Source organism: Kitasatospora sp. NPDC088742 (assembly GCF_055584905.1).
In genome coordinates, this window is sequence record NZ_JBVJLD010000026.1 from 1 (window position 1) to 56,676 (window position 56,676).

Below are 56,676 nucleotides of genomic sequence, written 5' to 3' on the forward strand. Positions count from 1 at the left end.
ACTGCGCGAGTACGGAAGGCGGACCAGCGCCAGATCGGGGCAGGCGAGCCAGTTGCACGTGGTGCCGTTCCCCAGCGCGCAGTTCCCCGCGCCCCTGCGGGGCGCTACCCGGTGCGCGTCAGGCCTTCGAGGGCTCCAGGCGGCGCAGGGCGATCCGCCCCGGGCCGAGGGTGCGGCGGAGCCAGGGCCAGAGGGCGATGCCCGCCAGGAGGGCCGCCGGGTGGCCGATGCCCGTCACCAGGTCGGCGTCGTCGAGGAGTTGATGACCGATCAGACCCGCGGCGGCGGCCAGCGCGCACAGGCGCCCAGGGAGCGCGAGGAGACCGGCGAGCGCCCCGAGGGACGCCAACACGCCGTAGCTCACCCCGATGTCCAGGCCGTCGAGCGCCGCGCCGTCCAGCCGCCCGGCCGCGACGGCCACGAGCACCACCGCCTGCGAGAGCAGCGTCGCGAGGACGTGCCCGGCCGCGAACACCACCGCCGCCCGCCGCCCGCCGACGCGGCGTTCCAGCGGGGCCACGGTGACGGCGAAGGCCCAGAAGTAGGGCATCCAGACCGGCCCGGCCACCCAGGTGCCGCTCAGCAGCAGGGAGCCGACGGGATGGTGCAGCAGGTTGTGGGCGTCCGAACTGGAGAAGGCCTGGAGCCGGTCGACCACCGCCTGGTCGCCGAAGCGGGCGAACAGCGTGGTGGCCAGCAGCAGGGCGAGGTACCCCAGCGCGAAGGGGTTGCGGCGGGGCGCGGGGAGCGCGCTCCGCAGTCCGGTGCGCAGCCGTGACCGGAGATCAGCCATTCCGCCCTCCGGTCGACTCGTGCCACCATGTGACTTGTCGTGCTCACGGTACTTCGCAGAACGCCCACGGTACTTCCCCGTACTGGGAGCCTGCTGTGAATCCGCTGTGAACTCGGTTCGAACCCGGCGAGCCGCTGGTACGGACCAACCCTCCGCCTACGGACCAGTAGCGAACCCGCCCAGGAGTCTGCCATCCCTTCAACGGCATACGCACCGTTACGGGCGATATTTTCGGCGGGTAAGGTATCGCCCCGTGCCGCATCCCGGCCCCGGGGCGAGGCCGGTCAACAGGCCGGTTGTGCCCGGTTCACCTGCCGGGATGCTCGCGGTGTACGTACGCTGCGACCAGAGCGGAACGGGTGCGCGGACCACACCTGCGCACCCCTCCGGGACCCGTGACCTCGGCGGACGGTCCGGGTGATTTTCGGGCCCCGGCACGGGCCCGCGACGGAACACAAGACGACTACGAGCGGACCCCGCTGTCCCCACAGGCAGCCGGGCCGCAGCCCTGGGGGCGGTGGCGTGACCGTGACAGAGATTCAGCAGGAGACCAACAACAACAGCGCGGTGGGCACCCAGCGACGGGTGCTCGTCGTGGAGGACGAGCCCACCATCGCGGAGTCCATCGCGGCCCGGCTCGGAGCCGAGGGCTTCAAGGTCGCCGTGGCGCACGACGGCCCCGGCGCGGTGGACGGCTTCCACACCTGGCAGCCGGACCTGGTGGTGCTGGACGTGATGCTGCCCGGCTTCGACGGCCTGGAGGTCTGCCGTCGGATCCAGGCCCAACGCCCGGTCCCCGTCCTGATGCTGACGGCCCGGGACGACGAGACCGACCTGCTGGTCGGCCTCGGGGTCGGCGCCGACGACTACATGACGAAGCCGTTCTCGATGCGCGAACTGGCCGCCCGGGTCAACGTGCTGCTGCGCCGGGTCGAGCGGGCCCAGCAGGCCGCCCGGACGCCCGCGCTGGGCAGCCTGCGCTTCGGCGACCTGGAGATCGACCACGTGCAGCGCCGGGTCCGGATCGGCAGCGGCGACGTGCACCTGACGCCGACCGAGTTCGACCTGCTGGCCTGCCTGGCCGCCCAGCCGCGCGCGGTGCTCACCCGCGAGCAGCTGCTGGCCGAGGTCTGGGACTGGACCGACGCGTCCGGCACCCGCACCGTGGACAGCCACGTCAAGGCGCTGCGCCGGAAGATCGGCGCCAGCTGGATCCGCACCGTCCACGGCGTCGGGTACGCCCTGGAGGCACCGCTCTCCTGACCGGGAGACGGCAAGGCCGGGACCGGGGGGTCCTGGCTCCGCCGCACCCGTACCGGGCACGCGGGCACGACGCAGGGGCGACGCAGGGGCGAGATGACCTTCCCACAACAGCGCAAGCGCACGGCGCAGCACCACGACGCCGACCACCGGGGCCTGGCCAGCCGGGCCGCCAGCCGGCTCTGGGACGACGTACGTCCGCTGGACCCGGTCCGTTCCATCAAGGGCAAGCTCACCCTGCTGGTGATCGTCTCGGTCTTCCTGGCCAGCCTGATGGTGGTGGTCGCGATCCGGTCGGAGACCCAGATCCGGATCATCATGATCTTCTCGATGATCGCCTCCCTGCTCTTCATGCAGTTCCTGGCCCACGGCCTCACCGCCCCGCTGCGCGACATGACCGCGGCCGCCCGGGCGATGGCCGAGGGCGACTACAGCATCCGGGTCGAGGTGAACTCCCGGGACGAGATCGGCGAGCTCGCCACGACCTTCAACCGGATGGCCGGTGACCTGGAGGCGGCCGACCGCCACCGCAGGGAGCTGGTCGCGAACGTCTCGCACGAGCTGCGCACGCCGATCGCCGCCCTGCGCGCCGTGCTGGAGAACGTGGTGGACGGGGTGGTCAAGCCCGACCCGAGGACGCTGGGCGCCGCGCTGGAGCAGACCGAGCGGCTGGGCCGCCTGGTCACCCACCTGCTCGACCTCTCCAAGCTGGACGACGGGGTCGTCCCGCTGGACACCCGCCCCTTCGAGGTCAGCCCGTTCCTGGACGGGGTGCTGCGCGGGGTGACGGTGGACGGCGCCACCGCGGCCGGGGCGCACGGGCGGCGCGACGACGTCCACCTGGCGCTGGACGTCAGCCCGGCGGCGCTGACCGCCTGGGCCGACCCGGAGCGGCTGCACCAGGTGGTGGCCAACCTGGTGGACAACGCCTGCAAGCACTCCCCCGCCGGCGGCACGGTGACCGTCCGGGCCCGGGCCGGGGAGGAGCCCGGCGCGCTGGTGCTGGAGGTCGAGGACCAGGGCCCGGGCATCCCGGCGCAGGACCGCGACCGGGTCTTCGAGCGCTTCGGCCGCAGCGGCAGCGCCACCTCGCAGGGCCCCGGCTCGGACGGCGGCACCGGCCTGGGCCTGGCCATCGCCCGCTGGGCGGTCGACCTGCACGGCGGCCGGATCGGGGTCGCGGAGGCGGTCCGGGGCTGCCGGATCGTGGTCACCCTCCCCGGCGGGCCGGGGGCCGGCTCCGAGTTGTCACAGAACTGGGACATTGCCGCGGCGGGGACTGCGTCAGATCGGAACGCACCGCGCTGACCTGCGGTATTGTCCTGCTTCGAGGGGATTTCCACCTGATTGGGAGGCGATCGCTTCCCCGCTGTTGGAACTTTCTAACGCACACTTTCGGCCAAATATCCGGTCGGCACTGTGATCTGGGTGACGCCTGGCCCATGGGGACTGCGCGATCAGTGATCGTAGGCGTAGCCTTAATCCCCGCTGTCCACCATCCCAAAAGGAAGCGGAAGAGGGCGGTTTGCCCGTGTCGCCACACCCTGAAACCCCCGTCAGCTCGGCAAGCTCCACTGGCTTCGGCCCCAACGAGTGGCTCGTCGACGAGATCTACCAGCAGTACCTCCAGGATCCCAACTCGGTAGACCGAGCCTGGTGGGACTTTTTCGCCGACTACAAGCCCGGTACCGAGGTGACTCCAGTGACCCAGGCCGCGACCCAGGCCGGCCCCACGCCGACCGCCGTTGCCGCCCCTGCCCCTGCTGCCGCTCCGGCGGCGCCCGCACCCGCTGCACCGGCCACGCCGGTCCAGCCGGCGCCCGCGCCGCTCGCTGCAGCACCCGCCGCGCCGCCCGCGCCGAAGGCCGCCGCCCCGGCCCCCGCGCCCGCCGCCGACGGGACCGGCCCGGAGCTGGTCGTGCTGCGAGGCCCGTCCAAGGCCGTCGCCACGAACATGGACGCCTCGCTGGAGGTGCCGACCGCGACCTCGGTCCGCGCCGTCCCGGCGAAGTTGTTGATCGACAACCGCATCGTCATCAACAACCACCTGCAGCGCGCCCGTGGCGGCAAGGTCTCCTTCACCCACCTGATCGGCTACGCCCTGGTCCAGGCCGTCAAGGCCAACCCGGGCATGAACTACAGCTACAAGGTGGAGGACGGCAAGTCCTACCTGGTGAAGCCCGAGCACGTGAACCTGGGCCTCGCCATCGACCTGGTCAAGCCGAACGGTGACCGCCAGCTGGTGGTCGCGGCCATCAAGAAGGCCGAGACGCTCGACTTCCTGGGCTTCTGGATGGCCTACGAGGACATCGTCCGCCGGGCCCGCGCCAACAAGCTGACGATGGACGACTTCACCGGCGTCACCGTCTCGCTGACCAACCCCGGCGGCATCGGCACCGTGCACTCCGTGCCGCGCCTGATGCAGAACCAGGGCACCATCGTCGGCGTCGGCGCCATGGAGTACCCGGCCGAGTTCCAGGGCTCCGCCCCGGAGACGCTGGCCCGCCTCGGCGTCTCCAAGACGATGACGCTGACCTCCACCTACGACCACCGCGTCATCCAGGGCGCCGGTTCGGGTGAGTTCCTGCGGTCGATCCACCAGCTGCTGCTGGGCGGGAACGACTTCTACGACGAGGTCTTCGAGTCGCTGCGGATCCCGTACGAGCCGGTGCGCTGGGCGACCGACGTCGCCACCACGCACGACGACGAGGTCAACAAGACCGCGCGCGTCATCGAGCTGATCCACTCCTACCGGGTCCGCGGCCACCTGATGGCCGACACCGACCCGCTGGAGTACAAGCAGCGCAAGCACCCCGACCTGGACGTCACCACCCACGGCCTCACCCTGTGGGACCTGGAGCGCGAGTTCGCGGTCGGCGGCTTCGGCGGCCAGAAGATGATGAAGCTCCGCGACATCCTCGGCCTGCTGCGCAACACGTACTGCCGCACCGTCGGCATCGAGTACATGCACATCCAGGACCCGAAGCAGCGCAAGTGGCTGCAGGATCGCCTGGAGAAGCCGTACACCAAGCCGGAGCGCGAGGAGCAGCTGCGCATCCTGCGCCGGCTGAACTCGGCCGAGGCCTTCGAGACCTTCCTGCAGACCAAGTACGTCGGGCAGAAGCGGTTCTCGCTGGAGGGCGGCGAGTCGCTCATCCCGCTGCTGGACGCGACCATCGACGCGGCGGCCGAGCACCGCCTCGACGAGGCCGTCATCGGCATGGCCCACCGCGGCCGCCTGAACGTGCTGGCCAACATCGTCGGCAAGCCGTACGGCAAGATCTTCGGCGAGTTCGAGGGCAACCTCGACCCGAAGTCGATGCACGGCTCCGGCGACGTCAAGTACCACCTGGGCTCCGAGGGCACCTTCACCGGCCTGGACGGCGAGACCATCAAGGTCTCGCTCGCCGCGAACCCCTCCCACCTGGAGGCGGTCGACCCGGTCGTCGAGGGCATCGTCCGCGCCAAGCAGGACGTGCTGGACCAGGGCGGCACCACCTTCCCGGTGCTGCCGATCCAGATCCACGGCGACGCGGCCTTCGCCGGCCAGGGCGTGGTCGCGGAGACGCTGAACATGTCGCAGCTGCGCGGCTACCGCACCGGTGGCACCATCCACCTGGTGGTCAACAACCAGGTCGGCTTCACCGCCGCCCCGGCCAGCAGCCGCTCGTCGATGTACTGCACCGACGTCGCGCGGATGATCGAGGCCCCGATCTTCCACGTGAACGGCGACGACCCGGAGGCCGTGGTCCGCGTCGCGCGGCTCGCCTTCGAGTTCCGTCAGGAGTTCCACAAGGACGTCGTCATCGACCTCATCTGCTACCGCCGCCGCGGTCACAACGAGGCCGACAACCCGTCGTTCACCCAGCCGCTGATGTACGACCTGATCGACAAGAAGCGCTCGGTGCGCAAGCTCTACACCGAGGGTCTGATCGGTCGCGGCGACATCACCATGGAAGAGGCGGAGCAGGCGCTCCAGGACTTCCAGGGCCAGCTGGAGAAGGTCTTCGCCGAGGTCCGCGACGCCGCGGGCGCCCAGGCGAGCACCACCAACGGCAAGCCGGTCGCGGACTTCCCGGTCAACATCCAGACCGGCATCTCCGAGGAGATGGTCAAGCGGATCGCCGCCTCGCAGGTCAACCTGCCGGAGTGGCTGACCGTCCACCCGCGTCTGTTCCCGCAGCTGCAGCGCCGCGCCGCCTCGGTCGAGGACAACACCATCGACTGGGCGATGGGCGAGACCCTCGCCATCGGCTCGCTGCTGATGGAGGGTCACCCCGTCCGCCTGGCCGGCCAGGACTCGCGCCGCGGCACCTTCGGCCAGCGCCACGCGGTGCTGATCGACCGGAACACCGGCGAGGACTACACCCCGCTGCTGTACCTGACGGAGGACCAGGCCCGCTACACCGTCTACGACTCGCTGCTCAGCGAGTACGCGGCGATGGGCTTCGAGTACGGCTACTCCCTCACCCGGCCGAACGCGCTGGTGATGTGGGAGGCGCAGTTCGGTGACTTCGTCAACGGCGCGCAGACCATGGTCGACGAGTACATCGCCTCGGCCGAGCAGAAGTGGGGCCAGCACTCCGGCGTCACCCTGCTGCTGCCGCACGGCTACGAGGGCCAGGGCCCGGACCACTCGTCCGCCCGCCCGGAGCGCTTCCTCCAGATGTGCGCGCAGGACAACATGACGGTCGCGATGCCGACCCTGCCGTCGAACTACTTCCACCTGCTCCGCTGGCAGGCGCACAACCCGCACCACAAGCCGCTCATCGTCTTCACCCCGAAGTCGATGCTGCGTCTGAAGGCCGCGGCGTCCGCCACCAGCGAGTTCCTCAGCGGCTCGTTCCGCCCGGTCATCGGTGACACCACCGTCGACCCGGCCAACGTCCGCAAGGTGGTCATCACGGCGGGCAAGTTCTACTACGACATCGAGGCCGCCCGGGCCGAGCGCGGGGTCACCGACACCGCCATCGTCCGGGTGGAGCGGCTCTACCCGCTCCCGGTCGCCGAGCTCCAGGAGGAGCTGGCCCGCTACGGCGACGACGTCCAGTTCATCTGGGCCCAGGAGGAGCCGGCCAACCAGGGCGCGTGGCCGTTCATCGCCATGAACCTGGTCGACCACCTCCAGGTCGTCATCGGCCGCTCCGCGGGCGCCGCCCGCCTGCGCCGGGTCGCCCGCAACGCGTCCTCCGCCCCGGCGGTCGGCTCGGCCAAGCGGCACGCCGCCGAGCAGCAGGGGCTGCTGGAGGAGATCTTCACCATCTGACCCCGCGTCAGCAGCAGGGCCCGAGGGCCCCGTCCACCGCTCCGGCGGCGGGCGGGGCCCTCGGCCGTGCGGTCAGAGGGCGATGTCGTGGATGTCCTTGCCCCCGACGAACATCCGCTCGTGGTCGGAGGCGAAGTAGCTGCCGAGGTCCGCGTCCCGGATCCGGAACCCGCGCACGCCGTGCGGGTCCCGCCCGAACGCGCAGTAGACCACCTGGTCGTCGATCACCGCGATGCTCAGCGCCTCGCTGGTGCCCCGTCCGCCGCCGTTCTCCACCACCTTGAGCACGTACCGGCTCCGCCCCAGCCGGTCCACGGCGTCCCGCTGCCCGGCGGCCCAGGCCCGCAGGCCGGCGGTCCGCGGCGGCACCATGATCCGGAGCAGCTGGCGCCCCTCCCCGCCGCCGGCCCAGCGGACGCAGGCGTCGAAGTACTCCTCGGCCACCGGACCGAGCCGGGCCGGCGGCTCGTTCCGCAGGTAGCTGGCCCGCACCGTGCGCTGGGCCTGCTCGACCTCGGCCCGCAGCGCCCGGTAGAACTCCGCGTAGTTGCGGTAGACGGTCAGCTCGGCGTGCCCGTTCAGCCTCGCCTCCAGGGCCGCCGCGGTGGCCCGCTGACGGATCGCCATCGCCTCCTGGCCCAGCAGGATGCCGGTGACCCCGGCCAGCACGACGGTCAGTGTCCACCGCTCCATGCCGGCCGCGTCACCGACCAGGTTGAAGACCAGCACCACCAGCGTGGCCAGCAGCGACCCGGCCAGCAGGATCCGCTCCAGCCACGCCGTCCAACGACTCGCCATCCCGTTCCCCCCCTTCTCGCGCCCGGGCGGGCGCCCCCGCATTCACTCTCGTCCGCCCGCCCCCGCGCAAGACCCGACTCCCCTGGCGTTGCCCCGAGTTGAAGCACTCGGGGCGCATCCGCACCACCGCCTCCGGGGCCCGCGGGGACGGGCGACTATCCTGGCCGGGTCACACCACGAGCGACCGGAGCAGAGCGTGTACTTCACCGACCGAGGCATCGAGGAGCTGCAGAGCCGTCGCGGCGAGGAGGAGGTCAGCTTCGAGTGGCTGGCCGACCGGCTGCGCGAGTTCGTCGACCTCAACCCGGACTTCGAGGTCCCGGTCGAGCGGCTGGCCACCTGGCTGGCCCGGCTCGACGACGAGGACGAGGACTGACCCGCGGGTCTCCAGCGGGACCCCTTACGGGCCCGGACGGCTGCGGCCGTCCGGGCCCGTACTGCTTCCTCGGGGTGAACCCTGAGAGACCCCCGAGACCTGTTCCGGCCTCCTTGACTTCGCCTCCACGCGATATATCGTGTTATTCGAGGGGGACGCGATACATCGCGTATCCGACTACGGGAGGCGGGACGGAACCATGGGCAAGTGGACGGTCGAGGGGCCGGAGAAGATCAGCTTCGAGGAGCCGGTGAACGTGCTCCAGGTCCGGGTGGTGGCCGGTGCGGTGAACGTGGTCGCCGCCGAGGGCCCGGCCCGGCTGGAGGTCACCGAGCTGGAGGGTGACCCGCTGCTGGTCTCCCTGGAGGACGGCGTCCTCACGGTCACCTACAAGGACCTCTCCTGGAGCGAGCTCTCGGACTCGGCCAAGTCGGTCGAGAAGGTGAAGAGCTTCTTCGAGGGCCTGCGCCGCAAGCGCCGCGCGGTGGTCTCGCTGACCGTCCCGGCCGCCGCCGAGGTCAAGGTCGGCTCGGTCTCCGCCGACACCACCGTCTCCGGGGTGGCCGGCCGGGTGAGCGTGCAGGGCGCGAACGGCGAGACCACCCTGGTCGGCCTCAGCGGCCGGGCCGACGTGAACTCGGTGACCGGTGACGTGAACGCCCAGGCGGTGGCCGGCGAGCTCAAGGTCCACACCGTCTCCGGGCACCTCACCGTGGTGGCCGGCAGCGGCGAGAAGCTGCACGCCAAGTCGGTCAGCGGCTCCGTCACCCTGGACCTGGACGCCACCACCCCGACCGACCTGCACGTGGCCACGGTCAGCGGCCCGGTCGCCGTCCGGCTGCCCTCGCAGGCCGACACCAAGGTGGAGGCCGGCTCCACCGGCGGCGAACTCTCCAGCACCTTCGAGGAGTTGACCATCGGCGGGAGCTGGGGCACCCGCAAGCTCTCCGGCCAGCTGGGCTCCGGCACCGGCCGGCTCCAGGTGAACACCGTCTCCGGCGCGGTCACCGTGGTGCGCCGCCCCGAGACCGAGGAGGGCCAGGTGCGCTTCACCAAGGAGCTGCCCGCCGCCCCCGCCGACGCCCCCGCCGACGCCCCGGCCACCGACGAGACCCCTCGGGAGAGCTGACATGACCCCCGTCTTCGGCCACGGCCGCCTGCGCCTGTACCTGCTCAAGCTGCTGGACGAGTCCCCGCGCCACGGCTACGAGGTGATCCGCCTGCTGGAGGAGCGCTTCCAGGGCCTGTACGCGCCCTCGGCCGGCACCGTCTACCCCCGGCTCGCCAAGCTGGAGCAGGAGGGCCTGGTCACCCAGAGCACCGAAGGGGGCCGCAAGGTCTACCGGCTGACCGAGGCCGGGCGCACCGAGCTGGCGGCCCGTCAGGCCGAGCTGGCCGAGCTGGAGGTGGAGATCCGGGACTCGGTGGCGCAGCTCGCCGGGGCGATCCGCGAGGACGTCCGGGACACCGCCAAGGACCTCCGCGAGGAGATCTGGGGCGCGGCCAAGGGCGCCCCGAAGTCCGAGGACACCGCCGGGGCGGCCCCGGGCGCCGACCCGTGGGCCGGGCCCTGGGGCGAGAAGGAGTCCTGGCAGCGCGCCAAGCAGGAGTTCGCCCAGTTCAAGGCGGAGGCCAAGGAGCAGGCCAAGCGCGCCAAGGAGCAGGAGCGGACCGCCAAGCAGCAGGCCAAGGCCGCCGAGGCGGAGGCCCGCCGGCTGCGCGAGGAGGCCAAGGCCTCCCGGACGGCCGCCCAGCAGGAGGCGCTGCGGATCAAGCGCCGGGTCGAGCAGCACGTCAAGGAGGCCGCCTCGCGCGGCGACTGGTCCACCGGTCTGTCCGAGGGCCTGGCCGAGATCACCCGCTCGCTCTCCGGCCTGGCCGATGCCGCCAAGTGGGGCGCCGGCTCCGTCGCCGAGGACATCAAGGTCTCCCGGGTCGACTTCGAGAAGGACCGGGGCACGGAGAACGACCGGGGTGCCGAGAAGCCCGTCGACCTCCCCGGCTGGGCGGTCACCGACCCGGCCGGCGATCCGGCCCGCGAGCTGGAGCGGCTGCTGGACCGCTTCCGCGACCAAGTCCGCGACGCCGCCCGCGACCACGGCGTCACCCGGGCCGGCCTCGCCGAGGCCCAGGCCACCCTGGCGGCCGCCGCCGAACGGCTGCGCCGCCCCCGGGGCTGATGCCCCGTCACCCCGCCCGGGCCGCCCTCGGGCCGCCCGGAGGGCGGTCAGGGGCGCGGGGAACTGCGCGAGACGGAAGAACAAGACCCGTGTGCCGGGTACGGAGCCCCACTTGCAAGTGAGTGTCCGTACCCGGCATACGGGTCGTCGCGTTCCCCTTCGCGCAGTTCCTCGCGCCCCTGACCGCCCTCCGGGCGGTCCGAGGGCGGCCGGGGCGTCAGGGTTCGAGGACGAGCTTGCCGAAGACGTCGCCCTTGGCCAGCCGGGCGAAGGCGTCCCGGGCCTCGGTGAGCGGCAGCACGGTGTCGACCACCGGCCGTACCCCGGAGGTGGCGCAGAGCGCGAGCAGCGCCGCCAGCTCCTCCTTGGTGCCCATGGTGGAGCCCTGGACGTTGAGCTCCAGGAAGAAGATCCGGTTCAGCTCGGCGGCCTTCGGGCTGGGGCCGGAGGTGGCGCCGGAGATGACGATCGAGCCGCCCGGCTTCAGCGACTTGACGGAGTGTGACCAGGTCGCGGCGCCGACGGTCTCCATCACCGCGTCCACCCGCTCGGGCAGCCGGGCGCCGCTCTCGAAGGCGGCGTCGGCCCCGAGCTCCACCGCCCGGGCCCGCTTGGCCTCGTCCCGGCCGGTGACCCAGACCCGCAGGCCAGCCGCCTTGGCGAGCACGATCAGCGCGGTGGCCACGCCGCCGCCGGCGCCCTGCACCAGCACGGTCTGGCCGGGCTTGGCGGCGGCCTTGGTGAAGAGCATCCGGTACGCGGTCAGCCAGGCGGTGGGCAGGCAGGCGGCCTCCGCGAAGGAGAGCTCGGCGGGCTTGGGCAGCAGGTTCCAGGTCGGGACGGCGACCCGCTGGGCGAAGGTGCCCTGGTACTTCTCGGTGAGGATGGTGCGCGGCTCGTCCGGACCCACCCCGTGGCCGCTCTGGCCGATCACCGAGTGGATGACCACCTCGTTGCCGTGCTCGTCGACGCCGGCGGCGTCGCAGCCGAGGATCATCGGCAGCCGCTCGGCGGGCAGGCCCACCCCGCGCAACGACCACAGGTCGTGGTGGTTGAGGGTGGCGGCCCTGACCGTCACCACGCTCCAGCCGGGCCGGGCCTCGGGCTCCGGGAGCTCGCCCAGCTCCAGTGCGCTGAGCGGGTCGTCGGCGTCGATGCGGGCTGCGTAGGCGGCGAACATGGACCGGACACTAGCGGCGAACGCCCACCAACGGGAACGGGGCGCGGGTGTGACGGCGGTAACCGTCACACCCACGCCCCGTGGGTGCCATGGGGTCGGACGTCGCGTCAGATCCGAGCGACGCCCTCGCGGCGGGCGGCCTCGGCCACCGCCTTGGTGACGGCCGGGGCGACCCGCGGGTCGAACGGCGAGGGGATGACCCGCTGCGGGGTCAGCTCGTCGGCGACCACGGCGGCCAGCGCCTCGGCGGCGGCCAGCTTCATGCCCTCGGTGATCCGGGTGGCCCGGACCTGGAGCGCACCGGCGAAGATGCCGGGGAAGGCCAGCACGTTGTTGATCTGGTTCGGGAAGTCCGAGCGGCCGGTGGCGACCACGGCGGCGTAGCGGTGGGCGACCTCGGGGTGGATCTCCGGGGTGGGGTTGGCCATCGCGAAGACGAAGCAGCCCTCGGCCATGGTGGCCACGACGTCCTCGGGGACGGTGCCGCCGGAGACGCCGATGAAGACGTCGGCGCCGGCCAGCGCGTCGGCCAGCGAGCCCTTCAGGCCGGTGCGGTTGCTGAGGGCGGCGATCTCGGCCTTGACGTCGGTCAGGTCGCCCCGGCCGTCGTACACCACGCCCTTGCGGTCGCAGACCGCGACGTCGCCGATCCCGGCGGCCAGCAGCATCTTGGCGATGGCGATGCCGGCCGCGCCCGCGCCGGAGATGACGGCGCGGAGCGAGCCGATCTCACGGCCCGTCACCTTGGCGGCGTTCCAGAGCGCGGCGGTGGTGACGATCGCGGTGCCGTGCTGGTCGTCGTGGAAGATCGGGATGTCCAGGGCCTCCTGGAGCCGCTTCTCGATCTCGAAGCAGCGCGGGGCGGAGATGTCCTCCAGGTTGACGCCGCCGAAGGACGGGGCGAGCCGCACCACGGTCTCGACGATCTCGTCGACCTCGGTGCAGGCGAGCGCGATCGGCACCGCGTCCACGCCGCCGAACTGCTTGAACAGGATGGCCTTGCCCTCCATCACGGGCAGCGAGGCCTCCGGGCCGATGTCGCCCAGGCCGAGCACGGCGGTGCCGTCGGTGACGACGGCGACCACGTTGGACTTCCAGGTGTAGTCGTTGACCAGCTCGGGCTGCTCGGCGATGGCCGTGCAGACCTTGGCGACACCGGGGGTGTAGGCGAGGGACAGGTCGTCCGCATCGCGCACCGGCACCGTCGCCCGGACCTCCATCTTGCCGCCCCGGTGGAGCGCGAAAACGGCGTCGACCGGGTCGTCGGTCTCAGTGCTGGTGTGGATGATCTCCGCTGCCACGATGACCTCTTCGTCATTTGTTCAGCGAGAGCGCGCACACCGACGGGCCGAGACCCGCTCGGGCCTCCCGGACGGGATGCCGAAAAACCCGGGCCGCCTGAGCGGACCCGGACGAGGGGTCGGGGCGCTGCAGTCGGGCGGCGCCCTCGAATGAGGGTTTTATGGGTGTCTCTGCGGTTGTGCTTCCGGTCTGCCCTGGCCGGTTCCGGTGGGTACCGGATCACGACCCTAGGCCGGACAGAGGCATCGCACCTATGCCTTTTTGTCCTTTTCACGCGGACGTCATCCGCAGGTCGGGCAGTTGACGACCGCCGGTTTCGGAAGTACCGACGGCCCTGCTCCGACTGCGCACGATCGTGCACGCACACCCGCAGGATCGAACACCAGGCACGGAGGGGAGCTGGCGCCTCGAATCCGGAGTCTGCGTACCCGACTTCCGGTTCTGCGCGCCCCGGGTCTGTCGCGACCCGGCGGCCTGGGGTTCTGATCGGGGGTCACCCGATACCCGATTCTGACACATCCGAGACCCGCCCCGGCAGGGCGGGATGCCACACTCCGGACACCCGGCTCCAGTCGGGACTGCACAACCTCTCCCACAGGAGGAGCAGCACCCTCATGCAGCGCAATTCCCCCATATTCCGTCATATCGCCCGCACCACCGCCCCGTTGGCCGCCGCCTCCGTCCTGCTGGCCGGCTGCGGTGCCGGGTCCGCGGCGAAGGGCCCGTCCGAGGACCCGCGCTCGATGCTCCCGGCCGCCGTCCGCGAGGCCGGCGTGCTCCGGGTCGGCTCCGACCTCAACTACGCCCCGGTGGAGTTCAAGGACCCGAACGGCCAGGCCACCGGCCTCGACCCGGAGATCGCCGAGGCGATCGGCCGGCAGCTGGGCCTGCGGGTCGAGTTCGTCGACACGCCCTTCGAGAAGCTCGTCCCCGGGCTGTACGCCAAGCAGTACGACGTCGTGATGTCCGCGCTCAGCGACAACCGGCAGCGCCGCGAGGGCACCGACGACAACGGCACCCAGGTGGGTCCCGGGGTGGACTTCGTCGACTACTTCATCGCCGGGACCTCGATCCTGGTGAAGAAGGGCAACCCGAAGGGCATCAAGTCCATCGACGACCTCTGCGGCCACCCGGTCGCGCTCCAGCGCGGCACCACCCAGGACGCGATCGTCGCCCGGCAGACCACGGCCTGCACCAAGGCGGGAAAGCCCCTCACGGTCAAGCTCTTCGACACCGACGACCAGGCACTGGCCGAGGTGCGGGCCGGCCGTGCGGTGGCCGACCTGAACGACTTCCCGGTGGCCGCGTACGTGGCCCAGCAGCAGGACGGCGGAAAGACCTTCGAGGTGGCCAGCGCCCAGATCCAGCCCGGCCCCTACGGGATCGCGCTGGCGAAGGACAACACCGCGCTGCGCGACGCGCTGGCCAAGGCACTCGACCGGGTGATCCGCGGCGGCGAGTACGACAAGATCCTCGCCAAGTGGAACGTCTCGGCCGGCGCCGCGCAGAACGCCGTGGTCAACGGCGGGTTCTGACGCTCCGGAGCCTTCCGGTCCGCATACTTATACGCGGAGTGACAGGGGCGCGGTATTCGTCCGGATAGCGGACGCTCTGCCCCCTCGTTATCCGATTTTGATCTGAATAGTGGTCCGTTACCGAATGCCTGGTGGCAGGATTCCCACCAACTCGGATCGCTACAGCCCACCTCGGCGGAGGGTGGCGTCAGCCCCGGCCCCCCGTGTACGCCGCTCCGCGGCGCGCTCCGCCCAGCCTCTCCCACAGGAGGAGACTCCCCCCATGACCGTCCGTAACCCGCGTACCCGCGTCCTCGCCGCCGGTGCCCTGCTCGCGACCGCCTCGCTGGTGCTCACCGCCTGCGGCAGCGACAGCAGCTCCTCCGGCGGGTCCGCGAGCCCGACCGCCTCCGTCAAGGCGGTCACCGCCGACGCCGCGCTGGCCGCGCTCGTCCCGGCCGACGTCAAGAGCTCCGGCAAGCTCGTGGTCGCGGCGGACGCCTCGTACGCCCCGAACGAGTTCAAGGACGACAAGGGCACCATCGTCGGCATGGACGTCGACCTGGCGAACGCGATCGCACAGAAGCTCGGCCTCACCGCGGACGTGCAGAACTCCCCGTTCACCGCGATCATCCCGGGCATCGCGGCGAACAAGTTCCAGCTCGGCATGAGCTCCTTCACGGACACCAAGGAGCGCGAGGCGACCGTCGACATGGTCACCTACTTCACCGCCGGCACCAGCGCCGCGGTGAAGAAGGGCAACCCGGAGAAGGTCACCGCGGACGACTACTGCGGCAAGAAGGTCGCGGTGCAGACCGGCACCACCCAGGCCGACGCGATCAAGGACACCATCAACCCGGCCTGCGCCAAGGCGGGCAAGCCCACCGTCCCGGGCGACGGCGACAAGTTCGACCTCCAGACGGACGTCACCAACGCGCTGGTCTCCGGCCGCGACCAGGTCATGCTGGCCGACTCCCCGGTCATCGACTACGCGATCAAGCAGACCAACGGCCAGCTGGAGAAGCTCGGCGGCACCACCGACTCCGCCCCCTACGGCATCGTGATCGCCAAGGGCTCCGCCCTCACCAAGGCGGTGCACGGCGCGGTCGAGGCGCTGATCGCGGACGGCACCTACAAGTCGATCCTCTCCAAGTGGGGCGTCGAGGCCGGCGCGATCGACAAGTCCGTGGTGAACGGCGCCGCAAGCTGACCTCCGGTCAGACCTGACTCCCCGAAGGTCCTTTCGTGAACTCTTCAGACCAAGGGGTGGTGAAGCAGCCGGCACGGCCCGAGAACATCAAGGCCGTGCCGGTCCGCCACCCCGGACGCTGGGCCGGAGCAGCGGTCATCACGGTCCTCGCCGCGATGCTGGTCCACGCCCTGTTCCAGAACAAGGCATTCCAGTGGAATGTCTTCTCCAAGTACTTCTTCGACTCCAGCGTGCTGCACGGCCTCGTCGTGACGCTGGAGCTGACCGCCCTGGCCATGGTGATGGGCCTGGTCGGCGGCATCCTGCTGGCGGTCATGCGGCTCTCCCCCAACCCGCTGCTGTCCGGCACCGCCTGGCTGTACATCTGGTTCTTCCGCGGCACCCCGGTGCTGGTACAGCTGGTCATCTGGTTCAACCTCGGCGCGCTCTGGCCGCGGCTGTCGATCGGCGTGCCGTTCGGCCCGGCCTTCTGGTCGGGCAGCACCAACGACCTGGTCCCGGTCTTCGTCGCGGCCCTGCTGGGCCTCGGCCTGAACGAGGCCGCCTACATGGCGGAGATCGTCCGCGGCGGCATCCAGTCGGTGGACGAGGGCCAGGCCGAGGCAGCGCACGCGCTCGGCATGAGCCGCTTCGCCACCATGCGGCGGATCGTGCTGCCGCAGGCCATGCGGGTGATCATCCCGCCGACCGGCAACGAGACCATCTCGATGCTGAAGACCACCTCGCTGGTCTCGGTGATCGCGCTGGAGGAGCTCTTCCGGGCCGGGCAGAACATCTCCTCCCGGACCTTCCAGGTCATCCCGCTGCTGATAGTGGTCAGCGTCTGGTACCTGCTGCTCACCTCGCTGCTGACGGTCGGTCAGTACTACATCGAGCGGCACTACGCCCGGGGCGCCAACCGCGCCCTGCCGCCCACCCCGCTGCAGCGGATGCGGGGCCTGTTCCAGGGCCGCAACGTGCCGCCCGCCCCGCCGAACGTGGCAGCGGCCGGCACCGGCGGCAGCGCCTCCGGCGCCGGCGGAATGGGAGGCATCGGATGACCGAGCTCAGCAAGTCCGCGCACCCGATGGTCAAGGCCGAGGGCGTGCGGAAGTCCTACGGCCAGGTCGAGGTGCTCAAGGGCATCGACCTGGAGGTCCGCCAGGGCGAGGTGTTCTGCCTGATCGGCCCGTCCGGTTCCGGCAAGTCGACCTTCCTCCGGTGCATCAACCACCTGGAGAAGATCAACGGCGGCTTCCTGTCGGTCGACGGCGAGCTGGTCGGCTACCGGCAGAAGGGCGACCGGCTCTACGAGCTGAAGGACCGTGAGGTCGCGCTCAAGCGCCGGGACATCGGCATGGTCTTCCAGCGCTTCAACCTCTTCCCGCACATGACCGCGGTGGAGAACATCATGGAGGCACCGCTCCAGGTCAAGGGCGAGGGCAAGGCCGAGGCCAAGGAGCGGGCGATGGCCCTGCTGGAGCGGGTCGGCCTGGCCGACAAGGCCGGCAACTACCCCTCCCAGCTCTCCGGCGGCCAGCAGCAGCGGGTGGCGATCGCCCGCGCGCTGGCCATGAAGCCCAAGCTGATGCTCTTCGACGAGCCCACCTCCGCGCTCGACCCGGAGCTGGTCGGCGACGTCCTGGACGTCATGCGCGACCTGGCCCGGGACGGCATGACCATGGTCGTGGTCACCCACGAGATGGGCTTCGCCCGCGAGGTCGGCGACGCGCTGGTCTTCATGGACGGCGGCGTGGTGGTCGAGTCCGGCCACCCGCGCGAGGTGCTGACCAACCCGCAGCACGAGCGCACCCGGAGCTTCCTCTCCAAGGTGCTCTGACCCGCGCACGCCCCCGGGGAGCCCCGGTGAGCCCTTCCGGCTCACCGGGGCTCCCCTTTCCGTTCACCGAGGTAATACCCTAGGAGCAGCTCACCCGTTACCGGCCCTGGAAGGACCACCGTGGAGCTCGCCGCGTACGCCAACTTCGCCGTTCGCCTGGTGAACAGCGAGGAGCCCGACCGGGGCACCGACTCGCTGACCTCGGTCGAGGCCGTGCGGTCGCTGTTCGGCCCCTCCTCGCAGGCGGCCCGGCTGGCGGACGAGAGCGACCTGCCGCGGCTGCGCGCGGTGCGGACCAGGCTGCGCGGGGTCTTCGAGGCCGCGGCCGAGGGCGACGAGGTGCGCGGGGTCGACCTGCTGAACAGCCTGCTGGTCGAGTACCCCGTCAGCCCGCTGGTCTCCGGGCACGACTACCTGGACGACGCCGGCCGCCCGCGCTGGCACCTGCACCTGGCCGACAACGCGCCGACCGCCGCCGCCAACTTCACCGCGGTGGCCTGCATGGGCCTGGCCATCCACCTCACCGAGCTGGGCGCGGACCGGCTCGGCATCTGCCAGGCCGCGCCCTGCCGCAACTCCTACCTGGACACCTCCACCAACCGCTCCCGGCGCTACTGCTCCGACCGCTGCGCCACCCGGGCGAACGTGGCCGCCTACCGCGCCCGCAAGCGCGAGGAGGCCCGTCAGGCGGCCGCCGCCGGCTGACGGCGCGGCAGGCCGAGGCGGCAGAGCACCTGACCGAGGATCAACTCCTCGGGGACCGCGCCGTACTGACGGCTGTCGGTCTCCACGAAGGGGTTGTCGGAGAGCATCCACCAGCCCTCCGGGCGCCGCTCCACCGCCCGTTTGAGCACCAGCAGGCCGCTGTGGCGGGGGTGTTCGAAGAGCGCGACCCGCCCGGGGCGCGGCGCCGCGCCGTACCGGACCAGCACCCGGTCGCCGTCCCGCAGGGCGGGCCGCATCGAGGGCCCGGCGACCAGCACCACCCCGAACGGCAGGAGCCCGTCACGCTGCTGTCGGTCCGTCATGCACCCTCCGTCCGGCCAAACCCAGGACCGAAGGGTAATCTCTGGCGCGGGAAGACGATTCAGAGAGGACTCCCCATGCGTCTGTTTGCTTCGCGCGTCACCGCGCACGCCCACTGCGACCTGCCCTGCGGCGTGTACGACCCGGCCCAGGCCCGGATCGAGGCCGAGTCGGTCAAGGCCACCCAGGAGAAGTACCAGGCCAACGAGGACGCGGTCTTCCGGGCCCGCGCCATCGTCATCAAGGAGGAGCGGGCCGAGCTGGTCAAGCACCACCTCTCGGTGCTGCACACCGACTACTTCAAGGCCCCGCACTTCGAGAAGTACCCGCAGCTGCACGAGCTGTTCAACAACGCGGGCAAGGCGGCCTCGGCCGCCAAGGCGTCCACCGACCCGGCCACCGGCCAGGCCCTGCTGGACCTGATCGCGGAGATCGACAGCATCTTCTGGGAGACCAAGAAGGCCTGACGCCCCGCCACCGGTGCCCCGGTCGTTCCCACCGGAACGGCCGGGGCACCGGCTCGTCCGGGCCCGGGAGAACTCACAGCCGCGCGACCCCGGTGCCCGAGTAGGCTCGCCGTATGATCCGCGAAGTAACGCCGTCCGACGTCCCCCTGATCCTCGACCTGATCCGCGAGCTGGCGGAGTACGAGAAGGCCCCCGACGAGGCCGTGGCCACCGAGGAGCAGCTGCACGCCTCGCTGTTCGGCCCGAACCCCGCCGTCTTCGGCCTGATCGCCGAGGAGGACGGCAGCGGCGAGGCGGTCGGCTTCGCCCTCTGGTTCCGGAACTTCTCCACCTGGCGCGGCACCCACGGGATCTACCTGGAGGACCTGTACGTCCGCCCGACCGCGCGCGGCGGCGGCCACGGCAAGGCCCTGCTCACCGAGCTGGCCCGGATCTGCGTGCGCAACGGCTACTCCCGGCTGGAGTGGACCGTGCTGGACTGGAACGAGCCGGCCATCGGTTTCTACCGCTCGCTGGGCGCGGTGGGCATGGACGAGTGGACCGTGCACCGGCTGACCGGCGAGGCGCTGGCCGTCCTCGGCGCCGAGTAGCGGACCTCCGTGGCTGCCACGGCAGTTCGAACTCCTTCGCCCGTTCCCGTGACGGACGTCCTGGATCGCGACAAGCGTCGGTCCGGCGCGGTAACGTCTCGGGCGGATGCGCGGCGTTCCGACCTCTCCCGTATGGGTATGACCGGTACGTACCGCACCACCCCTCTTCACAGTTGGGGCTGAGCAGTTGAACCGAGCAACAGGAAGTGCCGCGGCCTCCCGGCCGCAAGCACCGCGCGTCACCCAGGAGGTGAGGGTGTCCCAGATCGACGGCGATCCCGGAGTGAAGGACTTCGTCGAAGTCCGGCTGCCCGCGGCGGGGGCGTACCTCTCGGTGCTGCGAACGGCGACGGCCGGTCTCGCGGCCCGGTTGGACTTCACCCTCGACGAGATCGAGGACCTCCGGATCGCGGTGGACGAAGCCTGCGCCATCCTGCTCCAGCAGGCTGTCCCGGGCTCCGTGCTGAGCTGCGAGTTCCGCCTGGTCGGTGACTCGCTCCGGGTCACCGTGGCGGCCCCGACCACCGACGGCCGGGCCCCCGAACGGGACACCTTCGCCTGGACGGTGCTCTCCGCACTGGCCGGCGAGGTGGAGTCCACGGTCGCCGCGGACAACACCGTGAGCATCAGTCTGCACAAGAAGCGCGGCGGAGCACCGGTCGCGGTGTGAGTCCACTCGCGAAGCCGTACGCGCGGCCCGGCCGCGCGTACGGCTCCCCGTACCGCAGCGCGGTACGACCCTCAGTGAAGTGCTCCCGGAACGGAACGGGTGACCGCCGTGAGTGATCTCGACCGCACGACCATGGCCCCGGGCCCGGCCGCCACCGCAGAGGTGACCGTGCCGGCCCAGCCGAGCACCGCCGCCCCGACCCCTGCCCGATCCGACCCCGCCGACGTGCACCCGAAGGACAACCATCGGATGACCCAGCCGACAGACCCGCCGAACGACCAGCAGCCCGCCCCGCCGGTGCGTCCGCCGGTCGCCGGAGCCGTCCCGGCCCAGGCGCACCGCTCCGGCGCGCCGGACCGGGAGGCCGCGCGGGCGCTCTTCGTCCGGCTGGCCGAACTGGAGGACGGGTCGCCCGAGCGGGTCGAACTGCGCAACCAGCTGGTCCGGATGCACATCCCGCTGGTCGAGCACCTGGCCCGCCGCTTCCGCAACCGCGGCGAGCCGCTGGACGACCTCACCCAGGTCGCCACCATCGGCCTGATCAAGTCGGTGGACCGCTTCGACGTCGAGCGCGGCGTGGAGTTCTCCACCTACGCCACCCCGACCATCGTCGGCGAGATCAAGCGGCACTTCCGGGACAAGGGCTGGGCGGTCCGGGTGCCCCGCCGCCTCCAGGAGCTGCGGCTCTCGCTCACCACGGCGACCAGCGAGCTCTCCCAGCGGCACGGCCGCTCCCCCACGGTGCACGAGCTGGCCGAGCACCTCGGCATCTCCGAGGAGGACGTGCTGGAGGGCCTGGAGTCGGCCAACGCCTACTCCACGCTCTCCCTCGACGTGCCGGACAGCGACGACGAGTCCCCCGCGGTGGCCGACACCCTGGGCGCCACGGACGAGGCGCTGGAGGGCGTCGAGTACCGCGAGTCGCTCAAGCCGCTGCTGGCCCAACTCCCGCCCCGGGAGCAGAAGATCCTGGTGCTGCGGTTCTTCCGGAACATGACGCAGTCCCAGATCGCGGCCGAGGTCGGCATCTCCCAGATGCACGTCTCCCGGCTGCTGGCCCGCACCCTGGCCCAGCTCCGGGAGAAGCTCCTCGTCGAGGAGTGACGGACCGTCAGGCGTCTTCGGCGGTGCTCTGCGACGCGTAGAGCACCGCCGTCACCTTCGGGTTGAGCAGTGCGCCGATGCCGACCAGGCCGAGCACGCCGATCACCACGCCGAGCACCTGCGTCGCACCGCCGTTCTGCCACATGTAGTAGGCGACCGGCAGGCAGATCGAGTTGGTCAGCACGGCCGGGGTGCGGCCCCAGCGGCGCAGCCGCAGCAGCGCCCGCCCGGCCAGCAGCGGCTGGAGGCCGAGCAGCAGCAGGATCACCCCGCCGAACTCGCTGCGGCCCAGCGCCGGGGAGTCCCAGAAGAACCCGGCGATCACGTCGTAGACACCCCAGCCGGCCAGCGCCGCGCCCTCCAGGGCGGTGATCGCCGCGCCGACGACGAGGGCGGTGGGCCGGGCGGGTCCGGTGGTCATGGAATCGGTGGTCACTCCAGCAGGGTAGCCGCAGCCGTTCGCACCCCGACCCGTAGGCTGAGCGCCATGCGCGCTCTCCTGGTCGTGAACCCGAAGGCGACCACCACCAGTGGACGCACCCGAGACGTGCTGATCCACGCCCTGCGCAGCGACCTCCGGCTGGAGGTGGCCCAGACGGAGTACCGGGGGCACGCCCACGACCTGGCCGAAGGGGCCGCCGACCGCGGCTTCGACCTGGTGGTCTCGCTGGGCGGCGACGGCACGGTCAACGAGATCGTCAACGGGCTGCTCGCGCACGGCCCCTCCGATCGGGTGCCCCGGCTGGCCGTGGTCCCCGGCGGCTCGACCAACGTCTTCGCCCGCACCCTCGGCCTCCCCAACGACCCGGTGGAGGCCACCGGTGCCCTGCTGGACGCCCTGGAGCACCGCCGCGAGCGGGCCGTCAGCCTGGGCAAGGCGATGAGCGAGGGCTGCCCGGACCGCTGGTTCACCTTCACCGCCGGCCTCGGTTTCGACGCCGGCGTGGTGGGCCGGGTGGAGGCCCAGCGGCGGGCCGGGAAGAAGTCCACCCACGCGCTCTACGTGAGCCAGGCACTACGCCACTTCGTCACCGAGCGTGATCATCGCCGCAATGGCCCCATCCGCCTGGAAATCAACGGTCAGGAGACCGTCCCGGGCCTCGTCCTGGCCATAGTCAGCAACACCTCGCCCTGGACCTTCCTGGGCAGCCGTCCGGTCTTCCCCTCCCCCTCCGCGTCCTTCGACACCGACCTGGACATCTTCGGCATCACTCGAATGACCGCGTTCGGCACGGCTCGAACGGTGCGTCAGATTCTGCGTTCGCACACGGCTTCGGAAGGCGGCACAGGGCCGTCCGGCCCTACGGGCAAGCACCTCGTCTCCTACCACGACGTCCGACACTTCACCTTGGTTTCACAGGAACCGGCCCCGTTTCAGGTCGACGGGGATCACCTTGGAGACAGGAGTCGCGTCAGTTTCACAGGCGTTCGGCGGGCACTGCGTGTGATTGTGTGACCAGAAGGGCCTGTTGCCCTTCTTCTCGAACGCACAAGCCCCCTTCACCCCATAGAAGTACGGGCTGTGAGCTAGGCGACACCGAAGAATCAAAAATTTCCAGCCGAAGGGGGTTGTATCCGAGCCCGAGGTTTGCGAACCTCTACATGGCGATCGGGACACGTCGCAGCGGGACATACCGCGACAAGCTCCCTTGATAGCCCGAACCCCCTCCAGCACAGACCCGCAGGCCCCACGGGGCCTTTGGTCCCTTTTGCTGTCGCGGGATTCGTGAAAGCGTTCACATTCACAAGCCACCATCGATTGCGTCGGCCGGGCCACAGCCTGCCGACCGGAGGAGTTGGACGAACATGGACTGGCGCCACCGCGCTGTCTGTCGCGAAGAGGACCCGGAGCTGTTCTTCCCGATCGGGAACACCGGCCCTGCTCTGCTGCAGATCGAGGAAGCCAAGGCCGTGTGCCGCCGTTGCCCCGTCATGGAGCAGTGCCTCCAGTGGGCGCTCGAGACCGGCCAGGACGCCGGCGTCTGGGGCGGCATGAGCGAGGACGAGCGTCGTGCGATGAAGCGCCGCGCCGCCCGCAACCGGGCCCGTACCGCCTGAGGAACCGTCAGCCCCGCCTGATCAATCCACGATCAAGGGTCAGGCAGCGCCGCACGGCGCGCCGGGCCTTCCCCAACGCGGGTACTTGATAGTGTTCACTTAGAGCAATACCGTGGAGCTGTGGCGCTCACCGTGTGCAACACGTGCAGCGGGCACCACGCGACACCAAAGAGCCCCCGTTCCGGCCGACTCCCCCCGACGGCCGGAACGGGTTGAGAGGCCCTGTCGACCCACCCCCCCGGTCGACAGGGCCTCGTATCTTTCTGGGCCCACTCGCCTTCGGGCCGCGCGCAGCGCTACCGCACCGGGATCTCCAGGATCACCTTGGTCCCGCCCTCCGGCGCCGCCACCATGTCGAAGCTGCCGCCGAGTTCGTTGGTCGCCAGGGTCCGGACGATCTGCAGCCCGAGGTTCCCGGACGTCTGCGGGTCGAAGCCCTCCGGCATGCCGCTCCCGTCGTCCTGCACCGTGATCAGCAGGTACTCCTCCGGCCTGGTCCCGCCGTTCCAGCTGTCCGACCAGCCCGTACCGCTGGCCGGTGCCCTCCCCCGGAGCGCGCTGACCTCCAGGTTGCCCCCGGCGCTCGGCCCGAAGGCGTGCTCCAGCGCGTTCTGCAGCAGCTCGGTGAGCACCATCGCCAGCGGCGTGGCCATCTCCGCCGACAGGATGCCGAAGGACCCGGTGCGCCGGGTGGCGACGCGGCCGTCCTGGGAGAGCTCCATCACCATGGCCAGCACCCGGTCGGCGATCTCGTCGAAGGCCACCGCCTCGTCCAGGCCCTGGGAGAGCGTCTCGTGCACGATGGCGATCGAGCCGACCCGCCGGACCGCCTCGTCCAGCGCGGCCCGCCCGGACTCCGAGTCCATCCGCCGGGCCTGCAGCCGCAGCAGCGCCGCCACCGTCTGGAGGTTGTTCTTCACCCGGTGGTGGATCTCCCGGATGGTCGCGTCCTTGGTCATCAACTCCCGGTCGCGGCGCCGGAGTTCGGTGACGTCCCGGCAGAGCACCAGCGAACCGGTGAGCGTCCCCTTGGGCTTGAGCGGGATGGCCCGCAGGGTGACCACGCCGCCCTGCACCTCGACCTCGGTCTGCCGCGGGGCCCAGCCGCTGGCCAGCTTGACCAGGGCCTCGTGCACCGCGGCGCGCGAGGGCGGCACCAACTCGGCGGTGGCGCGGCCGAGATGACTGCCCACCAGGTCGGTGGTGAGGCCCAGCCGGTGGTAGGCGGAGAGCGCGTTGGGGCTGGCGTAGGTGACGATGCCGTCGGCGTCCAGCCGGATCAGGCCGTCGCCGACCCGGGGGGCGGCGTCCATGTCGGCCTGCTCGACGCCCGGGTAGGGGAAGCTGCCGGCCGCGATCATCTGGGCCAGGTCGGAGGCGGACTGCAGGTAGGTGAGCTCCAGCCGACTGGGCGTGCGGACCGTCAGCAGGTTGGTGTTGCGGGCGATCACCCCGAGCACCCGGCCCTCCCGGCGGACCGGGATGGACTCCACCCGGACGGGCACCTCCTCGCGCCACTCCGGGTCGCCCTCGCGGACGATCCGGCCCTCGTCGTAGGCGGCGTCCAGCAGCGGCCGGCGGCCCCGCGGCACCAGGTGGCCGACCATGTCGTCCTGGTACGAGGTGGGGCCCGTATTGGGCCGCATCTGGGCCACCGAGACGTACCGGATGCCGTCCCAGGTGGGGATCCAGAGCACCAGGTCGGCGAAGGAGAGGTCGGAGAGCAGCTGCCACTCCGAGACCAGCATGTGCAGCCACTCCACATCGGCACCCGTCAGGGTGGTGTGGCGGCGGACGAGTTCGTTCAGCGAGGGCACAGGGCGAGGGTATCCGGACCGGCCGGGCAAGGGCTCCCCGGACCGTTCGCCACCGATCGCGGGAGCTCTCTGGACAACCAGGATTGGTCTAGTCCACAATGGAGAAGCACCAAGGAGACACCCCCCGCGCAACTGCCCTGACCGCGCGCGGTGCCTCCTCGGTCGGACGCTCCGGACCGGTGACCCCGCACAGTTGCCGGCCCGCTGGAGCGACCGACGACAGCTCCGGGCTGCGGTGCCGCACAGGTTGAGGGTCCTGTGTCGGCGCCGTGGCCCGTAGTGCTTTCCGGTCAGAGTGCTTTTCGGTCAGAGTGCTTTCCGGTCAGAAGTTCACTTGGCCAGCGCCCGCGGCGCGTCCGGGTCCTGACCCCGGGCGATCGCCACCTCGTGGGCCAGCTGCTGGAGCGGCAGGATCTCCAGCACCGGCTGCAGCTCCTCCGGCACGCCGGACGGCAGCACGAACCCCGCCGAGGCGGCCGCCACCTGGTCCTCGACGCCGAACACCACCAGGTCCGCGCCCCTCCCCCGCAGCCGGTCCAGCACCGGCTGGAGCGCGTCGCCGCCCCTGCCGTCCGGCACCACCGCGATCACCGGCGAGACGTTGTCCACCATCGCCAGCGGCCCGTGCAGCAGGTCGGCGCCGGAGAAGGCCGAGGCCGGGATGTAGCTGGTCTCCATCAGCTTGAGCGCGGCCTCCCGGGCGGTCGGGTAGCCGTAGCCGCGCGAGGTGAGCACCAGCCGCTGGGCGAAGCGGTAGCGCTCGGCCAGCGCCCGCACCTCGTCCCGCCGCCCGAGCACCTGCTCGGCCAGCTCCGGGAGCACCTCGGCGGCCTGCCCGCCCTCCCCCCGCAGCCCCTGCACCAGCAGGTAGAGGGTCAGCAGTTCGGCCGTGTAGGTCTTGGTGGCCGGCAGCGCCCGCTCCGGACCGGCCAGCACGTCCACGTGGAACTCGGAGACCTCGGCCAGCGGCGAGCCCGCGTTGTTGGTGACGGCCAGGGTGACGGCGCCGGCCTCCCGGGCCGCGTTGGTGGAGGCCACCAGGTCCGGCGAGCCGCCGGACTGGCTGACCGTCACCACCAGCACGTCGGTGAGGTCGGGCCGCGCCCCGTAGGCGGTGAAGGTGGACATCGAACTGAGCCCGGCCGGTCTGCCGAGCAGGATCTCCACCAGGTACTTGGCGTACAGCGCGGCGTTGTCCGAGGTGCCGCGCGCGGTCAGCAGCACGAACCGGGGGCGGCGGGCCGCCACCTCGGCCGCGATGGCGGCGATGCCCGGCGCGCCCTCGTCGAGGATCCGGCGGAGCACGGCGGGCTGCTCGGCCGTCTCCGCCGCCATGATGCGGCCGGGCCCTTCGGCGAGGGACATCTGACGCTGCCTCCGGCTCGCTCGGGACTTCCCCGCTGGTGAGCCTACGGAGCACCGGCGGTCCGGGCGCGCGGAGAGCCGCCGTCCGGTGGAGCGACCGGACGACGGCTCCGACGGTGCGTCAGGACGGGTTGTTGATCAGCTGGTCGATCTTGGCGTCGGCCTCCTGGGTGGCCTGGTCGACCGTCTTACCGTTCTTCAGGATGTCGGTGAGCATGTTCACCAGCACGTTCTGCTTCTCGACCGCGCCCCAGCCGGGGGCCAGCGGGGTGAACCAGGCGTTCGGCACCGCGTTGGCCGCCGCCGCCGTGGCGGGCTTGGACTTCAGCGGGGCGAGCTGGGTCAGGTTGTTCGGCAGGGTGTCCTTGTCGACCAGCACCTGCTGCGACTTGGCGCTGGTGAACATCCGGACCCAGTCCTTGGCGGCGTCCTGGTTCTTCGACTTGGCGGTGACCGCCAGGTCGGAGCCGCCGATGAAGGAGGGCAGCGGCTTGCCGTTGGGGCCGGGCATGCCGACCACCCTGAGCACGTCCTTGAGCGAGGGGTTGCCGCCGACCGGGGCGGTGGCGGTACCGATCTCCCAGCCGTTGCCGTAGAGCATCGCGGTCTTCTGCTTGCCGAGCACGCCGGACTGGTTGAGCTCGTTCACCGTCAGGTCGCCGTTGTTGTACTTCTTCACCAGGTCGACGAAGTGCTGGACGCCCTGCTGGGACTTGTCGTCGTGCAGCGAGCCGTGCCACTTGCCGGTGGAGTCGAAGCGGGCGATGGTGCCGCCGAACGCCTCGACGTAGGACATCGCGGCGTACCAGTACGGGCCGGGCAGGTAGAGCGCGGAGAAGGACTTGTCGCCCTTGCGCTTGGCCGCCACCTTGTCGAGCGCCACCTTCAGGTCCTCCTCGGTGGCCGGGAACTCGGCGCTGCCGGTGGCGTCCTGGAACATCGCGGCGTTGTAGATGCCGACCCGGGCACCCGCGTAGTACGGCACGCAGTAGAGCTTGTCCTGGTACTCGCAGGTCTTGACCAGGCCCTTGATCCAGGTGTCGGAGTTCTCGTAGCTCGCCTTGTCCACCGGGGCCAGGGAATTGTTCAGGATGTACTTCATGGTCTCGGTGTTGCCGAGTTCGACCACGTCCGGTGCCTCGGTCTGGCCGGCCAGTGCGGCGTCCAGTTTGGTGATCTTGTCGGCCCAGGTCTGGTAGCTGAGCCGGAGGTCGATCTTCGGGTACTTCGCCGCGAACTCGTCATTGACCTGCTGCACCAGCTCGGGCCAGTTCTGCTGGGCCTCGTTCATCAGCCAGATGGTGACGCCGCCGGTCATCGACTTCGGGTCCGCGCTGCTCGGACCACCGCTCTTGGCGCCCGAGGCGCCGCCGCCGGCGCAGGCGGCCGTACTCGCGAGCAGTGCTGCGACGCCGAACGCCGCCATGAGCCGACGGTTCACGCCATCCTCCTGGTTTCGATCCCGGCCCAAGCTGTGGTTTAGACCGGATTGCTGGAGACTGGCCTAGACCAAAGCTGGTGTCAACGGATTCAGGGTGTCCAAGTGGCGGACGTTGCAGACCTGTTGTGAGTCGTGTGCGATGTGTTGCCGGTCGGGCACATAGGGTTCCCTTAATGCTCCGTTAAGGCATCCTGAGGGACTGTCAGAATTCTTGTCGCGAACACGGAAAAAGCCCCCGGAGGAATTCCTCCGGGGGCTTTTTTGTTGACGTTACGTCAATTGCATTCGGCTCACCGGCCGGTGAGCACCTCGACGGCCGCCAGCCCGCAGACCCGGGCGGCGCCGTGGGTGGCCACGTACAGGGCTCCGGCGGGCTTGGCCATGGGGACGCCCATCTCGACCACGGCGGCGTCCGGACGGGCCGTCAGGAGCCGCGAGAGCAGCTCCGTCATCCACGGGTAGCGGTGCTCGTCGCGGACCACCAGGACCAGGCTGCGGCCCTCGGCGCCGGCCAGCAGGCGGCCGGCGGTGGCCGCCAGCGCCTCGGAGGTGGCGTCCTCGGGGCCGACGGCGGCGGTCGAGGTGCCCGGGAAGCGGTCGGCCAGCATGCCCGAGACGCCCCACGGGGTCTCGTAGCCCACCGCGAAGTTGGGCTCGGCGGAGAGCGAGGCGACGAACGGGCGCTCGGTCACCGGGGTGAACGGGCGGCCCGGGGCGCGGACCACCCGCAGGGCCCGGCGGGCGGCCCGCAGGCCGATCGCCAGCTCCGGGTCGGCCTGGCCGGCCTGGGACTCGATCCGGGCCCAGGAGCCGAGCGCGCGGACCCGCTGGGCGGCGTCCGCCAGCCGCTCCTCGGCGAGCTCGCCGGAGCGCACGCCCTCGACGATGGCGTCCCGCAGGTGCAGCACCGTCTCCTCGTCGTCGTGGCCGCCGCCGACGCAGATCGCGTCGGCGCCGGCCGCGAGCGCCCGCACCGTGCCGTTGCCCATCCCGTAGGTGTCCGAGATGGCGCCCATCTCGATCCCGTCGGTCACGATCAGGCCCTGGTAGCCCATCTGACCCCGCAGCAGGTCGGTGAGGACCGAGCGGCTGAGCGTGGCGGGCAGGGCCGGGTCCAGTGCGGGGACCATGATGTGAGCGGTCATCACGGACTTCGCACCGGCCTCGATCGCGGCCAGGAACGGCGGCAGGTCGCGGGAGCGCAGCAGGTCCACGTCGACGTCGACCACCGGCAGGCCGAGGTGCGAGTCGATCGCGGTGTCCCCGTGCCCGGGGAAGTGCTTGGCGCAGGCGGCCACGCCGGCCGACTGCAGACCGGTGACCCAGGCCGCGGTGTGGCGGGCGCAGAGCTCGGGGTCGTCGCCGAAGGAGCGGACGCCGATCACCGGGTTGCGCGGGTCGGAGTTGACGTCGGCCGAGGGCGCCCAGTTGTGGTTGATGCCGCAGGCCACCAGGGCCCGGGCCAGCTCGCGGGCGACGTTCTCGGTCAGGGCGAGGTCGTCGATCGCGCCGAGCGCCAGGTTGCCCGGCCAGGAGGAGCCGGACGGGGCCTCGATCCGGGTGACGTCGCCGCCCTCCTCGTCGATGGCGATGAGCAGGTCCGGGTTCTCCGAGCGCAGCTGGGCGGTGAGCTCCGCCAGCTGCTTGAGGTCGACCACGTTGCGGCCGAACAGCGCGACCGAACCCAGACCGTCGGCCAGGTGCCGGCGCACCCAGTCCGGCGGGGTGGCGGTGCCCACGAAGCCGGGCTGCAGGACCGCCAGGGCGTCCCGGTGGAGCTGGTCGCTGCCGGTCACGGCGGGGGTCAGGATGCTCATCGGCTCAGCCCTTCACGGCGCCGGCGGTGAGACCGGAGGCGATCCGGCGCTGCACCAGGAGGAAGAAGATCACCACGGGGATGGCCATCATCGTGGAGCCGGCCATCATCGGGGCGTACTCGGTGCCGCGGGTGGTGGTGAAGTTGCCGAGCCACACCGTCGCGGTGGTGTTGGTCTGGCTGAGCAGCTGGAGCGCGTAGAGGTACTCGTTCCAGGCCTGGATGAAGCCGTAGATCGCGGTGGCCACCATGCCGGGGGCCAGCAGCGGGAAGACCACCCGGACGAACGCCCCGGTGCGGGTGCAGCCGTCCACCATGGCCGACTCCTCGAGCTCCTTCGGGATGTTCACGATGAAGCCGCGCAGGGTCCACACCGTGAAGGGGAGCACGAAGGTGAGGTAGGTCAGGATGATGCCGGAGAGCTTGTTGTACTGGCCCAGGTCGTTCAGCAGCAGGAAGACCGGGATGATCATCGCGACCAGCGGGACCATCTGGACCGTCAGGATGCCGACGATGACCACCTTGCGGCCGCGGAAGGCGAACCGGGAGATGGCGAGCGCGGCGAGCAGGCCGACCACCAGGCCGATGGCCACGGTGGAGCCGGCGATGATCAGCGAGCGGATGACCGGGCCCCAGAAGTCGGAGACCTCCAGCGCGCGCTTGAAGTTCTCCAGCGAGAGCGGGAAGGGCAGGAACTTCGGGTCGGTGGAGATGGCGTCCTTGGACGGCTTGAGCGCCGTGTTGACCATCCAGTAGACCGGAAAGCCCAGGACCGCGGCGGTGATGACGCCGATCAGGTTGTAGAGCGGACGCCCCTTGGGTGCCTTCTCCTTGGCGGCCTTGGTCATTCGACCTCTCCGATCTTCAGCATCTGGCGCATGTAGACGGCGATGACGCCGAGCAGCAGCAGAACGGTCAGCAGGGCGATGGCCGAGCCCATCGAGTAGTCGTTGACCACGAACGCCTTGTCGTAGGAGTAGGTGGTGAGCAGCTGGTACTCGGGCTCGGGGTGACCGCCGCGCATCAGGAAGACCTGGGCGAAGACGCCCATGTCCCAGATCACCGAGAGGGTGGCCAGCATGACGATGATGGGCTTGAGGACCGGCAGGGTGACGTAGCGGAAGACCTTGAAGGCACCGGCGCCGTCCATCCGGGCCGCCTCCTCCAGCTCCTTGGGGACCTGGGTGAGACCGGCGTGCAGGGTGATCGCCACGAACGGGACGGCGCCCCAGACCACCAGGGCCATGATGATGGTGAAGCCCTGGGTGGAGTCGACGAACCAGTTGTGGCGCTCGAAGTCCAGACCGGCCTTGGTGAGCAGCCAGTTGACGACGCCGTAGTCGGTGTCGAACATCCACTTGAAGACGGTGACGGCGACCACGATGGGCATCGCCCAGCTCGCCACCAGGGCGATGTTGATCAGCGTCTTGACCCAGCCGGAGACCCGGACCAGCAGCATCGCGATCAGCATGCCGAGGACCATGGTGGTGGCCACCGCACCGGCCGTGAACAGGATCGTGCGGACCACGACGTCCCAGAACACCGAGTCGCCGAGCACGGTGGAGAAGTTCTCGAAGCCGATCCACTCGGTCGGGAGGAAGCCCCAGAGCTGGGACTGCCCGAAGTTCTGGAACGACAGCGTGACGAGCCGGACCAGGGGGTAGCCGAGCACCACGGCCAGCACGACCATGGTCGGCGCCAGCAGCAGCCACGGAGCCGCGGCGGTGCCCATCCGGCCGCCGCGCGGCGGCTTGGCGGCTCTGCCGGTGGCGGGAGTGCCCGCCGATGATGAGGGCCGCTTCGGCGGCACCTTCGCGGTGGATGTGTCGGCACTCATCACGTGCTCCTCAACTACGCCTGGTCGTGCTTGGAGATGGGGGCCTCACGGCCGTGGCCCGCCGGCCCCCTCGGATGCTGAGGGGGCCGGCGGGCTGACGGGTGATCAGGCCTTGTTGATGACGGCGTCGATCGCGGTGTCGGCGTCCTTGGCGGCGGCCTCGACCGTCTTCTTGCCCTGGGCGATGTCCTGCAGGGCGTTCTGCAGGATGTTCGCCTTCTCGACCTGCAGCCAGCCCGGCGCGGTCGGGACGAACCAGCTGATCTCGGCCGCGGTGGCGGTGGCCGCGGTCTTCGGGTCGGCCTTGAGCGGGGCCAGCTGGGTCTTGTTGTTCGGCAGGTTGCCGGCCTTGATCAGGGCCTCCTGCGCCTTGCTGTTGGTGAAGGCGTTGATCCACTCGGAGGCGGCGGTCTTGGCCTTCGACTTCACCGGGACGGCGAGGTCCGAACCACCCAGGAAGGTGGAGAGGTTCTTACCGGACGGGCCGGGGAACACGAAGGAGGCCAGGTTGTCCTTCAGCTTGCCGCCGGTCTTGTCGAACTTGGCGTCGGCCGCGGACGGGCCCTCCCAGGCCGCGCCGTAGATCATGTTGGACTGGCCCAGGCCGTAGACGATGTAGCGGTCCGCGTCGTCCTTGGTCAGGTCGCCCTTCATGTACTTGCCGACGGCGTCCTTCCAGGCGGTCAGACCCTTGATCGCCTCCGGGGAGGAGAGCGAGGCCTTCCACTTGTCGCCGTCCTGCTTGGCGATCGCGCCACCGGCGTCGGCCACGAAGGACATCGCGGCGTACCAGTCGCGGGACGGCTGGTACCAGGCGGAGAACTTGTCGCCCTGCTTGGCCTGGATCTTGTCCAGCGCCGCGGTGAGCTCGGCGTAGGTGGTCGGCACGGCCGCCACGCCGGCGTCGGCGGCGATGTCCTTGCGCCAGGTGGCCACGCGGGCACCGGCGTAGTACGGGACGCCGTAGGTCTTGCCGTTGTACGTGGCGGAGGCCTTGAGGCCGTCGAGCCAGGCGGAGCTGTTCTCGAACTTCGCGACGTCCAGCGGGGCCAGCGCGCCCTTGATCATGTAGGGCAGCATCTCGGTGTTGCCCATCTCGACCACGTCCGGCACCGAGTCGGTGGCGAGGACGGAGTCGAACTTGGTGTTCTTGTCCTTCCAGCCGTAGTACTCGTGGTTGACCTTGATGCCGGGGTACTTCGCGACGATCGCGTCGTCGGCGGCCTTGACCAGCTCCGGCCAGTTCTGCTGGGCGTCGACGGTCAGCCACACGGTGAGGCTGGTGGGGGCGGCCTCCGACTTGTCGCCACCGGCGGGCTTGGAGTCCGAACCACAAGCCGCGAGACCGACGACCATTGCTGCGACGCCGACCGCCGCGATGAGCTGACGCTTCACGCCATCCTCCTGAGGGATGCCCGAGTTGCCCCCACCGGAGGCAGCGACATACCCGTGCATTTCGGCAGGATTGGTGTCGCGAACCCTTGGGACGGGGTTGGGGAATTCAGAGTTGGTCCAAGTGGTGTAGACCAGATGTCTGGAGCTTGGCCTAGACCAATGGACGTGTCAACGGCTGCCAGAGCAAACCGGACCACCCGTTATCAAGCCGACACCGCTCATCGTTCATCGTGTGATGAGCTCCCCGTTGACAGGCCATACGTGCAACGATGTGTGCCGTTAACTGAGGAGGCGGGGCCTGGGAAGGCGCCGCGAGGAGCGGAGACACGGCCGAATGAGCAGCGACGGGGGCACTACGGCCCAGGTGACCGAACCCGGGGCCCAGAGCCTGCCGACGCAGTCGGCGGCCGACCCGACCGCGCGCGTCCCCAAGTACTACGGACTCAAGCGCCATCTGCTGCAGCTCACCGAGACCCAGCCGGCCGGCACACCCGTCCCGCCGGAGCGCGCGCTGGCCGCCCAGTTCGACACCTCCCGCACCACCGTCCGCCAGGCCCTCCAGGAGCTGGTGGTCGAGGGCCGGCTGGAGCGCATCCAGGGCAAGGGCACCTTCGTGGCCAAGCCCAAGGTGGCCCAGGCCCTGCAACTCACCTCGTACACCGAGGACATGCGGGCCCAGGGCCTGGAGCCCACCTCCCGCCTGATCGAGATCGGCTACATCAGCGCCGACGACCGGCTGGCCCCGCTGCTGGACATCAAGCCCGGCGGCCGGGTGCTGCGGATCGAGCGCCTGCGCCTCGCCAACGGCGACCCGATGGCGATCGAGGTGGCCCACCTCTCCGCCAAGCGCTTCCCCGCCCTGCGGCGCAACCTCGCCAAGCACAACTCCCTCTACACCGCGCTGCGCGAGGTCTACGGGGTCACGGTCGCCGAGGCCGAGGAGACCATCGAGACCACCCTGGCCGACCCGCGCGAGGCCGGACTGCTCGGCTCCGACCTCGGGCTGCCGATGCTCCAGCTCTCCCGGCACTCCTTCGACGCCGAGGGCGCCCCGGTCGAGTGGGTCCGCTCCATCTACCGCGGCGACCGCTACAAGTTCATCACCAGGCTCCAGCGGCCGAGCGCGTGAGCGCCGAAGGTGTAGCAGCCTGACGGAGTAGGAGCGGTTCCGTCCGCTATCCGAAAAGTTCCCACCGGGGTGGTGACACGCGTCACGACAGGGCCCAAGATGGCGCCTGACAGTCGATCACCCGGGTGCTGCTCGGCGGGCGTGCGGTTACCCGTACGTTGCGGCGCATGAGGTGAGCCCTCTCCAGGAGCCGCTTACATGTCGTCAGAAAGCCCAGGGGCGCGGCAGCTCCCGGTGGTCACCCCCGCGCGGGTGCTCGCCGGGATCTGCCTGCTGCTGCCCGTCGTCGCGATGCTCTGGGTGTCCTCGTACACCAAGGCCACCCCCGAGATCGGCGGGGTGCCGTTCTTCTACTGGTACCAGCTGGCCTGGGTGCCGCTCTCGGCGGTCTTCACCGTCGGGGCCTACCTGCTGCTGCGCCGTGACGAGCAGGCCCGCAAGGCCGCCGCAGGGCCCTCCTTCGAGAAGGGCGCCTCCGCATGAGCCACACCGGGATCAACTGGACCGCGCTGACGGTCTTCCTGCTGTTCTTCGTCCTGGTCACCGTGATGGGCTTCCTGGCCTCGCGCTGGCGCCGGGCCGACGACGCGCTGCACCTGGACGAGTGGGGTCTGGGCGGCCGGAGCTTCGGCACCTGGGTCACCTGGTTCCTGCTCGGCGGCGACCTCTACACCGCCTACACCTTCGTGGCCGTCCCGGCGCTGGTCTACGGCGCGGGCGCGGCGGGCTTCTTCGCGGTGCCCTACACGATCGTGGCCTACCCGCTGGTCTTCCTCTTCCTGCCCCGCCTCTGGTCGGTCTCCCGGGTGCACGGCTACGTCACCCCGGCCGACTTCGTGAAGGGCCGCTACGGCTCCCGCGGCCTGTCGCTGGTGGTCGCGCTCACCGGCATCCTGGCCACCATGCCGTACATCGCGCTCCAGCTGGTCGGCATCCAGGCGGTGCTGGACGTGCTCGGGGTCGGCGGCAGCGCGGACAGCAACTGGTTCGTCAAGGACCTGCCGCTCTTCCTGGCCTTCGCGGTGCTGGCCGCGTACACCTACTCCTCGGGCCTGCGCGCCCCGGCGCTGATCGCCTTCGTCAAGGACACCCTGGTGTACCTGGTGATCATCGTCGCGGTGATCTACATCCCGATGCGGCTCGGCGGCTACGGCGCCATCTTCGACTCGGCGGCGCAGAAGTTCTCCACCGTCAACCCGGCCACCGGCAAGCCGGTCGGCTCGCTGATCACCGGCCCCAAGGCGCAGTGGACGTACGCCACCCTGGCCTTCGGCTCGGCGCTGGCGCTCTTCATGTACCCGCACTCGGTGACCGGCGTGCTGGCCTCCAAGTCCCGCAACACGGTGCGCCGGAACATGGCCATCATGCCCGCCTACTCGCTGATGCTCGGGCTGCTCGCGCTGCTCGGCTTCATGGCCATCGCGGCCGGCGTCGGCAAGGGCGTGAAGGGCTTCAACCCGCAGCTCTCGGTGCCGCAGCTGTTCGAGAACATGTTCCCGGACTGGTTCACCGGCGTGGCCTTCGCCGCGATCGGCATCGGCGCGCTGGTCCCTGCCGCCATCATGTCGATCGCCGCGGCCAACCTCTTCACCCGCAACATCTACAAGGAGTACCTGAAGCCCGGCGCCACCCCGGCGGACGAGACCAAGGTCGCCAAGATCGCCTCGCTGCTGGTGAAGGTCGGCGCGCTGGCCTTCGTGCTGCTGATGGACAAGCAGTTCGCCATCAACCTCCAGCTGCTGGGCGGCATCTGGATCCTGCAGACCTTCGTCTCCATCGTCGGCGGCCTGTTCACCCGGTGGTTCCACCGCTGGGCGCTGCTGGCCGGCTGGGCGGCCGGCATGGTCTACGGCACCTGGAAGGCCTACGGGGTCGCCTCCCCGGCCACCAAGCACTTCGGCGGCAGCTCCGCCGAGATCCCCGGCGTCGGCGAGATCGGCTACATCGGTCTGACCGCCTTCGTGCTGAACGTGCTGGTCGCCGTGGTGCTCACCCTGGTCCTCAAGGCGGCCAAGGCCCCCGAGGGCGCGGACGAGACCAGCAGGTCGGACTACACCGCCGAGGAGCCGAAGCCGACCGCCGGCAAGCCCGAGGCGCCGGAGCCCGTCGCGGCGCACTGACAGCGTCAGGGCGCACGGACCCGTACCGCGCGCGCCCTGTGATCGCGCCGTCCTCCCGGTCGACACTGGGAGGACGGCGCGATCATTTGGTAGTACGACCAACGGGGAGATCACGTGGACCACAGCAGCATCACCGTCCTCAACGGCCACCGTCCCGACAGCGGCGAGGGCCGCCGCACACCCCTGCCCTCGGTGCTGATCACCACCAGACACGGCGAGTCCGTCGCCAACATCGAGTTCCAGCTCGCCGCCGAGACCGGCGCCATGGCCGTCCCGATCACCTGCCGGGACGCCGACATCCCGCTCTCCCTGCACGGCCAGGCCCAGGCCCAGGCGCTCGGCCGCTGGTGGGCCGCGCTGCCCCCGGCCGACCGGCCCCGCTCGGTCTGGTGCTCCCCGTACGTGCGCACCGCCGAGACCGCCCGGATCGCCCTGGCCCAGGCCGGGGGCCTGGGCGCGGTGCCGGTCGGCCTGACGGTCCGCCAGGACGAGCGGCTGCGCGACCGCGAGCTGGGCGTCCTGGAGATGCTCACCCCGGCGGCGATCGAGAAGGAACACCCCGGCGAGGCGGCCCGCCGCCGCAAGATGGGCGAGCTCTACTACCGCCCGCCCGGCGGCGAGTCCTTCCTGGACGTCGCGCTGCGGGTGCGCAGCCTGCTCCGCGACCTGGCCGAGGAGGAGGACGGGCGCCCGGTGCTGGTGGTCTCGCACGACTGCCCGGTGCTGATGACGCGCTACGTGCTCGACCGCCTGACGGAGCGCCAACTGCTGGACCTCGCACCGGTGGCCAACTGCTCGACCGGCCTGTGGCGCGCCCACGGGGGCCGCCTGGTGCCGGAGCTCTGGAACTCCACCGAGCACCTCTGAGCCCGCCGCCGGCCGCCTGACCGCCCCTGGGGCCTCGGGGCCTTCGGGGCACTCGTCTAAGCTAAGCCGCCATGACGGGGTATTCGGGCGGAAAGCAGCGGTTGCTGGTCGGCGTGGTGACCTTCCTGGTCGCCCTCGCGACGACCATCCTGGCGGCCGGCCGCGGCCCGGCGCAGTCCGGGGCGGTGCCCACCGCGGCGGAGAGCAGCCCCGCCGCGGGCACCGTACCGACCCTGCAGGGCAAGGGCCTGAACATAGGCATCGCCTACGGGGACACCCTCACCTGGGAGTCCGAGGCCAACCTCAGGCTCGGCCTGGACGACGCCGTGTCCACCGGGGCCAAGTGGATCCGGGTCGACCTCTCCTGGTCCAACATCCAGCCGGAGAACGCCAAGCGGTACGAGTGGCAGCGCTTCGACCGGGTGGTCAACGCCGCCCGGGAGCGCAAGCTGGAGGTCCTCGCCACCATCGCGTACACCCCGGCCTGGGCCAGGAAGCCGGGCTGCGGGAGCGACGTGTCCTGCGCGCCGGCCAACCCCGAGACCTTCGCCGCCTTCGCCCGCAAGGCCGTCGAGCGCTACGCCCCGCTCGGGGTGCACACCTGGGAGATCTGGAACGAGCCCAACATCCCGTTCTGGTACCCGAAGCCGGACGCCGCCGCCTACACCGAGCTGCTGCGGGCCAGCACCAAGGCGATGCGGGCGGCGGACCCGAAGGCCTACCTGCTGATGGGCGGGCTGGCCGCGGTCGGCACCTACCCGGAGAAGAACTACGTCTCGCACTCCGAGTTCCTCGCCGCGCTCTGCAAGCTGGGCGCCAACAAGCTGGTGGACGCGGTGGCCTACCACCCCTACACCTATCCCCACCTGCCCAGCGCCAAGACCGACTTCGGCACCGCCTTCGAGGACATCAGCGCCGACAAGAACAACCTGATGGCGATCCTGGAGACGTACGGCACGCCGGACCTGCCGATCTGGCTGACCGAGACCGGTGCCCCCACCAACGGCCCGGGCGCCGCGGCCGACGGCCGGACCATCCCGTCCAACGCCACCCACGTCACCCCGGAGTACCAGGCCGCCATCGCCCTGGACACCGTCCCGGCCGCGGCCGCCAACCGGCACGTGGGCGCGGTGTTCTGGTTCGCCGGGAAGGACAGCGGCACCGAGAAGGACAAGGGGCAGCGGTCGAAGTTCTACGGGCTGCGGTACGCCGACGGCTCCGCCAAGCCCGCGCTGGGTGCCTGGAAGTCCGCGATCTCCGCGTACGAGCTGCACCGGCCGCAGTGACCGGCGGGCCCGTACGGCCGCTCAGAGCGAGCGGAACAGCTCCAGGTAGCGCTCCGTCAGGTCGTCCCAGGCGTAGTGCCGTTCGGCCCGCCGGCGGCCGGCCGCGCCCAGGCGGTCGGCCAGCGCGCCGTCGGTGAGCAGCCGGCGGCAGGCAGCGGCCAGCGCCTCGGCGTCGCCCGGCGGCACCAGCAGCCCGGTCCCGCCGTCCACCACCACGTTCGGGATGCCGCCGACGGCCGAGCCGACCACCGGGGTGCCGCAGGCCATCGCCTCGACCAGGGCCATCCCGAAGGACTCGGCCTCGGTCCGCGAGGGCAGCACCAGGACGGCGGCGGACCGGACCGCCTCGACCAGCCGCTCCCCCGTCAGTTCGCCCACCGCGTCGACCCGTTCGGCCACCCCGAGCCGGCCGGCCAGCGCCAGCAGCTCCGGCACCGCGTCGCCGCCGCCGACCAGCCTGAGCCGGGCCTGCGGCTGGTCGGCCAGCCGGGCGAAGGCCTCGACCAGGACGTCCACGCCCTTCCAGGCCGAGGTGCGGTCCATCCGGCCGACGTAGAGCACCGTGCGCGGACGCTCCGAGGCGGGCGGGCCCGGCGTGAAGCGGGCGGTGTCCACCCCGGGGGTGATCTCCACCACGTGCGGCTGACCGGCCGCCAGCGAGACCGGGGAGACCGCGACCAGCGTCTTCGCCCGGCGGAACACCCGTGGCAGCACGGCCCGTTCGTACCCGCCGATCAGCCGGTCGGCGAGGCCGCTGCCCGGCTCGCCCTTGTGCATCGACCCGGCGTGGTAGGTCAGCACGGCCGGCCGCCGGCCGGCGCAGAACACGGCCAGGTCGGGCAGCCCGGGCACCGGCGCGTGCGCGTTCACCACCTCGGCCCCCGTGCGGCGCAGCCAGCGGCGCAGCTGGAACGGCCACAGCGGGCTGAGCGGGGTGTTGGAGAGCTTCAGCCAGGCGCCGAGCCGGACCACCCGGACCCCCTGCTCGGTGGTGACCGTGGTGCGCAGCCCGGACGCCCTGGTGGTGATCACCACCGGCTCCAGGTCGGGCGCGGCCGCCAGCGCGGCGGCCACCCTGGCCGCGTAGTTCTCCACCCCGCCGACCTTGGGCGGGTAGTAGGGCGTGACCACCGCGACCGTGCGCGGGCTCACCGGCCGTCCCGGGCCGGGACGTCGGCCAGCAGCTGTCCGGTGAACCCGGCGGCCCGCTCCGCGTAGGCCGGGAGGACCTCGCGCAGGTGGGCCCGGTACGGCTCCCCCTCGGCGAGCAGCCGGTCCACCAGCGGCACCAGCGTGTCCGGACGGGCCTCGGTCATCCGGACCACCCAGTGCTCCAGGCCGAGGTCGGCCATGATGCCGCGGGTCTTGTGGTCGTACTCCACCGCCGCGCACGGCACCCCGGCGACCAGGCCGAAGATCACCGAGTGGAACCTGGTCCCCAGGATGTAGTCGGCGGTGGCGTACAGCGCGAAGACCTCGTGGTGGTCGATGGTGTCGTCGTCCAGCACGTGCAGCCGGGGGTCGTCGAGCAGCGCCGCGATCCGGTGGTTCACGATCCGGTCGTCGTCGGCCTGGAAGGTGCAGGTCACCTGGGGCACCAGGACCACCTCGCACCCCCGCTCCAGCAGGCGGCGGACCGCCGCCGCCATCGCCGCCTCGTACCCGGACTGGGCGTCCCGGTCGAGGAACTGACGGGCGGTCACCAGCACCAGCGGCGCGTCCGGCGCGATCCCGAGCTCCGCGCGCCAGGGCCGCTCGGACCGGCCCTGGAAGGCGAAGGCGCTGTCCACGCCGCGGACCAGGTTCTGGTCCGGCACGCCCGCCTCGGCCAGCCGGGCCACGCTGATCTCCTCGCGCGCCACCACCCGGCGGGCCCGCCCCACCACCCGGCGCATCAGCAGCCGCTGGGTCCGGGTCGGGAAGGGGCCGTACGACTGCGGGGCGAGCACCACCGGCACGCCGAAGCGCTGGGCCAGCCAGAGCGGCAGCAGCAGGAAGCCGATGCTCAGGTCGGAGGCGAAGTCGGCCTTGCCGTTGAGGTACCCGCCGCCGAGCGAGAGCACCAGGTCGGCCTCGGCCAGCGCGCGCAGCTCGGTGCGCATCTCGCGCGGCAGCAGGGCGGCGGCCGCCCGCAGCAGCGGACCGCTGCCGGGCACCGCAGCCAGCAGGGCCAGCAGGGCGGCGGCCGCCTTCCGGCTGATCCGGGCCGCCCGGCCGGCGTCCTCGTCGCCGACGTAGCGGCGGATCGAGCCGATGTTGGGGACGCCGTCGAACTCCGGCCACTCGCCCGGCTCCTCGAAGCCGGCGATCCGCACCCGGGCGCCCGGGTAGGCCAGCTCCAGCTGCTGCAACGCGACGCTGAGCAGGGCGGCGTCGCCCCGGTTGCCCCGGGCGAACGCGTTGACGACCACGATCTTCACTCTGCGACGACCTCTGAGTAGTGGTGTTCGAGGGCGTCGAGGAACTCCTCGACGCCGTAGCGCTCGGCCCGGGCGGCCGAGGCCCGGCCGAGCTCGGCGAGCCGGGCCGGGGCGCCGAGCAGGCCGCCGAGCGCCCCGGCCAGTGCCCCGGCGTCGCCGGGCGGGACCAGCGCGCCGTTGTCGGGGCCGACCAGCTCGGGCAGCCCGCCCACCCGGGAGGCGACCAGCGGGCGGCCCACCAGCAGCGCCTCCAGCGCCACCGTGGGGAAGTTCTCCGGCCAGAGCGAGGGGAGGACCACCACGGCGGCCGAGCGCAGCCGTCCGGTCACCCCGTCGCCCGTCAGCCAGCCGTGGAAGACCACCCGGCCGTCGGCCACCAGGTCGGCGGCGGCGGCCTCCAGCCGGGCCCGCTCCGGCCCGTCCCCGACGACCGAGAGCCGGGCCGCGGGGTGACGGCGGCTCAGCTCGCGGAAGGCCTCCAGCAGGACGTGCACGCCCTTGACCCGCTCCAGCCGGCCGACGAAGAGCAGCTCGTCCGCGCCGGCCGGCGGCTGCGGCCCGGCCGTGCGCGGGATGCCGTTCGGCAGCACGTGCACCGGCACCCGGCCGGTGTCGGGGCGGACCGCCTCGGCGAAGTACCGGCTCGGCGCGAGCACCCGGTCGATCCGGCGCAGCCGCAGCAGGTAGGCGGGGCGCTGGAGCAGCCGCAGGTAGAGCCAGCGGAGCCGGTCCGCCGGGGAGAGCCGGCCGCCGGCCGCCGCGCTGCGCAGGTTCCAGCGCAGCAGGTCCCTGGTCCAGTCCTCGGGGCCGTGCACGGTGAGCAGCCGGGGCAGCCCGGCGGTCGCCGCCAGCACCGCCGGGCTGAACTCCCCGATGGTGTGCAGGTGCACGCAGTCCGGCCGGAAGGCCGCCAGCTCGCGCCGGACCGCCCGGTGGGCGGGCCGGTGCCAGAAGTAGCCGAGCAGCCGGCGGGCCGGGCCGCCGGTGATGCCGGGCACCAGGACGTCGGCGAAGACCTGCTGACCCTCCGTCAGCCGGTCGGTGGCGAGCACCCGGACCTGGTGGCCGCGGGCCGTCAGCCCCTCGGTGATCAGGCGGACGCTCTTCTCCGCGCCACCCGCCTCGAAGCCGAGGTTGACGATCTGGAGGATTCTCATGCCGGGCTCTCCACGGTCCGCCGCGGGTTCGGGTCCCACTGGTCCTGCGACGGCCGCCCCCACGACGTCCGCCCGGGCGTCTGCTGGGCGGGTACGACGGGTACGGCGGGCGGCGGCTGGGGCGGCTCGGCGGGCTCCCCCGCGGGCGGGCGGCGGCGGCCGAGCAGCAGGCCGGCCACGGCCACCAGCCCGGCCGCGAGGTTCCCGGCGGCCCAGGCCCAGCCGAACCAGACCAGGCCGCGGGAGGCCCAGTGGGCGGCCAGGCCGATGGAGACGGCCGCGTAGACCACGTTGCCCAGGACCAGGGTGCGCAGCCGCCCGGTCAGCTTGAGCGCGAACCCGGCCCAGGTGTTGAGCGCCACCGCGCCGGCCGCCACCGAGAGCGCGACCAGCAGCGGCCGGGCCTGCTCCGCGTAGCCGGCCCCGAACAGCTTCAGCACCAGGCCGCTGCCGAGCGCCACCGCGCTGGCCGCCGGGATCTGCACCGCGGCGATGATCGCGGCCGAGCGGCGCAGCAGGACCCCGAACCGGGAGGGCTCGTAGGACGCCTCGGCGAACACCGCCTCGCCGACCGAGAAGGAGACCGCGTAGAGCAGGCTCGCTATCTGGAAGGCCACGTAGTAGTAGCCCGCGGACTCGGCCCCGAGGTGGTGCAGCACGATCAGCGGGGTGACCATCTGCGGCAGCAGGTTGAGCAGGCTGGAGAGGTAGCTCGCCACCGAGAACCGCAGCTGCTCGCGGAGCCGGGTGCCGCGGGTGCGGAAGTCGAAGCGGAAGCCGAGCCTGCGGTGCAGCATGAACTGGGCCGCGATCGCGGCCGCCACGTACCCGCCGCCGGTGGAGCCGACCACCCCGGCCACCCCGAAGCCGACCAGCAGGGCGGGCAGCGCGAGCTTGACCAGGCCCTGGAGCAGGCCGTCCACCAGGACGTTGAACTGCGGCACCCGGGCGCCCACGAAGACCGACTTGGTCAGCAGGTTGACCGCCGCGCACCCGCAGAGCACCACGAAGGCCGCGGCCAGCAGCGGCTGGTCGCGGACGAAGAGCAGCTTCTCCCCGTACAGCGGCAGCCCGGCCAGGTACGCGCCGGCCAGCAGGCAGGCCACCGAGCCGACGACGGCCAGCGCCTGGGTCAGCTGCCCGTTCCGGGAGGCACGGGCCGCCGGGTAGCGGATCAGGGTGCTGTTGAGCCCGAACTGGCTGAGGTAGGCGATCAGCGTGGTGGCCGAGATCAGCGAGGTGGCCAGACCGACCTGCCGGGCCGGGTAGAAGCGGGCCACCACGACCCAGAACAGGAAGCCGAGGCCCGCCGTGACGGCCGTCGAGGCGAGCAGGAAGAACGAGCTGCGGTAGACCTGGTCCGGCGGCCGGGCGTGCCGGGCCGCGGCGCCGGACGTCCGGTCCTTCCGCTCCCGGCCGCCGGAGGCGCCGCGGTGCCTAGCCACGCTGCCCCTGGTGGTCGTGGAGCAGGGCGGCGGCGTGCTCGGTCCAGCTGAACGCGGTGGTGGCGTAGGTGTGGGAGTAGCGGGCCATCCGCCCGCGCAGCTCCTGATCGGCCGTCAGTTCGTCCAGGGCGGCGGCCAGTACCGCCGGGTCGCGCTCCACCAGCCGGACCAGCGAGCGGTCCAGGCCGTAGGGGGCGTAGCCGGGGTCGTCCGTGGTGAGCACCGGGAGGCCGGAGGCCATCGCCTCCTGCACGGTCAGCGGGAAGCCCTCGGCGGTCGAGGGCAGGGCGAACAGGTCGCAGGCCCGGTACGCCTCGGCCAGCGCCTCCGGGGACAGCGCCCCGAGGTGGTGCACCCCGGGCCGGCCGGCCAGCGCGGCCGCGTCCCCGTCACCGGCGAGGACCAGGTCGTACCCGGCGGAGGGCCCGTGGGCCGCGAGCAGCAGCTCGTAGCCCTTCTTGGGCACCAGGCGGCCGGCGAACAGCACCAGCGGCCGGCCGGCGGGCAGTCCGAAGCGGGCGCGGGCCGCCGAGCGGTCGTCGGCCGTGGCGGCCGGGTGGAACAGCTCGGTGTCCACGCCGTTGGGCAGGTGCGCGCAGCGGTCCGGGCGGGCCCCGTGGCGCCGGACGAAGGCGGCCACCGTGGCGTTCAGGGTGTACACCCGCCGGGCCCGGCGGAGCAGGGCCCGGCCGGCCACCGCGTAGACCACCCGCTGGACCCCGCGGACCACGGCCGACGGGTGCTGGACCATCCCCACGTGCTGGGTCAGCACGTGCGGGGTCCTGGTCAGCGCGGCGGCCAGGCCGGCGGCCCAGGAGGTCAGGTAGAGGCAGTCGTGCAGGTGCACCACGTCGGCCCGGCGGGCCTCGCGCACCGCGACCGCCAGCACGGCGGGCGACAGGACCGGGAACGGCACACCGGCCCGCTCCGCGCCGTTCCAGGCGGCCACCCGGACCACCCGGACCCCGTCCTCGGTGCTGGTGGAGGAGCGGTCGCCGCTGGTCAGCACGGTGACCTCGCAGCCCGCCGCGGCCAGCCCGAGCGCCTCGTGGCGGACCACGTTCTCCACCCCGCCCAGGTGCGGGGGGTAGTAGTGGCTGACGAGCAGCACCCGGAACGGCCTGACGGTTGCGCTCATCGGTAGATCTTCGCTCCTTCGCTGCTGTAGATCTCGTTCTTGGTGGCGTCCAGCAACTCCACCGGGAAGCGGTAGGTGACCTGGTCACCCTGGTAGGCGAAGGTCATCTCGCCGGTCCTGGTGGTGGCCGTACCGAGGATGACATAGGCGTGCGAGCGCACCGTGGTCGGGAACAGGTCGCCCATCCCCGGCCCCTCGATCAGGGTCTGCAGCCGCCGGTAGGTGTAGCCCTCGGTCTGCACCAGCGGCTGCGGGTTCTGCTTGGCGGTGCTGCGCTCCAGCCAGTAGGCGGCCAGCCGCTCCTCGGTGGTCGGGTAGTAGATGTCGTGGGCCTTGCCGGCGTTGTTCAGCTGGAGCTGGGCCGGGTAGCCGCCGAGGACCTGCGGCACCACGCCGGTCAGGTCGAGGAAGAGCGCCGCGACCAGGGCGCAGACCACCGGCACCGACCGGCGTCCGCACCAGCGGGCCAGCCAGAGCGTCCCGGCGGCGATGAACGGGGCGAAGACGAACAGGCCCTGCTGGAACGCCCTGAGCACGCCGTAGTCGACCGAGAGCTGGGGTACCACGGTGAGCAGGCCGATCATCGCGACCGTGCCCACCGTCATGGTGAGCTGGTCCCTGGTGGGCTGGAAGATCCGGCGGCGGGCCCGGAAGGCCACCAGCACGCCGAGCAGCAGCAGCACCTGGAGCAGCTGCGCCGCCCCGGTCCGGAACAGGCCGTTCAGCCAGGAGACGCTCAGGCCGGTGCTCTGCAGCCCGCGGCCGACCGCCGTCAACGGCAGCTCCTCGACCGGCGCCAGGGTGATCTTGTAGCGGTCGGCCGTCTCCAGCGGCAGCACCTCGCCCGCGGCGCGCTTCTCCTCGCCCCGCGCGGTGACCGCCGCCCGGTAGTCGGCGAGCCGCTCCTCGGGGCTGGTCCGGCCGCCGCCGAGCAGGCTGTACCCGGTGTCGGAGGACGAGGTCTTGGTGTCCTTCCCGCCGAACAGGCCCTGCACGGAGGCGGTCAGGGTGCTGCCCAGCTGGCCGTTGGTGTGCGTCACGGGCCCGGCCCAGAGCAGTGCCAGGCCTGCCGTGACGAGCACCATCCACCAGGTCACGAAGGACCGCACGTGGTCGGCCCGCGGCCGCCGCCGGCTGCCCCGGCGCCGCCCGCCCAGGGCCGCCAGCCGCCAGATCAGGTCCACCGCGACCGTCAGGCCGAGCACCCCGACCATCAGGTAGATGGTCGAGTAGTGGGAGATCACCACGCCGCCCAGCAGCACCAGGAAGACCGTCCGGCGCGCCCACAGCGGGCGGCCGCCGTCGGTGAGCACCACCATCGCGCAGCCGATCAGCAGGAAGGCCACCTCCTGCCGGCCGAGGAAGGTCATGTCGGTGAAGAAGGTCGGGAAGACCATGAAGTACACGGCCGACAGCAGCGCCACGAACTGCGGCGCGACGTTGCGCACCGAGCGGTAGACCAGCACCGGGGTGAGCGCGAACAGCAGCGGCAGCAGCAGCTTGAACACGTACACGTCGGGGATCGCGGTGAGCCGCACCGCGCTGACCGGCAGCAGCACGATGCTCAGGCAGGCGTTGTACGCGTCCGGGTAGGCCGAGACGTCCCAGTGGTACCCGCCGAGGGTCAGCCGGAAGAACTGGTACTCGCGCTGGATGTCGTGGCCGACGATGTACCAGCCCCGCAGCGAGTTCAGCAGCAGCAGGGCGGCGGACGAGGCGAACAGCCCGGCCTCCAGGACCTGCACCGGGTACCGGCGCCGACGGACCATCAGCAGGACCAGCAGCGCCGCGACCACCACCAGCGCGACGGTGCTCACCGCACCGCTGAACCCGTTGTTCAGCCGGACCGGGCCGGCCACCGAGAGCACCAGGGCCAGCGCCCCGAGCCCGCCGACCGGCAGCAGTCCGCGCGGGAGCCGGCCCGGGCCGGGCGGCCGGGCGGGTGCCTCCGGCAGCACCACCCCGAGCACCACCAGCACCATGGCCGTCGCCCCGGTGAGGGTGGCCCTGGTCAACGGGCGCTCGTCCCCGAACAGCGGGAGCACGGTGTTCACGCCGAGCGCGACGAGGAGGTCGGTCAGCACGGCGAAGCCGACCGCGAGCATCCACGCGGAGTCACGGCCGGACACCACCTTGGTGGCCACCCCGCGCCAGATCACCACCGGCGCGCCTAGCAGCAGCCACAGACCCGCCGGGGTCAGCAGCACGTCCGGCGGAGCGGGCAGCGCCTCCACCACGCAGGCGAGGCTGATCCCGACCATGGCGGCGTCCCGGCCGCCGAACCTCCCGAGCCGCACGCCCCTCACCCCCGGCCCCCCGTGGCCGGGAAGACCTCGTCGTAGACCTGCTCCACCAAGGTGGCCACCGCTTCCCAGGAGTACGTCCGTGCTGCCTCGCCGCTGCGCCGGGCCAAGGTCCGGCGCAGCGCCGGGTCGGCCGCCAGGCGGTCGACCGCCGCGGCCAGCGCGGCCGGCTCCGGCTCGGCCAGCAGGCCCACCCCGCCGATCAGTTCGGCGTTCCCCGGCACCGCCGTGGCCAGCACCGGTAGTCCGGAGGCCATCGCCTCCAGGGCCACCAGCGGCATGCCCTCGCGGTCCGAGGGCAGGACGAAGGCGTCCGCCCCGGCGTAGGCCGCGACCAGTTCGGGGCCGTGCAGACCGCCGGAGAACTCGACCAGCCCGGGGGCCAGCCGCGCGGCCCGCTCCTCCAGCCGGGCCCGCAGTTCACCGTCCCCGACCACCCGCAGCCGGACCGGTTCGCGGACCAGGGCCATCGCCTCCAGCAGCCGGTCCACGTTCTTCTGCGCGCTGAGCCGGCCGACGAAGAGCAGCCGCAGCGGCTCGCCGGCGGGCGGCGCCTCCCGCTCGCCGGCCGGCCGGAAGTACTCCGCCCCGACTCCGTTGGGCACCACGTGGACGCGCTCGGCGGGCACCCGGTAGGTCTCCCGGACGAACTCCGCCTGAGCGGGCGTCAGCACCACCACCGCGGCGGCGGCCCGCATCACCCGGCCGAAGACGTGCTTCTTGTACAGCGGCAGGAGCCGGCCCAGCGGCCCGGAGGCGTCCACGTCCAGGTGGAAGTGGAGCAGGTAGGGCAGGCGCCGCAGCAGCGCGGTGAGCGCGACCAGTTCGGGCAGCAGCGCGTGCGCGCAGTGCACGTGGAGGACCGCCCGGCGGGGCGCTCGCAGCAGCGAGAGCGGCAGCCCCGGGGCGACGGCGGTGTGCGCGACCTCGACCGCGCGGTGCCGGCGGACGGTGAGCCTGCCGGTGCCCGTGGTCTCCTCGACGGTGCTGCGGGCGGCTCCGCCCGCGCCGAGCCCGGTGGTGACCACCCGCACCAGGTGGCGGCGGGCGAGCTGTCGCGAGAGGTGCTCGACGACCCGCTCCAGCCCGCCGAGGTGCGGCGGGTAGTACGGGGTGACCTGCAGGATCGTGCGCATCAGGCTTCCAGGACGAGGGCTCGGGGGTTCACTGCTTGGCGGCGGGCTGGGCTGCCTGTGCCTTCCCGAAGCGGAAGTGCAGGGTCTGGGGGTGCCCGACCAGGGCCACCCGCACCAGCGTCGCTTCGTGTCCCACCTGGACCTTGGCCAGGACCGGGACGGGGGTGCCGTCCTTCGGGACCACGGTCAGCACCGTCTCGGCGGCCGGCTTGCCGTCGGCCTTCTCCAGCACGACCTTGACCTGATAGCTCTTCACCCCGGTGCCGTGCGCGTTCAGCGCGAGCGGTACCACGGCGGTGGCCCCCTCGAAGCTCGGCTCGGTGGTGAAGTAGAGCTCCACGAACGGGGTGTTCTGCCGGGTGAAGGACTGCAGCAGGACGGTCCGCACCGGGGGGACGGACCAGACCCCGCCCGCCAGCACCACCACGGCCGCGGCCGCGAGCAGCCCGGCCAGGACGGGGTTCCGCCGGATGCCGCCGCCCCGGCGGCTGCTGACGCCGCGTCGGCCGGAGCGCCGGCGGCGCCGGGCGGGGGCCGGGCCCGGCGGCAGGTCCGGCTCCTCGGTCGGGCCCTCGCCCTCGGGCCGGTCCTCCGCCGGGTCGTGCCGGTCCGTCATACCGACTCGTACCGCGAGGTCAGCGGGTCGGCGGGCCGGCCGATCACGGGCGGGCGGGCGGCGTCCGGGGTGCCGGAGTCCGGGGTTCTGGGGTCCGGGATGCCGAGGTCCGTGGTGCCGGTCAGCTCGTCGGCGGCGGGGCGCACGGCCTCGCCGGCCTCGCGGCGGAAGCGGTGGTCGAAGAGCTGGCGCAGGTTGGCCATGCCGTCGGGCAGGGCGTTCAGCTTCACCTCGCCGCCGCGCTTGCGGTACTCGATCGGCACCTCCAGGCAGCGGTAACCGGCCCTGGTGGCGGCGTTCTTGATCTCCTGGGAGAAGGCCATGCCCGGCGACCTGACGTCCAGTCCGCTCCAGACGTACCGGCGGAACACCCACATCCCGGACTGCGAGTCGCGCAGCCCGTTGCGGAACAGCCTGCGGCTCAGCGCGCTCAGGGCGTGGTTCGCCACCGTGTGCGAGCGCTTCATGGAGTCGCGGTTCTGCCGGCCGAGGCGGTCCGTGGTCATGAACTCCACGTCCCGCTCGACCAGGGTCCGGAGCAGGTCGGGCAGCGCGTCGAACGGGTAGGTGCAGTCGGCGTCACCGGTGGCGACCACGTCGCCCGTGGCCGAGTCGAAACCCAGCTGGTAGGCGTTCCCGTAGCCGCGCTCGGGCTGGTGCACCACCCGGGCCCCCAACGAGGCGGCCACCTCGGCGGTGCCGTCCGTCGAGCCGTTGTCGACGACGAGCACCTCGGTCTGCCAGCCGGCCTCGGCCAGTTCCGCGACGGGGATGTTCGCCATCACGGTGGGAAGGTTCGACGCCTCGTTGAGTGCGGGTATGACGACGGAAAGACGGAGCACGCTCAAGCCCCCCATGGATTCGTGTGCATGCTCTGTGCACCCATCAGAACGCCCGCTCGGGTACGTGGTTGCCGACGCAGACCTCGAACGGGCTTCGATTCACACGAGACCTTAGCCGATGCTTATGGACCATCAGCCCCCGGGATCCCCCGCGTGACCAGGTTGTGATGATCAAAACACTGGCGGAACGGGCCGCTTCGTGCTTGTGACGACCCGTCAGCCGACCAGCCAGGAGGCGACCGGCTTGTCCTTGACCCCGCCGGTCTTGAGCATGGCCACCTGCTCGGCCGACAGCGCCTTGTCCCAGACCTTGGTGCTGCCCAGCACCCCGGCCCAGTGCCCGGTCCAGAGCTTGTGCTGGCGGCTGCGGCCGAGCTGGAACGGCCCCGGCCCGTCCCAGATGCCCGGCACCTTGGCGGTGGCGTTCTGCGAGGCGGGCGCGCCGTTCACGTACAGCGCGATGGTCTTGGCGCTCGCGTCGTAGACGCCGGTGAGCAGCACCCACTCCCGCAGGGTGTTCACGTTCTCGGAGAACACCTGCACGACCGTGCCGTCGGCCCCGCCGTCCGCGGTCTGCACCCGGAACACCCAGGACTTGGTGCCGTTCGCCGCGGCGTCGCGCCCGAGGTCGAAGGAGAACGAGACCCCGTCGCCCTGGCTGACCGCCGTCCGCGAGACCTCCGGCGCCTCGTTGTAGACCCAGGCCGAGACGGTGAAGCTCTTCGACACGTCCACGACCTTGCCGGCCGCCTGGGCGTTCGAGTTGTTGTTGCTGCGCAGCCGGAGCACCGAACCGTTCTGCACCTTGCTCACCTGCGCGTCCGGGCTGATGGCCAGGTTGGCCTGCCCGGAGGAGTCGGCCAGGCTGTTCGGGTCGCCCGGCACGGTGGCGTCGCCGTCCGCCCCCGTCGAGGGCGAGCCGGAGGGCTTGACGGACGGGGAGGCCGTCCCGTTGGTCACCGGCTTGTCGTCCTTGCCGGTGCCGTTGATGATCACGGCGCCCGCGCCGACGCCCAGCACCACCGCCACCGCGATCACGACGGCGGTGATCGAGCGGCGCCGGCGCCGGCTCTGCCGCTGCTCCTCGGCCGCCGCCATGCCCTCCCAGTCCGGGGCGCTGCTCGCCGGCTGCGGGTACTGGCTCTGCGGGAACTGGCCCTGCGGGTGGGGGTAGCCGTACGCGGCCTGCCCGGGGAACTCGCCCGGGTACTGGCCCTGCGGATGCGGGTAGCCGTACGCGGCCTGCGGCGGGTACTGCCCCTGCGGCAGCGGGTACCCGGCGTCCGGGGCCTGCCCGGCCCGGGCGGCTTCCGGCCCGCCCGCAGGCGCGCCCGCGGCCACCGGCGCGGCGGGCGCCGCCTCGGCGGGCGGCGTCTGAGAGGGAACCTGGCCAGGAGTGGCGGCCTCGTCCGGGCGTTCCGTACCGTCAGTCATACTGCGGATGCTAGAACATGGGGCCACCAGGGCAGATCCTCCGCCCGCCGAACCGATACCGAAGCGGAATCTGGCACCGCCCGGGGCGGCTCAGCCGAAGGTCCGCCGGTAGGCCTGCGGGGTGGTGCCCAGCCAGCGGGTGAAGTGGTGCCGCAGGGTGGCCGCGTTCCCGAAACCGCTGGACGAAGCCACCGTCTCCACCGGCTCGTTGGTGCCCTCCAGCAGCCGCTGGGCCAGCAGCAGGCGCTGGTTGGTCAGCCAGCGGTGCGGGGTGGTGCCGGTCTCCTGCTGGAACCGGCGGGCGAAGGTGCGCGGGGACATGTGCGCCCGGGCCGCCAGCTGATCGACCGTCAGCTCCTGGTCCAGGTGGCGGCGCAGCCAGTCCAGCAGCCCGCCGAGCGAGTCCGCGTCGCACTCCGGCAGCGGCCGGGCGACGAACTGCGCCTGGCCGCCGTCCCGGTGGGGGGCCACCACCATCCGGCGGGCGATCCCCCGGGCCACCTCCACGCCCTGGAGCTTGCGGACCAGGTGCAGGCAGGCGTCGATGCCGGCCGCCGTGCCGGCCGAGGTGATCACCGGATCCTCGTCCACGTAGAGCACGTCCGGCTCCACCGTGGTGAGCGGGAAGCGGGCGGCCAGGCCGGCGGTGTGCTTCCAGTGCGTGGTGGACCGGCGCCCGTCCAGCAGCCCGGCGGCGCCCAGTAGGAAGGCCCCGCTGCAGATCGACAGCACCCGGGCGCCCCGGTCGACGGCGGCCCGCAGCGCCTCGATCAGCACCTGCGGGTACTCCTCCCGGACGTGGGTGGCGGCGGCGATCACCAGGTCGGCCTCGGCCAGCCGCTCCGCGCCGTGCTCGACCTCGATCCGGTACCCGGCGTGGGTCCGCAGCAGCCCGGGCCGGTCGGAGGCGACCGCGAACTCGTAGAGCGGCAGCCCGTCGTCCCGCCGGTCGAGCCCGAACACCTCGGTGGCCACGCCCAGTTCGAAGGGGTGGACGTCCTCCAGGACCACGGTGACCACGTTGCGCAGCATGGAGCCAGGATGCCCGATGGCAGGATATCGACGCAATGGGTCGTTCCTGCCACTCGTGGGTGCCGCCGGACCGGAGAAGACTCGACGGCATGAACCCCTCCGCCCTCCTGGCCCTGCTCGCGATCGTCTCCGCCTTCGGCCTGCTCGGCGCCCTGGTCGGCCGGGACCTGAGGCTCAACTCCCGCCACGGGCGGGACAACTGGCACCGCCCCGGCGGCTACCCCGCCGACCCCTCGGCGGGCGGCCCGCCGCACGGCACCCCGTCCGGTCGTTCGGACACCCGTTCGGGCAGACTGTCCGGATGGACATCGTCATTCGCCCCGCCGTCGAGGCCGACCTCCCCGCGGTCGGTGCCGTCACCCACGAGGCCTTCGTCGGCGACGGCCACAGCCCGGCCGACGGCCCGTACGCCGCGAAGCTCCTCGACGCCCGCCCGCGCTTCGAGCAGGCCGAACTCCTCGTCGCGGTCGATCCGGCCGACGGACGGCTGCTCGGCTGTGTGACCTTCGCGGTCGGCGGCACCTCCTTCGCGGACATCGCCGCCCCGCACGAGGGCGAGATCCGGATGCTCGCGGTCTCCGGCGCGGCCCGCGGCCGCGGCGCGGGCGAGCAGCTGGTCCTGGCCTCCATCGCGCGCAGCCGCGAGCTCGGCCTGACCGGCATGGCCTTCTCCACCCGCCCGTCGATGACCTCCGCCCACCGGCTGTACGAGCGGCTCGGCTTCCGGCGCACCCCCGAACGGGACTGGGAGGTCCGCCCCGGGGTCCAGCTGCTGGTCTACACGATGACCTTCTGAGAGCCCGTCAGGCGTCGTTCCGGGGCCCCTCACGGGGCCCCGTCCAAGCCCCGCAAGGGTCCTGCGCTGACGGACCGGAGTACGACGAACACGACGGCGCGACACTACATCTGGGGGTGCCGATGATCGATGCCACTACATGTATGCTCGCTCTCGCTGTCGATGCAGGGGAATCCGGTGGAAGTCCGGGACTGCCCCGCAACGGTGAGCGGGCGTCTCGACGACGCCCCGCGAGTCCGGTGACCTGCCGACGGTGTGCCACACGGCTTCCCCGCAGACGCCTTGGAGCACAGCACTGACGTCCGGGCCTCGCGGGTGGGCCGGGGGGTGGTCGGCGCGCGCCGTGACGGTGTCCGCGCTGCGCTCCCCTGCGCCCATGACGGCCCGGCAGCCACGCCGACCGCCGCCGCCAGGAGAGAAGCGCCTTGACCATCGCTGCCTCAGTTGCCCTGCCCGCCCAGGGAACCGCCGAAGACCGTACCGACCCGGGGGCCGCGCTCCTCCGGCTCCTCACGGACCGCAGCGCCGACCTCCCCCAGGCGGACCCGGGCCACGTCGCGGCCGCCGCGCTGCGCGGCCGGCACGCCGGCTCGGACTTCGCCGAGCTGCGCGGCCTGGCCGTGGAGGCTGCCGCCTCGATGATCGCCGAGGACCCGCAGTACTCGAAGCTGGCGGCCCGGCTGCTGGCGCTGGAGATCCGGGACGAGGCCGTCTCGCAGGGCGCCGTCTCCTTCTCCGCCTCGATCGCCGTCGGCCACGCCGAGGGCCTGATCGGCGACGTCACGGCCGCCTTCGTGGCCAAGCACGCGGCCGCCTTCAACGGCCTGATCGACCCGGCCGGCGACGACCGCTTCGAGTACTTCGGCCTGCGCACCGTGCAGTCCCGCTACCTGCTGCGTCACCCGATCACCCGTCAGGTGATCGAGACCCCGCAGCACTTCCTGCTCCGGGTCGCGGCGGGCCTGGCGGTCGGCGACACCGAGAAGTCGGTGGCCGAGGTGGCCGAGCTCTACAGGCTGATGAGCCGGCTGGAGTACCTGACCTCCTCGCCGACCCTCTTCAACTCCGGCACCAAGCACCCGCAGATGTCCTCCTGCTACCTGCTGGACTCGCCGCTGGACAACCTGGACTCGATCTACAACCGGTACGCCCAGATCGCCCGGCTCTCCAAGCACGCCGGCGGCATCGGCCTCTCCTACTCCCGGATCCGCTCGCGCGGCAGCCTGATCCGCGGCACCAACGGCAAGTCCAACGGCATCGTCCCGTTCCTGCGCACCCTGGACTCCTCGGTCGCCGCGGTGAACCAGGGCGGCCGCCGCAAGGGCGCGGCCTGCGTCTACCTGGAGACCTGGCACGCGGACATCGAGGAGTTCCTGGAGCTCCGCGACAACACCGGCGAGGAGGCCCGCCGGACCCACAACCTGAACCTCGCGCACTGGATCCCGGACGAGTTCATGCGCCGGGTCAACGCCAACGCCGACTGGTCGCTGTTCTCCCCGGCCGACGTGCCCGAGCTGGTCGACCTCTGGGGCGCCGAGTTCGACGAGGCGTACCTCAAGGCCGAGCAGGCCGGCAAGGCCGTCCGCACCATCCCGGCGCAGACCCTGTACGCCCGGATGATGCGCACCCTGGCGCAGACCGGCAACGGCTGGATGACCTTCAAGGACGCCTCCAACCGGGCCGCCAACCAGACCGCGCTGCCCGGCCGGGTGGTGCACTCCTCGAACCTCTGCACCGAGATCATCGAGGTCACCGACGACTCCGAGACCGCCGTCTGCAACCTCGGCTCGGTCAACCTGGGCGCCCACGTGGCCCCCGGTGCCACCGCCGAGGACCTGCTGAACGCGATGGACTGGGACCGGCTGGACGCCACCGTGCGCACCGCCGTGACCTTCCTGGACCGGGTCATCGACATCAACTTCTACCCGACCACCGAGGCGGGCACCTCCAACTCCCGCTGGCGGCCGGTCGGCCTCGGGGTGATGGGTCTTCAGGACGTCTTCTTCCAGCTCCGCCTGGACTTCGACTCCGCCGAGGCCAAGCGGCTCTCCACGCTGATCTCCGAGCGCATCATGCTCACCGCCTACGAGCGCTCCAGCGAGCTGGCCGAGCAGTTCGGCCGGCACGAGGCGTACGGCGAGACCCGGGCCGCCCGCGGCCAGCTGCACATCGACCACTTCGGCGTGACCCCGGAGTGGACCGGCCGCTGGGACGCGCTGCGCGCCCGGATCGCCGAGACCGGCCTGCGCAACTCGCTGCTGCTGGCCATCGCGCCGACCGCGACCATCGCCTCGATCGCCGGCGTCTACGAGTGCATCGAGCCGCAGGTCTCCAACCTCTTCAAGCGCGAGACCCTCTCCGGCGAGTTCCTCCAGGTCAACCCGTACCTGGTCCGCGAGCTCAAGGAGCTGGGCGTCTGGGACCAGCAGACCCGGGACGCGCTGCGCGAGTCCAACGGCTCGGTCCAGGACTTCAACTGGCTGCCCGGCGAGGTCCGTTCGCTCTACCGCACCGCCTGGGAGCTGCCGCAGCGCGCGCTGATCGACCTGGCCGCCGCCCGTCAGCCCTACATCGACCAGAGCCAGTCCCTGAACCTCTTCATGGCCGCGCCGACCATCGGCAAGCTCTCCTCGATGTACGCCTACGCGTGGAAGGTCGGTCTGAAGACCACCTACTACCTGCGTTCGCGCCCGGCCACCCGGATCGCCCAGGCCGCCTCCGGTGCCGCCCGCGCCGCCGCGCCCGTCCCGGTGACCGTCGGCGCCCCGACCCTCACCCCGGAGGAGGAGGCCGCGCTGGCCTGCTCCCTGGAGAACCCCGAGTCCTGCGAGGCCTGCCAGTGAGCACCACCCCCGACGTCCCCGGCCGCGAGAAGATGCTGCTCGACCCGGGCTTCGAACTGACGCTCCGTCCGATGCGCTACCCGTCGTTCTACGACCGGTACCGGGACGCGATCAAGAACACCTGGACCGTCGAGGAGGTGGACCTGCACTCCGACGTCGCCGACCTCGCCAAGCTCAGCGAGGGCGAGCGGCACATGATCGGCCGGCTGGTCGCCTTCTTCGCCACCGGTGACTCGATCGTCTCCAACAACGTGGTGCTGAGCCTCTACAAGCACATCAACTCCCCCGAGGCCCGGCTCTACCTGTCCCGGCAGCTGTTCGAGGAGGCCGTGCACGTCCAGTTCTACCTGACGCTGCTCGACACCTACCTGCCCGACCCGGACGACCGCGCGGCGGCCTTCGACGCGGTGGAGAACATCCCCTCCATCCACCAGAAGGCGCAGTTCTGCTTCAAGTACATGAACGCGGTCGACCACCTCGACTCGCTGCAGAGCAAGGACGACCGCCGGGCCTTCCTGCTCAACCTGATCTGCTTCGCGGCCTGCGTCGAGGGCCTGTTCTTCTACGGCGCCTTCGCGTACGTGTACTGGTTCCGCAGCCGCGGCCTGCTGCACGGCCTGGCCACCGGCACCAACTGGGTGTTCCGGGACGAGTCCATGCACATGGACTTCGCCTTCTCGGTGGTGGACACCGTCCGCGAGGAGGAGCCCGACCTCTTCGACGACACGATGGCCAAGCAGGTCACCGAGATGCTGGAGGAGGCCGTCGAGGCCGAGCTCCAGTTCGCCCAGGACCTCTGCGGTGAGGGCCTGCCCGGCATGAACACCG

Annotated in this window: 49 protein-coding genes and 1 riboswitch (1 of these 50 only partly in view); of the genes, 25 read left to right on the plus strand and 24 right to left on the minus strand. The window is 71.7% G+C overall.

Annotated features, from left to right (window positions below):
- Positions 1-118 precede the first annotated feature (118 nt).
- Positions 119-793 carry a rhomboid-like protein gene (locus ACZ6ZR_RS20750; protein ID WP_465644296.1) on the minus strand — a complete coding sequence of 225 codons (675 nt, stop codon included), beginning with the start codon at positions 791-793 and terminating at the stop codon, positions 119-121.
- 528 nt (positions 794-1,321) lie between these two features.
- Between ACZ6ZR_RS20750 and ACZ6ZR_RS20755 the strand changes: the two genes are divergently transcribed.
- The 3 genes from ACZ6ZR_RS20755 to ACZ6ZR_RS20765 all read left to right on the plus strand — a co-directional run bounded on the left by ACZ6ZR_RS20755 (position 1,322) and on the right by ACZ6ZR_RS20765 (position 7,319).
- A complete protein-coding gene (locus ACZ6ZR_RS20755; protein ID WP_396297060.1) occupies positions 1,322-2,056 on the plus strand; it encodes a response regulator transcription factor in 735 nt (244 codons plus the stop codon).
- Between the two features lie 93 nt (positions 2,057-2,149).
- Positions 2,150-3,361, plus strand: coding sequence for a sensor histidine kinase (locus ACZ6ZR_RS20760; protein WP_465644298.1), 1,212 nt, complete (start codon positions 2,150-2,152; stop codon positions 3,359-3,361).
- Between the two features lie 223 nt (positions 3,362-3,584).
- Positions 3,585-7,319: a multifunctional oxoglutarate decarboxylase/oxoglutarate dehydrogenase thiamine pyrophosphate-binding subunit/dihydrolipoyllysine-residue succinyltransferase subunit gene (locus tag ACZ6ZR_RS20765; RefSeq protein WP_465644299.1), complete on the plus strand. Its 3,735-nt coding sequence runs from the start codon at positions 3,585-3,587 to the stop codon at positions 7,317-7,319.
- Positions 7,320-7,391: 72 nt separating this feature from the next.
- Here ACZ6ZR_RS20765 and ACZ6ZR_RS20770 read toward each other — a convergent pair whose 3' ends face one another.
- A complete protein-coding gene (locus ACZ6ZR_RS20770) occupies positions 7,392-8,117 on the minus strand; it encodes a hypothetical protein (protein WP_465644300.1) in 726 nt (241 codons plus the stop codon).
- Between the two features lie 196 nt (positions 8,118-8,313).
- Between ACZ6ZR_RS20770 and ACZ6ZR_RS20775 the strand changes: the two genes are divergently transcribed.
- The 3 genes from ACZ6ZR_RS20775 to ACZ6ZR_RS20785 all read left to right on the plus strand — a co-directional run bounded on the left by ACZ6ZR_RS20775 (position 8,314) and on the right by ACZ6ZR_RS20785 (position 10,673).
- On the plus strand, positions 8,314-8,493 hold the full coding sequence (locus ACZ6ZR_RS20775) for a DUF6104 family protein (protein WP_465644302.1): 180 nt from the start codon (positions 8,314-8,316) through the stop codon (positions 8,491-8,493).
- Positions 8,494-8,692: 199 nt separating this feature from the next.
- Positions 8,693-9,622, plus strand: coding sequence for a DUF4097 family beta strand repeat-containing protein (locus ACZ6ZR_RS20780; RefSeq protein ID WP_465644303.1), 930 nt, complete (start codon positions 8,693-8,695; stop codon positions 9,620-9,622).
- A 1-nt stretch (position 9,623) separates the two neighbouring features.
- The gene (locus ACZ6ZR_RS20785; RefSeq protein ID WP_465644305.1) at positions 9,624-10,673 is read left to right on the plus strand and encodes a PadR family transcriptional regulator; all 1,050 of its coding nucleotides are present in this window, start codon (positions 9,624-9,626) and stop codon (positions 10,671-10,673) included.
- 217 nt (positions 10,674-10,890) lie between these two features.
- Here the strand turns inward: ACZ6ZR_RS20785 and ACZ6ZR_RS20790 are convergent, their stop codons facing one another.
- Both ACZ6ZR_RS20790 and ACZ6ZR_RS20795 read right to left on the minus strand, forming a co-directional pair.
- On the minus strand, positions 10,891-11,853 hold the full coding sequence (locus tag ACZ6ZR_RS20790) for a zinc-binding dehydrogenase (protein ID WP_465644306.1): 963 nt from the start codon (positions 11,851-11,853) through the stop codon (positions 10,891-10,893).
- Between the two features lie 107 nt (positions 11,854-11,960).
- Positions 11,961-13,154: an NAD(P)-dependent malic enzyme gene (locus ACZ6ZR_RS20795; RefSeq protein ID WP_465644308.1), complete on the minus strand. Its 1,194-nt coding sequence runs from the start codon at positions 13,152-13,154 to the stop codon at positions 11,961-11,963.
- Positions 13,155-13,769: 615 nt separating this feature from the next.
- On the opposite strand from ACZ6ZR_RS20795, the gene ACZ6ZR_RS20800 reads away from it, so the two are divergent.
- From ACZ6ZR_RS20800 to ACZ6ZR_RS20820, 5 genes are all read left to right on the plus strand, one after another.
- Positions 13,770-14,690, plus strand: coding sequence for an ABC transporter substrate-binding protein (locus ACZ6ZR_RS20800; protein WP_465644309.1), 921 nt, complete (start codon positions 13,770-13,772; stop codon positions 14,688-14,690).
- 262 nt (positions 14,691-14,952) lie between these two features.
- On the plus strand, positions 14,953-15,879 hold the full coding sequence (locus ACZ6ZR_RS20805) for an ABC transporter substrate-binding protein (RefSeq protein ID WP_465644310.1): 927 nt from the start codon (positions 14,953-14,955) through the stop codon (positions 15,877-15,879).
- Positions 15,880-15,938: 59 nt separating this feature from the next.
- On the plus strand, positions 15,939-16,919 hold the full coding sequence (locus ACZ6ZR_RS20810) for an amino acid ABC transporter permease (protein ID WP_465644312.1): 981 nt from the start codon (positions 15,939-15,941) through the stop codon (positions 16,917-16,919).
- A gap of 26 nt (positions 16,920-16,945) precedes the next feature.
- On the plus strand, positions 16,946-17,698 hold the full coding sequence (locus ACZ6ZR_RS20815; RefSeq protein WP_465644437.1) for an amino acid ABC transporter ATP-binding protein: 753 nt from the start codon (positions 16,946-16,948) through the stop codon (positions 17,696-17,698).
- A 120-nt stretch (positions 17,699-17,818) separates the two neighbouring features.
- A complete protein-coding gene (locus tag ACZ6ZR_RS20820; RefSeq protein WP_345290029.1) occupies positions 17,819-18,403 on the plus strand; it encodes a CGNR zinc finger domain-containing protein in 585 nt (194 codons plus the stop codon).
- On the opposite strand, the gene sodX is transcribed toward ACZ6ZR_RS20820, so the two are convergent.
- The gene (gene sodX / locus ACZ6ZR_RS20825; protein ID WP_465644314.1) at positions 18,382-18,726 is read right to left on the minus strand and encodes a nickel-type superoxide dismutase maturation protease; all 345 of its coding nucleotides are present in this window, start codon (positions 18,724-18,726) and stop codon (positions 18,382-18,384) included. The two genes, ACZ6ZR_RS20820 and sodX, sit on opposite strands and share 22 nt — an antisense overlap.
- Before the next feature lie 75 nt (positions 18,727-18,801).
- Between sodX and sodN the strand changes: the two genes are divergently transcribed.
- The 4 genes from sodN (at position 18,802) to ACZ6ZR_RS20845 (ending at position 21,555) form a co-directional block, all read left to right on the plus strand.
- Positions 18,802-19,191 carry a superoxide dismutase, Ni gene (gene sodN / locus ACZ6ZR_RS20830; protein WP_465644316.1) on the plus strand — a complete coding sequence of 130 codons (390 nt, stop codon included), beginning with the start codon at positions 18,802-18,804 and terminating at the stop codon, positions 19,189-19,191.
- A 113-nt stretch (positions 19,192-19,304) separates the two neighbouring features.
- Entirely contained in the window at positions 19,305-19,781 is a 477-nt protein-coding gene (locus ACZ6ZR_RS20835; protein ID WP_465644317.1) for a GNAT family N-acetyltransferase, read from the plus strand.
- Positions 19,782-20,037: 256 nt separating this feature from the next.
- Positions 20,038-20,451, plus strand: coding sequence for an ATP-binding protein (locus ACZ6ZR_RS20840; RefSeq protein WP_465644319.1), 414 nt, complete (start codon positions 20,038-20,040; stop codon positions 20,449-20,451).
- 108 nt (positions 20,452-20,559) lie between these two features.
- The gene (locus ACZ6ZR_RS20845) at positions 20,560-21,555 is read left to right on the plus strand and encodes an RNA polymerase sigma factor SigF (RefSeq protein ID WP_465644320.1); all 996 of its coding nucleotides are present in this window, start codon (positions 20,560-20,562) and stop codon (positions 21,553-21,555) included.
- Positions 21,556-21,562: 7 nt separating this feature from the next.
- Here ACZ6ZR_RS20845 and ACZ6ZR_RS20850 read toward each other — a convergent pair whose 3' ends face one another.
- Positions 21,563-21,991: a hypothetical protein gene (locus ACZ6ZR_RS20850; RefSeq protein ID WP_465644322.1), complete on the minus strand. Its 429-nt coding sequence runs from the start codon at positions 21,989-21,991 to the stop codon at positions 21,563-21,565.
- 51 nt (positions 21,992-22,042) lie between these two features.
- Between ACZ6ZR_RS20850 and ACZ6ZR_RS20855 the strand changes: the two genes are divergently transcribed.
- Positions 22,043-23,011, plus strand: coding sequence for a diacylglycerol/lipid kinase family protein (locus ACZ6ZR_RS20855; protein ID WP_465644323.1), 969 nt, complete (start codon positions 22,043-22,045; stop codon positions 23,009-23,011).
- 350 nt (positions 23,012-23,361) lie between these two features.
- Positions 23,362-23,613: a WhiB family transcriptional regulator gene (locus tag ACZ6ZR_RS20860; protein WP_014138019.1), complete on the plus strand. Its 252-nt coding sequence runs from the start codon at positions 23,362-23,364 to the stop codon at positions 23,611-23,613.
- A gap of 296 nt (positions 23,614-23,909) precedes the next feature.
- Here the strand turns inward: ACZ6ZR_RS20860 and ACZ6ZR_RS20865 are convergent, their stop codons facing one another.
- The 7 genes from ACZ6ZR_RS20865 to ACZ6ZR_RS20895 form a co-directional block, all read right to left on the minus strand.
- Positions 23,910-25,430: a sensor histidine kinase gene (locus tag ACZ6ZR_RS20865; protein ID WP_465644325.1), complete on the minus strand. Its 1,521-nt coding sequence runs from the start codon at positions 25,428-25,430 to the stop codon at positions 23,910-23,912.
- Positions 25,431-25,760: 330 nt separating this feature from the next.
- Positions 25,761-26,795, minus strand: a complete 1,035-nt coding sequence (locus tag ACZ6ZR_RS20870) for an SIS domain-containing protein (RefSeq protein ID WP_465644326.1) — start codon at positions 26,793-26,795, stop codon at positions 25,761-25,763.
- A gap of 121 nt (positions 26,796-26,916) precedes the next feature.
- A complete protein-coding gene (locus ACZ6ZR_RS20875; RefSeq protein ID WP_465644328.1) occupies positions 26,917-28,236 on the minus strand; it encodes an extracellular solute-binding protein in 1,320 nt (439 codons plus the stop codon).
- Positions 28,237-28,526: 290 nt separating this feature from the next.
- Positions 28,527-30,053, minus strand: coding sequence for a glycoside hydrolase family 3 protein (locus tag ACZ6ZR_RS20880; protein WP_465644330.1), 1,527 nt, complete (start codon positions 30,051-30,053; stop codon positions 28,527-28,529).
- A gap of 4 nt (positions 30,054-30,057) precedes the next feature.
- A complete protein-coding gene (locus ACZ6ZR_RS20885) occupies positions 30,058-30,900 on the minus strand; it encodes a carbohydrate ABC transporter permease (protein WP_465644331.1) in 843 nt (280 codons plus the stop codon).
- Complete coding sequence (locus ACZ6ZR_RS20890) at positions 30,897-31,892, minus strand: carbohydrate ABC transporter permease (RefSeq protein ID WP_465644333.1); 996 nt, start codon at positions 31,890-31,892, stop codon at positions 30,897-30,899. The genes ACZ6ZR_RS20885 and ACZ6ZR_RS20890 overlap by 4 nt, the downstream gene beginning before the upstream one ends.
- Before the next feature lie 102 nt (positions 31,893-31,994).
- Entirely contained in the window at positions 31,995-33,284 is a 1,290-nt protein-coding gene (locus tag ACZ6ZR_RS20895) for an extracellular solute-binding protein (protein WP_465644334.1), read from the minus strand.
- 334 nt (positions 33,285-33,618) lie between these two features.
- Here ACZ6ZR_RS20895 and ACZ6ZR_RS20900 point away from each other — a divergent pair, with 334 nt between their 5' ends.
- The 5 genes from ACZ6ZR_RS20900 (at position 33,619) to ACZ6ZR_RS20920 (ending at position 38,686) form a co-directional block, all read left to right on the plus strand.
- Positions 33,619-34,413, plus strand: coding sequence for a GntR family transcriptional regulator (locus ACZ6ZR_RS20900; protein ID WP_465644336.1), 795 nt, complete (start codon positions 33,619-33,621; stop codon positions 34,411-34,413).
- 198 nt (positions 34,414-34,611) lie between these two features.
- Positions 34,612-34,896 carry a DUF3311 domain-containing protein gene (locus ACZ6ZR_RS20905; RefSeq protein ID WP_465644337.1) on the plus strand — a complete coding sequence of 95 codons (285 nt, stop codon included), beginning with the start codon at positions 34,612-34,614 and terminating at the stop codon, positions 34,894-34,896.
- Positions 34,893-36,533, plus strand: a complete 1,641-nt coding sequence (gene mctP / locus ACZ6ZR_RS20910) for a monocarboxylate uptake permease MctP (RefSeq protein ID WP_465644338.1) — start codon at positions 34,893-34,895, stop codon at positions 36,531-36,533. The genes ACZ6ZR_RS20905 and mctP overlap by 4 nt, the downstream gene beginning before the upstream one ends.
- A 114-nt stretch (positions 36,534-36,647) precedes the next feature.
- Positions 36,648-37,400, plus strand: coding sequence for a histidine phosphatase family protein (locus tag ACZ6ZR_RS20915; protein WP_465644340.1), 753 nt, complete (start codon positions 36,648-36,650; stop codon positions 37,398-37,400).
- Positions 37,401-37,471: 71 nt separating this feature from the next.
- The gene (locus ACZ6ZR_RS20920) at positions 37,472-38,686 is read left to right on the plus strand and encodes a cellulase family glycosylhydrolase (protein ID WP_465644342.1); all 1,215 of its coding nucleotides are present in this window, start codon (positions 37,472-37,474) and stop codon (positions 38,684-38,686) included.
- 21 nt (positions 38,687-38,707) lie between these two features.
- Here the strand turns inward: ACZ6ZR_RS20920 and ACZ6ZR_RS20925 are convergent, their stop codons facing one another.
- The 11 genes from ACZ6ZR_RS20925 to ACZ6ZR_RS20975 all read right to left on the minus strand — a co-directional run bounded on the left by ACZ6ZR_RS20925 (position 38,708) and on the right by ACZ6ZR_RS20975 (position 52,209).
- Complete coding sequence (locus ACZ6ZR_RS20925; RefSeq protein WP_465644344.1) at positions 38,708-39,838, minus strand: glycosyltransferase family 4 protein; 1,131 nt, start codon at positions 39,836-39,838, stop codon at positions 38,708-38,710.
- Positions 39,835-41,106, minus strand: a complete 1,272-nt coding sequence (locus ACZ6ZR_RS20930; RefSeq protein ID WP_465644346.1) for a polysaccharide pyruvyl transferase family protein — start codon at positions 41,104-41,106, stop codon at positions 39,835-39,837. Before ACZ6ZR_RS20930 ends, ACZ6ZR_RS20925 begins: the two co-directional genes overlap by 4 nt.
- A complete protein-coding gene (locus ACZ6ZR_RS20935; protein ID WP_465644347.1) occupies positions 41,103-42,263 on the minus strand; it encodes a glycosyltransferase family 4 protein in 1,161 nt (386 codons plus the stop codon). The genes ACZ6ZR_RS20930 and ACZ6ZR_RS20935 overlap by 4 nt, the downstream gene beginning before the upstream one ends.
- A complete protein-coding gene (locus tag ACZ6ZR_RS20940; protein ID WP_465644349.1) occupies positions 42,260-43,708 on the minus strand; it encodes a lipopolysaccharide biosynthesis protein in 1,449 nt (482 codons plus the stop codon). Before ACZ6ZR_RS20940 ends, ACZ6ZR_RS20935 begins: the two co-directional genes overlap by 4 nt.
- Entirely contained in the window at positions 43,701-44,846 is a 1,146-nt protein-coding gene (locus ACZ6ZR_RS20945; RefSeq protein ID WP_465644351.1) for a glycosyltransferase family 4 protein, read from the minus strand. Before ACZ6ZR_RS20945 ends, ACZ6ZR_RS20940 begins: the two co-directional genes overlap by 8 nt.
- Positions 44,843-47,143 (minus strand): hypothetical protein, encoded by a 2,301-nt coding sequence (locus ACZ6ZR_RS20950; RefSeq protein WP_465644352.1) that lies wholly within the window; start codon positions 47,141-47,143, stop codon positions 44,843-44,845. Before ACZ6ZR_RS20950 ends, ACZ6ZR_RS20945 begins: the two co-directional genes overlap by 4 nt.
- Before the next feature lie 5 nt (positions 47,144-47,148).
- On the minus strand, positions 47,149-48,285 hold the full coding sequence (locus tag ACZ6ZR_RS20955; RefSeq protein ID WP_465644353.1) for a glycosyltransferase family 4 protein: 1,137 nt from the start codon (positions 48,283-48,285) through the stop codon (positions 47,149-47,151).
- A gap of 28 nt (positions 48,286-48,313) precedes the next feature.
- Positions 48,314-48,901, minus strand: a complete 588-nt coding sequence (locus tag ACZ6ZR_RS20960; RefSeq protein ID WP_465644354.1) for a hypothetical protein — start codon at positions 48,899-48,901, stop codon at positions 48,314-48,316.
- Positions 48,898-49,758: a glycosyltransferase family 2 protein gene (locus ACZ6ZR_RS20965; RefSeq protein WP_465644355.1), complete on the minus strand. Its 861-nt coding sequence runs from the start codon at positions 49,756-49,758 to the stop codon at positions 48,898-48,900. Before ACZ6ZR_RS20965 ends, ACZ6ZR_RS20960 begins: the two co-directional genes overlap by 4 nt.
- 201 nt (positions 49,759-49,959) lie before the next feature.
- Positions 49,960-51,177 carry a LamG domain-containing protein gene (locus ACZ6ZR_RS20970; RefSeq protein WP_465644357.1) on the minus strand — a complete coding sequence of 406 codons (1,218 nt, stop codon included), beginning with the start codon at positions 51,175-51,177 and terminating at the stop codon, positions 49,960-49,962.
- Positions 51,178-51,267: 90 nt separating this feature from the next.
- Entirely contained in the window at positions 51,268-52,209 is a 942-nt protein-coding gene (locus ACZ6ZR_RS20975) for a helix-turn-helix domain-containing protein (RefSeq protein WP_465644358.1), read from the minus strand.
- Positions 52,210-52,510: 301 nt separating this feature from the next.
- Here ACZ6ZR_RS20975 and ACZ6ZR_RS20980 point away from each other — a divergent pair, with 301 nt between their 5' ends.
- The 3 genes from ACZ6ZR_RS20980 to ACZ6ZR_RS20990 all read left to right on the plus strand — a co-directional run.
- Complete coding sequence (locus ACZ6ZR_RS20980) at positions 52,511-53,005, plus strand: GNAT family N-acetyltransferase (protein ID WP_465644360.1); 495 nt, start codon at positions 52,511-52,513, stop codon at positions 53,003-53,005.
- Positions 53,006-53,148: 143 nt separating this feature from the next.
- Positions 53,149-53,271: riboswitch (cobalamin riboswitch) on the plus strand.
- 159 nt (positions 53,272-53,430) lie between these two features.
- A complete protein-coding gene (locus tag ACZ6ZR_RS20985) occupies positions 53,431-55,848 on the plus strand; it encodes a ribonucleoside-diphosphate reductase subunit alpha (protein ID WP_465644362.1) in 2,418 nt (805 codons plus the stop codon).
- A gap of 32 nt (positions 55,849-55,880) precedes the next feature.
- A protein-coding gene (locus ACZ6ZR_RS20990; protein WP_465644438.1) for a ribonucleotide-diphosphate reductase subunit beta crosses the window boundary here: on the plus strand, positions 55,881-56,676 show its 5' portion. Its footprint extends 200 nt past the window's final position; 796 of the gene's 996 nt are visible here — the first part of the coding sequence; it begins with the start codon at positions 55,881-55,883; its stop codon lies beyond the right edge, outside the window.

Bases quoted from the DNA above. Each gene is read 5' to 3' on its own strand.
- ACZ6ZR_RS20750 (WP_465644296.1), bottom strand. From the start codon at position 793: ATGGCTGATCTCCGGTCACGGCTGCGCACCGGACTGCGGAGCGCGCTC.
- ACZ6ZR_RS20760 (WP_465644298.1), top strand. From the start codon at position 2,150: ATGACCTTCCCACAACAGCGCAAGCGCACGGCGCAGCACCACGACGCC.
- ACZ6ZR_RS20770 (WP_465644300.1), bottom strand. From the start codon at position 8,117: ATGGCGAGTCGTTGGACGGCGTGGCTGGAGCGGATCCTGCTGGCCGGG.
- ACZ6ZR_RS20780 (WP_465644303.1), top strand. From the start codon at position 8,693: ATGGGCAAGTGGACGGTCGAGGGGCCGGAGAAGATCAGCTTCGAGGAG.
- ACZ6ZR_RS20785 (WP_465644305.1), top strand. From the start codon at position 9,624: ATGACCCCCGTCTTCGGCCACGGCCGCCTGCGCCTGTACCTGCTCAAG.
- ACZ6ZR_RS20790 (WP_465644306.1), bottom strand. From the start codon at position 11,853: ATGTTCGCCGCCTACGCAGCCCGCATCGACGCCGACGACCCGCTCAGC.
- ACZ6ZR_RS20800 (WP_465644309.1), top strand. From the start codon at position 13,770: ATGCAGCGCAATTCCCCCATATTCCGTCATATCGCCCGCACCACCGCC.
- ACZ6ZR_RS20805 (WP_465644310.1), top strand. From the start codon at position 14,953: ATGACCGTCCGTAACCCGCGTACCCGCGTCCTCGCCGCCGGTGCCCTG.
- ACZ6ZR_RS20815 (WP_465644437.1), top strand. From the start codon at position 16,946: ATGGTCAAGGCCGAGGGCGTGCGGAAGTCCTACGGCCAGGTCGAGGTG.
- sodX (WP_465644314.1), bottom strand. From the start codon at position 18,726: ATGACGGACCGACAGCAGCGTGACGGGCTCCTGCCGTTCGGGGTGGTG.
- sodN (WP_465644316.1), top strand. From the start codon at position 18,802: ATGCGTCTGTTTGCTTCGCGCGTCACCGCGCACGCCCACTGCGACCTG.
- ACZ6ZR_RS20835 (WP_465644317.1), top strand. From the start codon at position 19,305: ATGATCCGCGAAGTAACGCCGTCCGACGTCCCCCTGATCCTCGACCTG.
- ACZ6ZR_RS20855 (WP_465644323.1), top strand. From the start codon at position 22,043: ATGCGCGCTCTCCTGGTCGTGAACCCGAAGGCGACCACCACCAGTGGA.
- ACZ6ZR_RS20860 (WP_014138019.1), top strand. From the start codon at position 23,362: ATGGACTGGCGCCACCGCGCTGTCTGTCGCGAAGAGGACCCGGAGCTG.
- ACZ6ZR_RS20870 (WP_465644326.1), bottom strand. From the start codon at position 26,795: ATGTCCCTCGCCGAAGGGCCCGGCCGCATCATGGCGGCGGAGACGGCC.
- ACZ6ZR_RS20880 (WP_465644330.1), bottom strand. From the start codon at position 30,053: ATGAGCATCCTGACCCCCGCCGTGACCGGCAGCGACCAGCTCCACCGG.
- ACZ6ZR_RS20885 (WP_465644331.1), bottom strand. From the start codon at position 30,900: ATGACCAAGGCCGCCAAGGAGAAGGCACCCAAGGGGCGTCCGCTCTAC.
- ACZ6ZR_RS20900 (WP_465644336.1), top strand. From the start codon at position 33,619: ATGAGCAGCGACGGGGGCACTACGGCCCAGGTGACCGAACCCGGGGCC.
- ACZ6ZR_RS20905 (WP_465644337.1), top strand. From the start codon at position 34,612: ATGTCGTCAGAAAGCCCAGGGGCGCGGCAGCTCCCGGTGGTCACCCCC.
- mctP (WP_465644338.1), top strand. From the start codon at position 34,893: ATGAGCCACACCGGGATCAACTGGACCGCGCTGACGGTCTTCCTGCTG.
- ACZ6ZR_RS20920 (WP_465644342.1), top strand. From the start codon at position 37,472: ATGACGGGGTATTCGGGCGGAAAGCAGCGGTTGCTGGTCGGCGTGGTG.
- ACZ6ZR_RS20935 (WP_465644347.1), bottom strand. From the start codon at position 42,263: ATGAGAATCCTCCAGATCGTCAACCTCGGCTTCGAGGCGGGTGGCGCG.
- ACZ6ZR_RS20945 (WP_465644351.1), bottom strand. From the start codon at position 44,846: ATGAGCGCAACCGTCAGGCCGTTCCGGGTGCTGCTCGTCAGCCACTAC.
- ACZ6ZR_RS20955 (WP_465644353.1), bottom strand. From the start codon at position 48,285: ATGCGCACGATCCTGCAGGTCACCCCGTACTACCCGCCGCACCTCGGC.
- ACZ6ZR_RS20960 (WP_465644354.1), bottom strand. From the start codon at position 48,901: ATGACGGACCGGCACGACCCGGCGGAGGACCGGCCCGAGGGCGAGGGC.
- ACZ6ZR_RS20965 (WP_465644355.1), bottom strand. From the start codon at position 49,758: ATGGGGGGCTTGAGCGTGCTCCGTCTTTCCGTCGTCATACCCGCACTC.
- ACZ6ZR_RS20970 (WP_465644357.1), bottom strand. From the start codon at position 51,177: ATGACTGACGGTACGGAACGCCCGGACGAGGCCGCCACTCCTGGCCAG.
- ACZ6ZR_RS20975 (WP_465644358.1), bottom strand. From the start codon at position 52,209: ATGCTGCGCAACGTGGTCACCGTGGTCCTGGAGGACGTCCACCCCTTC.
- ACZ6ZR_RS20980 (WP_465644360.1), top strand. From the start codon at position 52,511: ATGGACATCGTCATTCGCCCCGCCGTCGAGGCCGACCTCCCCGCGGTC.